The organism is Leclercia sp. EC_58 (genome assembly GCF_019584355.1).
Lineage (GTDB): Bacteria > Pseudomonadota > Gammaproteobacteria > Enterobacterales > Enterobacteriaceae > Enterobacter.
The window spans coordinates 2,709,201-2,761,651 of the sequence record NZ_VDAM01000001.1; the positions used below are offsets into that span (position 1 = coordinate 2,709,201).

45 protein-coding genes, 2 tRNA genes and 2 pseudogenes (1 of these 49 only partly in view) are annotated in these 52,451 nt (G+C 55.3%); 24 read left to right on the forward strand and 25 right to left on the reverse strand.

The genetic code is table 11. The features are described 5' to 3' along the window. On the reverse strand, window positions 1-391 hold the 5' end (the start) of the coding sequence (gene asnS, locus FHC51_RS13195) for an asparagine--tRNA ligase (protein ID WP_103178939.1). 1,010 nt of this gene lie to the left of the window's left edge; only the first 391 of its 1,401 coding nucleotides appear in the window; its start codon is at window positions 389-391; the stop codon falls past the left edge of the window. A gap of 162 nt (window positions 392-553) precedes the next feature. Then, window positions 554-1,756 carry a nicotinate phosphoribosyltransferase gene (gene pncB / locus FHC51_RS13200; protein ID WP_220435737.1) on the reverse strand — a complete coding sequence of 401 codons (1,203 nt, stop codon included), beginning with the start codon at window positions 1,754-1,756 and terminating at the stop codon, window positions 554-556. A gap of 264 nt (window positions 1,757-2,020) precedes the next feature. Between pncB and pepN the strand changes: the two genes are divergently transcribed. Then, window positions 2,021-4,633, forward strand: coding sequence for an aminopeptidase N (gene pepN / locus FHC51_RS13205; protein WP_220435738.1), 2,613 nt, complete (start codon window positions 2,021-2,023; stop codon window positions 4,631-4,633). Between the two features lie 114 nt (window positions 4,634-4,747). On the opposite strand, the gene ssuB is transcribed toward pepN, so the two are convergent. The 5 genes and pseudogenes from ssuB to ssuE form a co-directional block, all read right to left on the reverse strand. After that, the gene (gene ssuB / locus FHC51_RS13210; RefSeq protein ID WP_114315430.1) at window positions 4,748-5,518 is read right to left on the reverse strand and encodes an aliphatic sulfonates ABC transporter ATP-binding protein; all 771 of its coding nucleotides are present in this window, start codon (window positions 5,516-5,518) and stop codon (window positions 4,748-4,750) included. Continuing rightward, window positions 5,515-6,306, reverse strand: a complete 792-nt coding sequence (gene ssuC, locus FHC51_RS13215; RefSeq protein ID WP_220435739.1) for an aliphatic sulfonate ABC transporter permease SsuC — start codon at window positions 6,304-6,306, stop codon at window positions 5,515-5,517. The genes ssuB and ssuC overlap by 4 nt, the downstream gene beginning before the upstream one ends. 9 nt (window positions 6,307-6,315) lie before the next feature. Further along, window positions 6,316-7,460: pseudogene (ssuD, locus tag FHC51_RS13220) on the reverse strand (FMNH2-dependent alkanesulfonate monooxygenase). Then, a pseudogene (locus FHC51_RS13225) lies at window positions 7,426-8,419 on the reverse strand (sulfonate ABC transporter substrate-binding protein); the annotation flags it as partial. The pseudogenes FHC51_RS13225 and ssuD, both read right to left, overlap by 35 nt. After that, window positions 8,412-8,987 carry an NADPH-dependent FMN reductase gene (gene ssuE, locus FHC51_RS13230; protein WP_103178946.1) on the reverse strand — a complete coding sequence of 192 codons (576 nt, stop codon included), beginning with the start codon at window positions 8,985-8,987 and terminating at the stop codon, window positions 8,412-8,414. The pseudogene FHC51_RS13225 and the gene ssuE, both read right to left, overlap by 8 nt. A 248-nt stretch (window positions 8,988-9,235) precedes the next feature. Here ssuE and pyrD point away from each other — a divergent pair, with 248 nt between their 5' ends. Both pyrD and zapC read left to right on the forward strand, forming a co-directional pair. Further along, a complete protein-coding gene (gene pyrD / locus FHC51_RS13235; protein WP_114315426.1) occupies window positions 9,236-10,246 on the forward strand; it encodes a quinone-dependent dihydroorotate dehydrogenase in 1,011 nt (336 codons plus the stop codon). 167 nt (window positions 10,247-10,413) lie between these two features. Next, window positions 10,414-10,950 (forward strand): cell division protein ZapC, encoded by a 537-nt coding sequence (gene zapC, locus FHC51_RS13240; RefSeq protein ID WP_220435741.1) that lies wholly within the window; start codon window positions 10,414-10,416, stop codon window positions 10,948-10,950. Here the strand turns inward: zapC and FHC51_RS13245 are convergent. After that, window positions 10,947-12,056 carry a YcbX family protein gene (locus tag FHC51_RS13245; protein ID WP_220435742.1) on the reverse strand — a complete coding sequence of 370 codons (1,110 nt, stop codon included), beginning with the start codon at window positions 12,054-12,056 and terminating at the stop codon, window positions 10,947-10,949. The two genes, zapC and FHC51_RS13245, sit on opposite strands and share 4 nt — an antisense overlap. Window positions 12,057-12,153: 97 nt before the next feature. Between FHC51_RS13245 and rlmKL the strand changes: the two genes are divergently transcribed. The 6 genes from rlmKL (at window position 12,154) to rmf (ending at window position 20,082) form a co-directional block, all read left to right on the forward strand. Continuing rightward, a complete protein-coding gene (gene rlmKL, locus FHC51_RS13250; RefSeq protein ID WP_220435743.1) occupies window positions 12,154-14,262 on the forward strand; it encodes a bifunctional 23S rRNA (guanine(2069)-N(7))-methyltransferase RlmK/23S rRNA (guanine(2445)-N(2))-methyltransferase RlmL in 2,109 nt (702 codons plus the stop codon). A 12-nt stretch (window positions 14,263-14,274) separates the two neighbouring features. Beyond that, on the forward strand, window positions 14,275-16,182 hold the full coding sequence (locus FHC51_RS13255) for an ABC transporter ATP-binding protein (protein WP_220435744.1): 1,908 nt from the start codon (window positions 14,275-14,277) through the stop codon (window positions 16,180-16,182). An 18-nt stretch (window positions 16,183-16,200) separates the two neighbouring features. Continuing rightward, a complete protein-coding gene (pqiA, locus tag FHC51_RS13260; RefSeq protein ID WP_103823352.1) occupies window positions 16,201-17,454 on the forward strand; it encodes a membrane integrity-associated transporter subunit PqiA in 1,254 nt (417 codons plus the stop codon). Window positions 17,455-17,458: 4 nt separating this feature from the next. Further along, complete coding sequence (gene pqiB, locus FHC51_RS13265; RefSeq protein WP_114388439.1) at window positions 17,459-19,096, forward strand: intermembrane transport protein PqiB; 1,638 nt, start codon at window positions 17,459-17,461, stop codon at window positions 19,094-19,096. Next, window positions 19,096-19,659 (forward strand): membrane integrity-associated transporter subunit PqiC, encoded by a 564-nt coding sequence (pqiC, locus tag FHC51_RS13270; RefSeq protein WP_103823351.1) that lies wholly within the window; start codon window positions 19,096-19,098, stop codon window positions 19,657-19,659. Before pqiB ends, pqiC begins: the two co-directional genes overlap by 1 nt. Window positions 19,660-19,914: 255 nt before the next feature. Next, complete coding sequence (rmf, locus tag FHC51_RS13275) at window positions 19,915-20,082, forward strand: ribosome modulation factor (RefSeq protein ID WP_010429337.1); 168 nt, start codon at window positions 19,915-19,917, stop codon at window positions 20,080-20,082. A gap of 72 nt (window positions 20,083-20,154) precedes the next feature. On the opposite strand, the gene fabA is transcribed toward rmf, so the two are convergent. Together fabA and FHC51_RS13285 are read right to left on the reverse strand one after the other, a co-directional pair. Further along, window positions 20,155-20,673 carry a bifunctional 3-hydroxydecanoyl-ACP dehydratase/trans-2-decenoyl-ACP isomerase gene (fabA, locus tag FHC51_RS13280; RefSeq protein WP_000227926.1) on the reverse strand — a complete coding sequence of 173 codons (519 nt, stop codon included), beginning with the start codon at window positions 20,671-20,673 and terminating at the stop codon, window positions 20,155-20,157. 68 nt (window positions 20,674-20,741) lie between these two features. Further along, window positions 20,742-22,502: a Lon protease family protein gene (locus FHC51_RS13285; RefSeq protein WP_220435745.1), complete on the reverse strand. Its 1,761-nt coding sequence runs from the start codon at window positions 22,500-22,502 to the stop codon at window positions 20,742-20,744. A 186-nt stretch (window positions 22,503-22,688) separates the two neighbouring features. Here FHC51_RS13285 and matP point away from each other — a divergent pair, with 186 nt between their 5' ends. After that, entirely contained in the window at window positions 22,689-23,144 is a 456-nt protein-coding gene (matP, locus tag FHC51_RS13290; RefSeq protein ID WP_103178956.1) for a macrodomain Ter protein MatP, read from the forward strand. Between the two features lie 66 nt (window positions 23,145-23,210). Here the strand turns inward: matP and ompA are convergent, their stop codons facing one another. Both ompA and sulA read right to left on the reverse strand, forming a co-directional pair. Then, a complete protein-coding gene (ompA, locus tag FHC51_RS13295) occupies window positions 23,211-24,266 on the reverse strand; it encodes a porin OmpA (RefSeq protein WP_220435746.1) in 1,056 nt (351 codons plus the stop codon). Between the two features lie 354 nt (window positions 24,267-24,620). Then, entirely contained in the window at window positions 24,621-25,130 is a 510-nt protein-coding gene (gene sulA, locus FHC51_RS13300; RefSeq protein ID WP_220435747.1) for an SOS-induced cell division inhibitor SulA, read from the reverse strand. 217 nt (window positions 25,131-25,347) lie between these two features. On the opposite strand from sulA, the gene FHC51_RS13305 reads away from it, so the two are divergent. Continuing rightward, window positions 25,348-25,977, forward strand: a complete 630-nt coding sequence (locus tag FHC51_RS13305) for a TfoX/Sxy family DNA transformation protein (RefSeq protein WP_103823348.1) — start codon at window positions 25,348-25,350, stop codon at window positions 25,975-25,977. Here the strand turns inward: FHC51_RS13305 and yccS are convergent. Together yccS and FHC51_RS13315 are read right to left on the reverse strand one after the other, a co-directional pair. After that, window positions 25,958-28,093: a YccS family putative transporter gene (yccS, locus tag FHC51_RS13310; RefSeq protein ID WP_114315419.1), complete on the reverse strand. Its 2,136-nt coding sequence runs from the start codon at window positions 28,091-28,093 to the stop codon at window positions 25,958-25,960. The genes FHC51_RS13305 and yccS overlap by 20 nt on opposite strands. Window positions 28,094-28,111: 18 nt before the next feature. Further along, window positions 28,112-28,558: a YccF domain-containing protein gene (locus FHC51_RS13315; protein WP_103178960.1), complete on the reverse strand. Its 447-nt coding sequence runs from the start codon at window positions 28,556-28,558 to the stop codon at window positions 28,112-28,114. Window positions 28,559-28,681: 123 nt separating this feature from the next. Between FHC51_RS13315 and helD the strand changes: the two genes are divergently transcribed. Next, the gene (gene helD, locus FHC51_RS13320; RefSeq protein WP_220435748.1) at window positions 28,682-30,736 is read left to right on the forward strand and encodes a DNA helicase IV; all 2,055 of its coding nucleotides are present in this window, start codon (window positions 28,682-28,684) and stop codon (window positions 30,734-30,736) included. Between the two features lie 37 nt (window positions 30,737-30,773). On the opposite strand, the gene mgsA is transcribed toward helD, so the two are convergent. Together mgsA and FHC51_RS13330 are read right to left on the reverse strand one after the other, a co-directional pair. Next, window positions 30,774-31,232: a methylglyoxal synthase gene (mgsA, locus tag FHC51_RS13325; RefSeq protein WP_103178962.1), complete on the reverse strand. Its 459-nt coding sequence runs from the start codon at window positions 31,230-31,232 to the stop codon at window positions 30,774-30,776. A gap of 79 nt (window positions 31,233-31,311) precedes the next feature. Further along, entirely contained in the window at window positions 31,312-31,974 is a 663-nt protein-coding gene (locus FHC51_RS13330) for a DUF2057 family protein (protein ID WP_103178963.1), read from the reverse strand. A 170-nt stretch (window positions 31,975-32,144) separates the two neighbouring features. Here FHC51_RS13330 and FHC51_RS13335 point away from each other — a divergent pair, with 170 nt between their 5' ends. Then, complete coding sequence (locus FHC51_RS13335; protein WP_220435749.1) at window positions 32,145-32,558, forward strand: CoA-binding protein; 414 nt, start codon at window positions 32,145-32,147, stop codon at window positions 32,556-32,558. Window positions 32,559-32,595: 37 nt separating this feature from the next. Here the strand turns inward: FHC51_RS13335 and hspQ are convergent, their stop codons facing one another. Continuing rightward, window positions 32,596-32,913, reverse strand: coding sequence for a heat shock protein HspQ (hspQ, locus tag FHC51_RS13340; protein WP_103823342.1), 318 nt, complete (start codon window positions 32,911-32,913; stop codon window positions 32,596-32,598). Window positions 32,914-32,973: 60 nt separating this feature from the next. After that, on the reverse strand, window positions 32,974-34,164 hold the full coding sequence (rlmI, locus tag FHC51_RS13345) for a 23S rRNA (cytosine(1962)-C(5))-methyltransferase RlmI (protein WP_220435750.1): 1,191 nt from the start codon (window positions 34,162-34,164) through the stop codon (window positions 32,974-32,976). Between the two features lie 175 nt (window positions 34,165-34,339). Here rlmI and FHC51_RS13350 point away from each other — a divergent pair, with 175 nt between their 5' ends. From FHC51_RS13350 to yccX, 3 genes are all read left to right on the forward strand, one after another. Then, complete coding sequence (locus FHC51_RS13350) at window positions 34,340-34,897, forward strand: kinase inhibitor (RefSeq protein ID WP_220435751.1); 558 nt, start codon at window positions 34,340-34,342, stop codon at window positions 34,895-34,897. 71 nt (window positions 34,898-34,968) lie between these two features. Next, window positions 34,969-35,697, forward strand: a complete 729-nt coding sequence (locus FHC51_RS13355) for a helix-turn-helix transcriptional regulator (protein WP_255585047.1) — start codon at window positions 34,969-34,971, stop codon at window positions 35,695-35,697. 61 nt (window positions 35,698-35,758) lie between these two features. After that, on the forward strand, window positions 35,759-36,040 hold the full coding sequence (gene yccX, locus FHC51_RS13360; protein ID WP_103823338.1) for an acylphosphatase: 282 nt from the start codon (window positions 35,759-35,761) through the stop codon (window positions 36,038-36,040). Here yccX and tusE read toward each other — a convergent pair. Both tusE and yccA read right to left on the reverse strand, forming a co-directional pair. After that, window positions 36,037-36,366 carry a sulfurtransferase TusE gene (gene tusE / locus FHC51_RS13365; RefSeq protein ID WP_103823605.1) on the reverse strand — a complete coding sequence of 110 codons (330 nt, stop codon included), beginning with the start codon at window positions 36,364-36,366 and terminating at the stop codon, window positions 36,037-36,039. The two genes, yccX and tusE, sit on opposite strands and share 4 nt — an antisense overlap. An 86-nt stretch (window positions 36,367-36,452) precedes the next feature. Next, on the reverse strand, window positions 36,453-37,112 hold the full coding sequence (gene yccA, locus FHC51_RS13370) for an FtsH protease modulator YccA (protein WP_103823337.1): 660 nt from the start codon (window positions 37,110-37,112) through the stop codon (window positions 36,453-36,455). A gap of 267 nt (window positions 37,113-37,379) precedes the next feature. Between yccA and FHC51_RS13375 the strand changes: the two genes are divergently transcribed. The 5 genes from FHC51_RS13375 (at window position 37,380) to FHC51_RS13395 (ending at window position 44,175) form a co-directional block, all read left to right on the forward strand. Then, on the forward strand, window positions 37,380-39,008 hold the full coding sequence (locus FHC51_RS13375; RefSeq protein ID WP_220435753.1) for an ABC transporter substrate-binding protein: 1,629 nt from the start codon (window positions 37,380-37,382) through the stop codon (window positions 39,006-39,008). Window positions 39,009-39,153: 145 nt separating this feature from the next. After that, window positions 39,154-39,241: transfer RNA gene (locus FHC51_RS13380), tRNA-Ser, on the forward strand. A 228-nt stretch (window positions 39,242-39,469) separates the two neighbouring features. After that, on the forward strand, window positions 39,470-41,467 hold the full coding sequence (locus FHC51_RS13385; protein ID WP_114315413.1) for a choline BCCT transporter BetT: 1,998 nt from the start codon (window positions 39,470-39,472) through the stop codon (window positions 41,465-41,467). A 233-nt stretch (window positions 41,468-41,700) separates the two neighbouring features. Next, window positions 41,701-42,066 (forward strand): hypothetical protein, encoded by a 366-nt coding sequence (locus FHC51_RS13390; protein WP_220435754.1) that lies wholly within the window; start codon window positions 41,701-41,703, stop codon window positions 42,064-42,066. 12 nt (window positions 42,067-42,078) lie between these two features. Further along, window positions 42,079-44,175 (forward strand): pyrroloquinoline quinone-dependent dehydrogenase, encoded by a 2,097-nt coding sequence (locus tag FHC51_RS13395; RefSeq protein WP_114387496.1) that lies wholly within the window; start codon window positions 42,079-42,081, stop codon window positions 44,173-44,175. Between the two features lie 63 nt (window positions 44,176-44,238). Here the strand turns inward: FHC51_RS13395 and FHC51_RS13400 are convergent, their stop codons facing one another. Then, window positions 44,239-45,096 carry an alpha/beta fold hydrolase gene (locus tag FHC51_RS13400; protein ID WP_220435755.1) on the reverse strand — a complete coding sequence of 286 codons (858 nt, stop codon included), beginning with the start codon at window positions 45,094-45,096 and terminating at the stop codon, window positions 44,239-44,241. A gap of 208 nt (window positions 45,097-45,304) precedes the next feature. Between FHC51_RS13400 and FHC51_RS13405 the strand changes: the two genes are divergently transcribed. Both FHC51_RS13405 and FHC51_RS13410 read left to right on the forward strand, forming a co-directional pair. After that, window positions 45,305-45,392 (forward strand) — tRNA-Ser (locus FHC51_RS13405). Between the two features lie 226 nt (window positions 45,393-45,618). Then, on the forward strand, window positions 45,619-46,623 hold the full coding sequence (locus FHC51_RS13410) for a substrate-binding domain-containing protein (RefSeq protein WP_114315410.1): 1,005 nt from the start codon (window positions 45,619-45,621) through the stop codon (window positions 46,621-46,623). Here FHC51_RS13410 and FHC51_RS13415 read toward each other — a convergent pair. The 4 genes from FHC51_RS13415 to FHC51_RS13430 form a co-directional block, all read right to left on the reverse strand. After that, window positions 46,616-47,500 carry an NAD(P)-dependent oxidoreductase gene (locus FHC51_RS13415; RefSeq protein ID WP_220435756.1) on the reverse strand — a complete coding sequence of 295 codons (885 nt, stop codon included), beginning with the start codon at window positions 47,498-47,500 and terminating at the stop codon, window positions 46,616-46,618. The genes FHC51_RS13410 and FHC51_RS13415 overlap by 8 nt on opposite strands. 50 nt (window positions 47,501-47,550) lie before the next feature. Continuing rightward, complete coding sequence (locus FHC51_RS13420) at window positions 47,551-48,906, reverse strand: NAD(P)H-dependent oxidoreductase (protein ID WP_114315408.1); 1,356 nt, start codon at window positions 48,904-48,906, stop codon at window positions 47,551-47,553. Between the two features lie 26 nt (window positions 48,907-48,932). Continuing rightward, window positions 48,933-50,291: an MFS transporter gene (locus FHC51_RS13425; protein ID WP_103823328.1), complete on the reverse strand. Its 1,359-nt coding sequence runs from the start codon at window positions 50,289-50,291 to the stop codon at window positions 48,933-48,935. A gap of 233 nt (window positions 50,292-50,524) precedes the next feature. Next, entirely contained in the window at window positions 50,525-51,631 is a 1,107-nt protein-coding gene (locus FHC51_RS13430) for an NADH:flavin oxidoreductase/NADH oxidase (RefSeq protein WP_220435757.1), read from the reverse strand. 760 nt (window positions 51,632-52,391) lie between these two features. Here FHC51_RS13430 and FHC51_RS23255 point away from each other — a divergent pair. Then, on the forward strand, window positions 52,392-52,451 hold a 60-nt coding region (locus FHC51_RS23255; RefSeq protein WP_130054469.1), incomplete at its 3' end, for an IS1 family transposase.

Sequence of the window (52,451 nt, forward strand, 5' to 3'; positions counted from 1 at the left end):
TACGCGGGCGCAGGTGAGCCACTTCGCGCAGATACTCGATGCTGTGGCGTTTTGCCGCCATCGGATAGGTATCTGGATCTTCAACCCAGCCGGTCACTTCAATCGAGGTGGCCTGCAGTTCATAGCTCTGACCCTGGCCCTGAGAGGCCACGATTTTACCGGTGACGACAACGGAGCAACCCGTGGTCAGACGCAGCACTTCCTGATTGTAATTGGGCAGAGAATTATTAATTACGGCCTGTACAGGATCAAAGCAGGAACCGTCATAGACGGCGAGGAATGAAAAGCCAGCTTTTGAATCTCGGCGGGTACGCACCCATCCGCGCACGGTGACTTCGCTGTCAACGGCTACGCGGCCCTGGAGTACGTCGGCTACAGGCACAACGCTCATAATAGTCTCTCTATGTTGTCCAAAAATAAAATCTGTATCCCCCTCAATAGGGGGATATCTATGTTACCTGGCATCCGCCATCAGACAAGCAGATTTCGCAATCATAAGAGAAGAAATAGGAAATAAATAAGAGAAGGGAGCGCGGCAGGCTCCCTGAAGAGATTAGCTGGCGATTTTTACCTGTGGCAGGTCGAAGGCTTTACGCAGCGCCCGCACGAAGGCTTTGTCATGACAGATGGTTTTGCCCGGGCTGTCGGAGAGCTTCGCCACCGGCTTGCCGTTACATTCCACCAGTTTAATCACGATATTCAGCGGTTTTACCTGTGGAATATCGCAGGTCAGACGGGTGCCGATCCCAAAGGCCAGATTTACGCGCGAGGAGAAGTGTCGGTACAGACCTACCGCTTTTGACAGGTCAAGATTATCGGAGAAGACCAGCACTTTGCTCATCGGGTCGATGCCCAGCTTTTGATAATGGGCGATCGCTTTCTCACCCCACTCCAGCGGATCCCCGGAGTCATGGCGCAGCCCCTGATAGGCGGTGGCGAACTCCGGCCCGAAATCGCGCAGGAAGGCGTCCATGGTAATACAGTCGGTTAAGGCAATGCCGAGCTGGTTCGGGTACTCATCAAGCCAGGCGGCCAGCGCCGCACGCTGGCTGGTCGCCAGCTCCGGACTGATCTGCTGATGCGCCTGGAACCACTCGTGCGCCTGGGTGCCCATTGGGGTCAGGCTCAGACGGCGGGCCAGATCGTAATTACTGGTGCCGACAAACCACGGCTCCTGCTGCAGCCGCTCGACGATGGCCTGCTGCACCTCGCGGGAGAAACGGCGGCGGGTGCCAAAATCCATCAGACGGAAACGCGACATATCCAGCGAGTCGGTCAGTTGGGCAAAATCAACCAGCTTCTGTTCCAGCGTCGTCAGAGCCAGTTCAACGCTCGCCTCCGGGGAACGGAAGCGGTGCACCAGCTCGCTGATCACCGCCAGCAGCGGCACTTCCCACATGATCACTTCCCGCCACGGGCCTTCAAGGCGGATGTGCAGCTTGCCGTTATCATTGCTGATTTTCACCTGGGACGGGTCATAGCGGAAATTGCGCAGCCACTGAAGGTAATCTTCTTTAAAGAAGGGCAGGCTGGAGAGCCACTGGAATTCATCATCCTGCAGACGAAGATGCTGCATTGCGTCGACTTGCTCACGGATGGCGTCAGCATAGATCCCCAGCAAGTCGTCACCACGGCAGCGGAATTCAGCCGCGACCTGTACGTCGTGGTATTGGTGGAAAACGGCTTGCTGCATATGCAGTTTGTACGCGTCGGTATCCAGCAGCGTATGCAGAACAGGTGAAGCGAATTGAGTCATAGGTGCGCAGTAGCATCCTCTCACGGGAGCGTTTAGTACAATAAACGACTAATGAAACCGCTGGAGTATACCTTGTTTAGCGATTTATTGAACCCCGATCACACCATAAGCCTGGTCCAGGGTCGAGAGCATTTCGTGCCGCGTGTTATAAAAATGTAGCAAATAGAGTGTTTGTGACTGAAAAGATGAACATTCTGCATAGCGCGATTTAGACAACAGGAATAGACTGGTTCGTTATTCGACAAACGATGCAAAAGGTTTTCTATGACACAACAGCCTCAAGCCAAATACCGCCACGACTACCGTGCGCCGGATTACCTGATTAGCGATATCGATCTGACTTTTGACCTGGATGCTACAAAAACCGTTGTGACGGCGATAAGCCAGGTGACGCGCCACAACGCCACGGCGGTGCCGCTGCGTCTTGACGGCGAAGACCTGACCTTAGTGTCGGTGCAGGTGAACGACACCCCATGGACCGACTATAAAGAAGAAAATAACCAGCTAGTGCTGGATAACCTGCCGGAACGTTTTACGTTACGCATCGTTAACGAGATTAGCCCGGCGTCTAACACCGCACTGGAGGGGTTATACCAGTCGGGCGTGGCGCTCTGTACCCAGTGTGAAGCCGAAGGTTTCCGTCACATCACCTGGTATCTCGACCGCCCGGATGTACTGGCCCGCTTTACCACCAAAATCATCGCCGATAAAGCCACCTATCCGTTCCTGCTCTCCAACGGTAACCGCGTAGGCGAGGGCGAGCTGGAAAATGGCCGTCATTGGGTGCAGTGGCAGGATCCGTTCCCGAAACCGTGCTACCTGTTTGCGCTGGTGGCAGGTGATTTTGACGTTCTGCGCGACACCTTCACCACCCGTTCAGGGCGTGAAGTGGCGCTGGAGCTGTTTGTCGATCGCGGCAACCTCGACCGCGCCCCGTGGGCGATGACCTCGCTTATCAACTCCATGAAGTGGGATGAAGAGCGTTTCGGTCTCGAGTATGACCTCGACATCTATATGATCGTCGCCGTCGACTTCTTCAATATGGGCGCGATGGAGAACAAAGGCCTTAACGTCTTTAACTCCAAATATGTGCTGGCGCGTACCGATACCGCCACCGATAAAGACTACCTCGATATCGAGCGCGTCATCGGCCACGAATATTTCCACAACTGGACCGGCAACCGCGTCACCTGCCGCGACTGGTTCCAGCTGAGCCTGAAAGAGGGCTTAACCGTCTTCCGCGATCAGGAGTTCAGCTCCGATCTCGGCTCGCGGGCGGTGAACCGCATCAATAACGTGCGCACCATGCGTGGCCTGCAGTTTGCCGAAGACGCCAGCCCAATGGCGCACCCGATCCGTCCGGACAAAGTGATTGAGATGAACAACTTCTACACCCTGACGGTGTATGAAAAGGGTTCTGAAATCATTCGCATGATCCACACCCTGCTGGGCGAAGAGAACTTCCAGAAAGGGATGCAGCTCTATTTCGAGCGCCATGACGGCAGCGCCGCCACCTGCGACGATTTCGTTCAGGCGATGGAAGATGCCTCTAACATCGATCTCTCTCACTTCCGCCGCTGGTACAGCCAGGCCGGTACGCCGGTGGTCACCGTTAAAGATGACTACAACCCGGAAACCGAGCAGTACACCCTGACCATCAGCCAGCGCACGCCGCCGACTGCCGAGCAGGAAGAGAAGCACCCGCTGCATATTCCGTTCGCCATTGAGCTGTACGATAACGAAGGTAAGGTGATCCCGCTGCAAAAAGGCGGCCATCCGGTGCATAACGTGTTGAACGTCACCCAGGCCGAGCAGACCTTCATCTTTGATAACGTCTACTTCCAGCCGGTACCTGCGCTGCTGTGCGAATTCTCCGCGCCGGTTAAGCTGGAGTACAAGTGGAGCGATCAGCAGCTGACCTTCCTGATGCGTCATGCACGTAATGACTTCTCCCGCTGGGATGCGGCGCAGAGCCTGCTGGCGACCTATATCAAGCTGAACGTCAATCGTCATCAGCAGGGGCAGCCGCTGTCGGTACCGGCGCATGTTGCCGATGCCTTCCGCGCAATCCTGTTAGATGAGAAGATCGATCCGGCGCTGGCGGCTGAAATCCTTACCCTGCCGTCGGTAAATGAAATCGCCGAGCTGTTTGAGATTATCGATCCGATCGCTATCGCGACGGTGCGTGAGGCGCTGACCCGTACCCTGGCAACCGAGCTGGCGGATGAGTTCCTGGCGGTCTACAACCACCATAAACTGGACGCCTATCGGGTTGAGCATGCCGATATTGGCAAGCGCTCTCTGCGTAACACCTGTCTGCGCTACCTGGCGTTTGGGGAGACGGCGCTCGCCGACGAACTGGTCAGCAAGCAGTATCACACCGCCGACAACATGACCGATGCGCTGGCTGCGCTGGCTGCCAGCGTTGCCGCAGAGCTGCTGTGCCGTGATGCCCTGATGCAGGAGTATGACGACAAATGGCATCAGGATGGTCTGGTAATGGATAAGTGGTTCATCCTGCAGTCCACCAGCCCAGCGGCGGATGTGGTGAACAAGGTGCGCAGCCTGCTCAATCACCGTTCGTTCACTCTGAGCAACCCGAACCGCGTCCGTTCCCTGATTGGCGCCTTTGCCAGCAGCAACCCGGCCGCCTTCCACGCGGAAGATGGCAGCGGCTACCAGTTTATGGTGGAGATGCTGACCGAGCTCAACAGCCGCAACCCGCAGGTGGCGTCGCGTCTGATTGAGCCGCTGATCCGTCTGAAACGCTACGATGAGAAGCGTCAGGCGAAGATGCGTGCCGCGCTGGAGCAGCTGAAAGGGCTGGAGAACCTCTCCGGCGATCTCTACGAGAAGATCAGCAAGGCGCTGGCCTGACAGAAAGCCGGGTAAGGCGAAGCCGCCACCCGGCAATGCTGTGCGGCCTGATGCCCGGTGGCGCTACGCTTACCGGGCCTACGTTTACCCTCCCTCTCCCTGTGGGAGAGGGCATCAGGCATTAGCCGTAATCAACTGCCGCTCCGTTACCCCACGCTTCATCACCCGATCCAGGACCTCCGCTTCCAGCTCTGCCAGCCGCGCCGAACCCACCCGGCGAGGACGAGGAAGGTCAATCGTCAGATCCAGTCCAATCTTACCCTCCTCAATCAGCAGTACCCGGTCCGCCATGGCCACGGCTTCGCTCACATCGTGGGTCACCAGCAGCACCGTAAAGCCGTGCTCCTGCCATAACGAGACGATCAGATCCTGCATCTCAATCCGCGTCAGGGCGTCCAGCGCCCCCAGCGGCTCATCCAGCAGCAACAGCCCCGGGCGATGAATCAGCGCTCTTGCCAACGCCACGCGCTGCTTTTGCCCACCGGAGAGGGCGGCAGGCCACTCCCCGGCGCGATTGTCCAGCCCGACGGCGGCCAGCGCCTGTAATGCCTGCGCTTTCCAGTTCCCTTTCAGCCCCAGGCCAACGTTATCGATTACCGATTTCCACGGCAGCAGTCGCGCATCCTGGAACATCATCCGGGTATCGTCCTGAATTTCCGCCAGCGGCGTATTCCCGGCCAGCAGTTCGCCGCTGTTCGGCGCCTCCAGCCCGGCCAGCAGGCGCAGCAGGGTGCTTTTACCGCCACCGCTGCGGCCCACCACCGCCACGAATTGCCCGGCGGGAATATGCAGCTCCAGTTCGTTCAGAATGGTGTTTTCGCCGTAGCGTTTGGTCACGCCGTTAAGCAACAGCGGCGTCCCCTGGTTTAAGCGAGCCGTATTCATGCGTGTGCCTCCTTTATCGCGTAGGCCGGATTCCAGCGCAGCCAGCGGCGTTCCAGCCACTGGGCGCTGACATCCGCCAGTTTACCGAGCAGGGCATAGAGAACGATAGCCACCACGACCACGTCGGTCTGCAGGAATTCGCGGGCGTTCATCGCCAGGTAGCCGATACCCGAGTTAGCGGAGATGGTTTCCGCCACAATTAACGTCAGCCACATCAGACCGAGGGCGAAGCGCACGCCCACCATAATGGAGGGGAGGGCGCCCGGCAGGATAACGTGGATAAACAGGGCGAAGCCGGACAAACCGTAGCTGCGCGCCATCTCCACCAGCCCGCGATCGATATTACGAATGCCGTGCCAGGTGTTGATATAGACCGGGAAGAGCGTGCCGAGGGCGACGAGGAAAATCTTCGCCGTCTCATCGATACCAAACCACAGGATCACCAGCGGGATCAGCGCCAGATGCGGCACGTTGCGCAGCATCTGGATCGAGGTGTCCAGCAGACGCTCACCCCAGCGGGAGAGGCCGCTGATCAGCCCCAGCGTCAGGCCAATCGACCCGCCGATGGAAAAACCAATCACCGCGCGCCAGGCGCTGATCGCCAGATGCTGCCACAGCTCACCGCTGGCGCTCAAGGACCAGAAGGCCTCCACAACCCCCTCCGGCGACGGCAGGATGCGGCTGGAGAGCCAGCCCACGGAGGAAGCCAGCTGCCAGATAAGCACAATGCCTGCGGGAAGTAGCCAGGGTGCAATGCGCAGCAGCCATTTTCGGAAAGAATGAGCCATGCGTTCTCCTTAGCTCTGGGCGACTTTACGCGGAATAAATTCGTTGGCCACCGCTTCGCCCTGCTGCAACAGCTGCTGCGGCTGCGGGATCTCCGGAATAGCGACATCCAGATGCGGGAACAGCAGTTCGCCCACCTTGTACGCCTCCTCCAGATGCGGATAACCGGAGAGAATAAAGCTGTCGATACCGAGATCAGCGTACTCATTAATGCGCGCCGCCACGGTCGGGCCATCCCCCACTAAGGCGGTACCTGCGCCGCCGCGCACCAGGCCGACGCCCGCCCACAGGTTCGGGCTGATCTCCAGATTCTCTCTTTTACCGTTGTGCAGGGAGGCCATTCGGTGTTGCCCCACGGAGTCGGTGCGGGCAAAGGCGGCCTGCGCTTTGGCAATGGTGTCTTCGTCCAAATGCGAAATCAGGCGGTCGGCGGCCTGCCACGCCTTTCAGTGGTTTCGCGCACAATCACATGCAGACGAATGCCGAAGCGGACTTTACGACCCCGCGCCGCGGCTTTGGCGCGCACCTGTTCGATTTTCTCTTTTACCAGCGCCGGCGGTTCGCCCCAGGTGAGGTAGAGATCCACCTGTTCGGCGGCCAGATCCTGGGCAACGTCCGATGAACCGCCAAAATAGAGCGGCGGACGCGGTTGCTGGATCGGCGGGAAGTAGAGTTTCGCATCACGCACATGGATATGCTTGCCCTCGAAGGTGACGCTCTCACCCTCCAGCAGACGACGCCAGACCTGAGTGAATTCCGCGGAGGCTTCGTACCGCGCGGTGTGATCCAAAAAGACGCCATCCCCTGCCAGCTCCTGCGGATCGCTGCCGGTCACCAGGTTAAACAGGGCGCGGCCATTCGACAGACGGTCGAGGGTCGCGGCCTGGCGTGCGGCTACCGTCGGGGAGGTCACGCTGGGACGCAGGGCCACCAGAAACTTCAGGCGTTGGGTCACCGGGATCATCGACGCCGCCACCAGCCACGCATCCTCGCAGGAACGACCTGTCGGGATCAGCACCCCGGTAAAACCAATCCGATCGGCGGCCTGGGCGATCTGCTGGAGATAAGCATGATCCACCGGACGAGCACCCTCGTCGGTGCCAAGATAATGACCGTCGCCGTGGGTAGGTAAAAACCAGAACAGATTCAGACTCATGATTTATCTCCTTTCGAGGCAGTGGGCTGCCAGATGCGGTCGCGAATAACGATTTTTTTCGGTACCAGATGGTTGTCGTAAAACAGGTCGGCGGTTTGCTGCTGTAACACGGCGATTTTCGCATCCACCGGTTTGATGACGGTTGGCGGGCGATGGTCAAGGTAGGTAGCAATGACCGGCTCCGGCAGACCCATCGATTTTGCCAGCAGGGCGATACTGGCCTGGCGCTGGCTCTGGGTGAGGGCGTCCGCTTCGCTAAAGGTATCCAGCACGCCCTGAATAAAGGCACCGTTCTTCTCGGCATAGGGGCGTGCGGCAAGGTAGAAAGAGCCGGTCTGTTTCAGGGTTTCGCCATCTTTCAGTACTCTCACCCCCCCCTGCAGCAGCACCGCTGAGTAGTAAGGGTCCCAGATAGCCCAAGCATCGACATTCTTTTGCTGGAAAGCGGCGCGGGCATCCGATGGGGAGAGATAGACCGGCTGAATATCCTTAAAGGTCAGGCCCGCCTGCTGGAGCGCGCGGAGTAAAAGGTTGTGGGAGCTGGAGCCTTTCTGGAAAGCCACTTTGTGGCCTTTCAGATCCGCCACGCTCTTAATCGGGCTATTTTCAGGCACCAGGATCACTTCGGCTTTCGGTTTTGGCGGCTCAACGCCGACGTAAACCAGGTCCGCGCCGGCGGCCTGAGCGAAGATCGGCGGGATATCCCCGGTACTGCCAAGATCGATACTGCCGACGTTCAGCGCCTCCAGCATCTGCGGGCCGGCCGGGAACTCAACCCAGGAGAATTTGGTGTCCGGGTAGCGTTTTTCCAGCAGTTGATGACTTTTTGCCAGCACCATACTGACGCTGCCTTTCTGATAGCCAATACGCAGATTGTCGGGCGCGGGCTCTGCGCCGTGCGCCAGTGCGGAGAGAGCCACCAGACCTGCCAGACTCAGGCGTGCAAGGGATTTAAACATGGGCGACTCCTTTTTGAAGACCGAAGGCGGGAACCTGAACGTCGCGGCGATGTAGCGCCTGCCAGAAAGTCTCCAGCGCGCTGTCGAGGCGGGTTTGCAGGTTCGGGGTAAAGTGCGGCTTGTGCTGGTAGTCGATGACCTGAGAATCATCGGCAAACACGCCGTGCAGGATCTCCTGGGCTTTCAGGGCGTTGAGCACCGGTTTCAGGGCGTAATCCACCGCCAGCAGATGGGCCACGGTGCCGCCCGTCGCCAGCGGCAGGACGACTTTGCCCTCTAACGCGCGCTCCGGCAGCAGATCGAGCAGGGTTTTCAGGGCGCCGGAGAACGAGGCTTTATAGATCGGCGTGGCGACGATTAGCCCATCGGCCTCTTTTAACTGTTCATTCAGCGCCTTCAGCGCAGGGCTGTCGAAGCGGGCATAGAGCAGATCTTCCGGGGCAAAATTTTGCAGATTCCAGTGGAACACCTCCACATCCAGAGAGGTAAGCTGTTCCCGGGCGTACTCCAGCAGTGCGCTGGAGCGGGAAGGGAATCGCGGACTGCCGGCCAACGTAATGACACGCATAGATGCTCCTTATAACCAATTATTTGCTTTTATCTAACATTGATAACATTTGTTGGCAGTGTGGCACCGCTGGCTTATTCCGCTAAATGATTTATCCGCAAGATAAATGCCGAAAATTGAATAAAGGAGGGGTGAAAAGTAAACGATTGCGCAGCACGGGGCTTTTTTTGCCTCAGGTCAATTCCCTTTCCCGCTGCGATCACAGATAATACGCCCCCGGTTTGCACACCGGGAATCCAGGAGAGTTCATGTACTACCCCTTCGTTCGTAAAGCCCTTTTCCAGCTCGATCCTGAGCGCGCTCATGAATTAACATTCCAGCAGTTACGCCGTATTACGGGAACCCCGCTCGAAGCGCTGGTGCGCCAGAAAGTGATGGATAAGCCGGTCACCTGTATGGGGTTAACCTTTAAAAATCCACTGGGTCTGGCGGCAGGGCTGGATAAAAATGGCGAGTGCATTGATGCACTGGGTGCGATGGGCTTCGGCTCCATCGAAATTGGTACCGTCACACCGCGTCCGCAGCCGGGTAACGACAAGCCACGCCTGTTCCGCCTGGTAGAAGCCGAAGGGCTGATTAACCGCATGGGGTTTAATAATCTCGGTGTCGATCACCTCGTTGAAAATGTGAAAAAGGCCCATTTCGACGGCGTATTAGGCATTAATATCGGCAAAAATAAAGACACGCCGGTCGAGCAGGGCAAAGATGACTACCTGATCTGCATGGAGAAAGTCTACGCTTATGCTGGATATATTGCGGTGAATATCTCCTCGCCTAACACGCCAGGTCTGCGTACCCTGCAATACGGCGAAGCGCTGGATGACTTATTAACCGCCATCAAAAATAAGCAAAATGAACTCCAGGCGACGCACCATAAATATGTGCCGGTCGCCGTTAAAATTGCGCCGGATCTGACTGAAGAAGAGCTGATTCAGGTGGCCGACAGTTTAGTTCGTCATAATATTGATGGTGTTATCGCTACCAATACCACGCTCGACCGCGCTTTAGTTCAGGGGATGAAGCATTGCGATGAAATGGGTGGCTTGAGCGGACGCCCGGTGCAGTTAAAAAGCACCGAAATAATTCGTCGTCTGTCGCAGGAATTAAATGGCCGCTTACCGATTATTGGGGTTGGCGGGATTGATTCAGTCATCGCCGCCCGCGAAAAAATGGCTGCTGGCGCTTCGCTTGTTCAGATATATTCCGGCTTTATTTTTAAAGGTCCGCCGCTGATTAAAGAAATCGTTAATCACCTCTAACCTTTTAGCATGACTGACAACTAGGGCTTTATTTCCAGCTCTGGTTGTTTTATATTCCCGGACTGTTGCTTTATTAGACATAGTAGTCTTTGATTACTGAGGTTAAAAAAACGAAGCGGCAATAAGGACTTTCTTACGACAGGACGTTTCGGGAACGGGAGAGACAGATGCGAATTAAACCTGACGATAACTGGCGCTGGTATTTCTGCGAAGAGCACGATCGTATGATGCTCGATCTGGCCAATGGTATGTTGTTTCGTTCGCGTTTTGCCCGCCGGATGTTAACCCCGGACGCCTTTGCCGATACCGGTTTTTGCGTCGATGATGCCGCACTCTATTTCTCTTTTGAAGAGAAGTGCCGCGATCTGGATCTGTCGAAAGAGCAGCGTGCTGAACTGGTGCTCAATGCGCTGGTGGCGATCCGCTTCCTCAAACCCCAGATGCCAAAAAGCTGGCACTTTCTTGCCCACGGTGAACGCTGGACACCGACAATCGGCGACGCCGCCTGTGTCAGCCTGAGCGAAAATGGTGAGCAGGTGAATTTGCTGGTGGTGGAGCCGGGCGACAACGCTGCGCTCTGTTTACTGGCGCAGCCCGCGGTGACCATTGCCGGGCGCACCATGCAGTTGGGCGACCCGATTAAAGTGATGAATGACAGGCTGAAACCGCAACCGGTCAGCTTCAGCCTGGAACAGGCTGTTTAAGCCTCGAGCTGTAACGACGTTTTCGGCACACAGCTACAGCACAGGATTGTGCCATCGCTGCCAATGGCCGATTTCTTCAGCGCGCTCACTTCCCCCTCAACCAGCGTGATGCGACAGCATCCGCAAATCCCCGCACGGCAGGAGTAGGGCACGCGAATCCCAGCCTGTTCAAGCTGCTCCAGTAACACCTGCTGATTGTTACCGCGAATGGTCTGTCCCTGCCACTGGATGGTCACCGCCGTTGCAGGCTGCACTTCCACATCGCTGGCCTCTTCTTCGGCGCCTGCGCCGTAGAGGCGGCCCGGGGCGGTCGAGAGGATCTCCACCTCGTCGCCCACGCGGATCACTCCGCTGGAGCGCGGGATCAGGTTCTGGCCGAAATCGACATCACCATTATCCTGCGCGGTGCGGAAAGATTGCAGGGTTTTCAGCGGTTCGCCAGTCGGGTGTTTCTGCCCCTTTTCCGGGCTGACGGTGGTAAAGATGCAGCGGCTGCAGGGTTTCACCACATCAAAAATGACCTCGCCGATGCGGATCACTTTCCAGGTGTCCTCTTCCCAGGCGGCAGCGCCGGTCACCACCAGGTTCGGGCGGAACTGCTCCATCTGCACGCTGGCCGGGCAGCGCTGTTGCAGGTCGCGCAGCGAGGCTTCGTTAGTGAGCAGATACGGGAACCCGTCGGCAAAAGAGAGCGGCACCGCGGCAAACTTAGCCACGCGTCGCGTCAGCTCCGGCCCAACCCAGCGCAGCTGAACTGGGCGGGAAAAGAATTCGCTCAGCCAGCGGTTGATCGCATCCGGGGCGATACGGGCGGTAAAGTGGTTGCCCCAGACTTCGGTGGGCGCATCCGCTGGCGCAAAATCGCTGAAACGGACGATACTACTGGAACCATCCGGCGCAGTCAGATGGAGACCATCCTGAACCGGCGCCGGGGTAAAGCGAACCATTTGCGGGAACTGGCGTGCGGTAATAAATGTGCCATCCAGCTCTGTGACCATAAAAATGCGATCAAAGGCAAAACCGCTGACATCGGCAAGGGCATGGGTGAGCCCAATACCCAGCATGGATTTAACCGGATGAATGAAAAGCCTGGATAACGTCGCCACGGCGCAGCCCTCAAATGAAAATAAGCCCTCAACTTTATGACATAGAGCCCAGATTGGCTATAATGCGCAGCAATTTTCTTAGAGTAAAAGTGACGATATGAATTCTCTGTTTGCCAGTACGGCCCGTGGGCTGGAAGAGCTGTTAAAAACTGAACTGGAAAACCTGGGCGCGCAAGAGTGCCAGGTGGTTCAGGGTGGTGTCCATTTTCAGGGCGACACGCGGCTTATTTACCAGAGCCTGATGTGGAGCCGCCTGGCCTCACGCATCATGTTGCCGATGAGAGAGTGCAAGGTTTATAGCGATCTCGATCTTTATATTGGCGTGCAGACTATCGACTGGACAGAGATTTTTGCCCCAAGTGCCACTTTTGCCGTGCACTTCAGCGGCCTGAACGATGAGATCCGTAACAGCCAGTACGGGGCGCTGAAGGTCAAAGATGCCATCGTCGACTGTTTCACGCGCAAAAATCTGGAGCGTCCGAACGTCGATCGTGAAAATCCGGATCTGCGCATCAACGTTCGCCTGAATAAAGAAGTTGCCAGCATTGCGCTGGATCTGTGTGGCGAAGGCCTGCACCAGCGCGGCTACCGCGATCGTGCCGGTATTGCGCCGATCAAAGAGAACCTTGCGGCCGCCATCGTGATGCGTTCCGGCTGGCTGCCGGGTACGCCGTTGCTCGATCCGATGTGTGGTTCCGGTACCCTGCTTATCGAAGCGGCGATGCTGGCAACCGACCGCGCGCCTGGCCTGCATCGCGGCGCGTGGGGCTTTAAGGGCTGGGCTCAGCACGACGAGGCCATCTGGCAGGAGGTCAAAGCCGAAGCCCAGACGCGTGCACGTGCCGGGCTGGCAGCTTATGAATCCCGTTTCTATGGTTCTGACAGCGACGCCCGCGTAATTGAACGCGCGCGCAGCAACGCCCGCCGCGCCGGGATCGGCGAGCTGATCGCCTTTGAGGTTAAAGACGTTTCCCAGCTCACCAATCCGCTGCCAAAAGGCCCGTACGGCACGGTGATCAGCAACCCGCCTTACGGCGAACGTCTGGACAGCGAGCCTGCGCTGATTGCCCTGCATAGCCTGCTGGGGCGCACCATGAAGGATCTGTTTGGCGGCTGGAACCTCTCTTTGTTCAGCGCCTCTCCTGAGCTGCTGAGCTGCCTGCAACTGCGCGCCGAGCGCCAGTTCAAGGCCAAAAATGGCCCGCTGGACTGCGTGCAGAAAAATTACCATCTGGCCGAGAAAGAGGCGGACAGCAAACCGGCCACCATCGCGGAAGATTACGCCAACCGCCTGCGCAAGAACCTGAAGAAATTTGAAAAATGGGCGAAGCAGGAAGGCATTGAATGCTATCGCCTGTATGACGCCGATCTGCCGGAGTACAACGTGGCGGTCGATCGCTACGCCGACTGGGTGGTCGTGCAGGAGTATGCTCCGCCTAAAACCGTCGATCCGCAGAAAGCCCGTCAGCGTATGCTCGATATTATTGCCGCGACCATCAGCGTGCTGAATATCGCCCCGAACAAGCTGATCCTCAAAACCCGTGAGCGTCAGAAGGGTAAAAACCAGTATGAGAAGATGAACAGCAAGGGCGAGTTTATCGAAGTGGGTGAATATAACGCGCGCCTGTGGGTGAACCTCACCGATTACCTCGATACCGGGCTGTTCCTCGACCACCGTATTGCCCGCCGCATGCTGGGCCAGATGAGTAAAGGTAAAGACTTCCTGAACCTCTTCTCCTATACCGGCAGCGCCAGCGTACATGCCGGCCTGGGCGGTGCGCGTACCACTACCACCGTGGATATGTCCCGCACCTATCTGGAGTGGGCGGAGCGCAACCTGCGCCTTAACGGCCTGACCGGCCGCGCGCACCGCCTGTTGCAGGCTGACGTGCTGGGCTGGCTGCGTGAAACCGAAGAGCAGTTCGATCTGATCTTTATCGATCCGCCGACCTTCTCTAACTCCAAACGCATGGAAGAGTCTTTCGATGTCCAGCGCGACCATATTGCGCTGATGAAAGATCTCAAACGTATGCTGCGTAAAGGCGGCACGATCATGTTTTCGAACAACAAACGCGGTTTCCGCATGGATCATGAAGGGCTGGAAAAACTGGGGCTGAAAGCACAAGAGATCAGTCAAAAAACCCTGTCCCAGGATTTTGCCCGTAACCGTCAGATCCATAACTGCTGGCTGATTACCGCGGTCTGAAAGGAAAAGTAAATGTCATTAATTAGTATGCATGGAGCGTGGCTGTCGTTCAGCGACGCGCCGCTTCTCGATAATGCTGAGCTGCATATCGAAGATAACGAACGCGTCTGTCTGGTGGGGCGTAATGGTGCCGGAAAATCGACGCTGATGAAGATCCTCAACCGCGAGCAGGGGCTGGATGACGGGCGTATTATTTACGAACAGGATCTGGTCGTGGCGCGTCTGCAACAGGACCCGCCGCGCAACGTTCAGGGCAGCGTTTACGATTTTGTTGCCGAAGGCATCGAAGAGCAGGCCGAATACCTGAAGCGCTACCACGAGATCTCGCATCTGGTGATGACCGACCCCAGCACCAAAAACCTGAATGAGATGGCGCGCCTGCAGGAGTTGCTGGATCATCATGGCCTGTGGCAGCTTGAAAACCGTATCAACGAAGTGCTGGCGCAGTTAGGTCTGGAAGCGGACATGCCGCTGGCCTCGCTTTCTGGCGGCTGGCTGCGTAAGGCGGCGCTGGGCCGGGCGCTGGTCAGCGGGCCGAAAGTGCTGCTGCTTGATGAGCCGACCAACCACCTGGATATCGAAACCATCGACTGGCTGGAAGGGTTCCTGAAAACCTTCAATGGCACCATTATCTTTATCTCTCATGACCGTTCGTTCATTCGCAATATGGCGACCCGTATTGTCGATCTCGATCGCGGCAAGCTGGTGACCTATCCTGGCGATTACGATACCTATCTGCTGGAAAAAGAGGAAAATCTGCGGGTAGAGGAGCTGCAAAACGCAGAGTTCGACCGCAAGCTGGCGCAGGAAGAGGTGTGGATCCGTCAGGGGATTAAAGCGCGTCGTACCCGTAATGAAGGCCGCGTCCGAGCCCTGAAAGCGATGCGTCGTGAGCGCAGTGAACGCCGTGAAGTGATGGGCAGCGCGAAGATGCAGGTCGAAGAGGCGAGCCGTTCAGGCAAAATCGTCTTTGAGATGGAGAACGTCAACTACCAGGTCGACGGCAAGGTGCTGGTGAAGGACTTCTCCGCCCAGGTACAACGCGGCGACAAAATCGCCCTTATCGGCCCGAACGGCTGCGGTAAGACCACGCTGCTGAAGCTGATGCTGGATCAACTTAAGGCCGACAGCGGCCGCATCCACTGCGGTACCAAGCTCGAAGTGGCGTACTTCGACCAGCACCGCGCGGAGCTGGATCCGGATAAAACGGTGATGGACAACCTCGCCGAAGGCAAGCAGGAAGTGATGGTGAACGGTAAGCCGCGCCACGTGCTGGGCTATCTGCAGGACTTCCTGTTCCATCCAAAACGGGCGATGACCCCGGTGCGTGCACTCTCTGGTGGGGAGCGTAACCGCCTGTTACTGGCGCGTCTGTTCCTGAAACCCAGCAACCTGCTTATTCTTGACGAACCGACCAACGATCTTGACGTTGAAACGCTGGAACTTCTGGAAGAACTGATTGATAGTTATCAGGGAACTGTGATGCTGGTCAGCCACGATCGTCAGTTCGTGGATAACACCGTTACCGAATGCTGGATCTTCGAAGGCCAGGGCCGAATTGGTCAGTATGTGGGCGGTTATCACGATGCCCGTGGACAGCAGGCGCAATCGCAGGCGACAAAACAGTCAAAAGTGAAGGTGGAAGCGGAAGCTGCTGTTCCAAAAGCAGAAAATAGCAAACGCACCACGGCCAAATTAAGCTATAACCTTCAGCGCGAACTGGAAGGCTTGCCGCAGCGTCTGGAAGAGCTCGAAGCCAGTCTGGAAAGTTTGCAGGCTCAGGTGGCAGACGCGTCATTCTTCAGCCAGCCGCATGACTATACTCAAAAAGTTCTGGCCGATATGGCCCAGGCTGAGCAGGCGCTGGAAGAGGCATTTGAACGCTGGGAATATCTTGAGGCTCTGAAAAACGGCGCATAAGTTAAACATGGAGCCAGTATGTGTGAACATCACCATGCCGACCGGCATATTTTATGCTCACAGTGCGATATGCTCGTGGCGCTTCCCGTGCTCGAGCATGGCCACAAAGCGGCATGCCCGCGCTGCGGGACAACGCTGACAACAGAGTGGGACGCGCCGCGGCAGCGTCCTACTGCTTATGCCATTGCTGCGTTGTTTATGCTCTTTCTCTCCAATCTGTTCCCCTTTATTAATATGAAGGTGGGGGGCATCACCAGCGAAGTCCATTTGCTGGAGATACCCCGCGTGATGTTCTCAGAGAATTACGCCAGTCTGGGAACATTCTTTTTACTTTTCGTCCAGATCGTACCGGCGTTTTGCCTGGTAGTTATCTTACTGCTCGTGAACCGGGCGCATATGCCCGGAGCCCTGAAGATCAGGCTGGCGCGGATCCTGTTCCAGTTGAAAAGCTGGGGGATGGCGGAGATTTTCTTAGCCGGTATTCTGGTGAGCTTTGTTAAGCTGATGGCCTACGGCGATATCGGCATTGGCAGCAGTTTTATTCCCTGGTGCCTGTTCTGTATCCTGCAACTACGCGCGTTTCAGTGCGTGGATCGCCGTTGGGCATGGGACGATATCGCCCCTGCGCCCGCGTTGCCGCAAACGCTGCAACCCGGCGTGCCGGGAATCAATCAAAATTTGCGCTTATGCGCCTGCTGCACAGCGATCCTCCCTGCCGACCAGTATGTCTGCCCGCGTTGCGCAACAAAAGGGCATGTGCGGCGTAAAAACAGCCTTCAGTGGACCATGGCACTGCTTATTACGTCCATGATCCTCTATCTCCCGGCCAATATTCTGCCGATTATGATTACCGACCTGCTGGGCGATAGAATGCCATCGACCATCATGGCCGGGGTTGTACTGCTATGGAGTGAAGGCTCCTATCCGGTTGCGCTGGTGATCTTTATCGCCAGTATTATGGTTCCCACGCTCAAAATGATTGCGATTGCCTGGCTCTGCTGGGATGCCAAAGGACACGGCAAGCGTGACAGTGAGCGGATGCATCTGATTTATGAAGTCGTGGAGTTTGTCGGGCGCTGGTCAATGATTGACGTCTTTGTTATTGCCGTCCTCTCTGCGCTGGTGCGTATAGGCGGATTAATGAGTATCTATCCCGCCATCGGAGCGGTGATGTTTGCATTGGTCGTGATTATGACCATGTTTGCGGCCATGACTTTCGACCCACGGTTATCCTGGGATCGTGAGTCAGCGTCGAGCCATGAGGATGAATAAAAGCATGGAAAAGAAAAGCGGAGAGGCGAAAGTGCAGAAGGTCAGAAACTGGTCGCCGGTGTGGATTTTCCCCATCGTGACTGCCCTGATCGGTGCCTGGATCCTGTTTTATCATTACAGCCATCAGGGTCCGGAAGTGACGTTAATCACCACCAACGCCGAGGGGATTGAGGGTGGTAAAACCACCATCAAAAGCCGCAGCGTGGATGTGGGGGTCGTTGAAAGCGCCACCCTGACTGACGATCTGACACACGTAGAGATCAAAGCCCGCCTTAACGCTGGCATGGAGAAGCTGCTACACGGCGACTCGGTGTTCTGGGTGGTGAAACCGCAGGTGGGCCGTGAAGGCATCAGCGGTCTGGGCACGTTGTTATCCGGGGCATATATTGAACTGCAACCGGGCAAAAAGGGCGTCCAGCCAGCGGAATATCAACTGCTGGACTCACCGCCGCTGGCGCCACCCGATGCGAAGGGGATCCGCGTTATCCTCGACAGTAAAAAAGCGGGCCAGCTGAGTCCGGGCGATCCGGTATTGTTCCGCGGTTATCGCGTAGGTTCCGTTGAAACCAGCACGTTTGACACCCAAAAACGCACCATCAGTTACCAGCTGTTTATCAATGCGCCTAACGATCGCCTGGTGACCGGCAACGTACGCTTCTGGAAAGACAGCGGTATCGCCGTGGACTTAACCTCAGCCGGTATGCGCGTCGAAATGGGTTCACTCTCTACGCTGTTTGGTGGCGGGGTAAGCTTTGACGTGCCGGAAGGGCTGGATCAGGGCCAGCCGGTGGCGCAGCACACGGCGTTCAAGCTCTATGACGACCAGAGAAGCATTCAGGATTCGCTCTATACCGACCATATCGACTACCTGATGTTCTTCAAAGATTCTGTCCGCGGCCTGCAGCCGGGCGCGCCGGTTGAATTCCGCGGTATCCGTCTCGGAACCGTCGGTAAGGTGCCGTTCTTTGCGCCGGGTATGCGCCAGGTGCTGGATGATGACTACCGTATTCCGGTGCTGATCCGCATCGAGCCGGAGCGTCTGATCAATCAGGTTGGCGATACGCCGGACATTGCTCAGCATATCGACGGGCTAATGAAGCGCGGTCTGCGCGGCTCGCTCAAAACCGGTAATCTGGTGACCGGGGCGCTGTATGTGGATATGGACTTCTTCCCGAAAGAGCCGCCGTTAAAAGAGATCCGCGAGTTTGGGGGCTACAAAATTATCCCGACCGTCAGCGGTGGCCTGGCGCAGATCCAACAGCGTCTGATGGAAACGCTGGATAAGATCAATAACCTGCCGCTCAATCCAATGATTCAGCAGGCTACCAACACGCTTAGTGAAAGCCAGGCGACGATGCGCCGACTGCAGGCCACGCTGGATAATCTGAACAAGCTGACCGCCAGCCAGTCGATGCAGCAGCTGCCGCAGGACATGCAGAAGACGCTGCGTGAACTGAACCGCAGTATGCAGGGCTTCCAGCCGGGTTCCGCGGCATATAACAAGATGGTGGCGGATATGCAGCGCCTCGATCAGGTTCTGCGTGAGCTCCAGCCGGTACTGAAAACGCTGAATACGAAGAGTAATGCGCTGGTATTCGAAGCAAAAGACAAAAAGGACCCTGAGCCGAAGGGGGCTAAATAATGAAAAAATGGCTAATCATCACCGCAGTGGCGCTACTGACCGCCTGTAGCTCATCAGAGAACAAGAGCTATTATCAGCTGCCGCTGGCAGCGCAGGCGGGCGGGCAAACGACGGCCAGCCAGGGGAACCGCCTGCTGTGGGTAGAGCAGGTGGCGGTGCCGGATTACCTCGCCGGTAATGGCGTGGTTTATCAGACCAGCGATGTGCAGTATGTCATCGCTAACAACAACCTGTGGGCCAGCCCGCTGGATCAGCAGCTGCGCAACACGCTGGTCGCTAACCTTGGCAGCCAACTGCCAGGATGGGTGGTGGCCTCGCAGCCGCTGGGCAGCGATCAGGATACGCTCAACGTCAACGTGACTAACTTCCACGGGCGCTATGATGGCAGGGTGATCGTCAGCGGGGAGTGGCTGCTGAACCATCAGGGTCAGCTGATCAAACGACCTTTCCATCTGGAGCTGATCCAGCGAAAAGATGGTTACGATGAGATGGTAAAAGTGCTGGCCCAGGGCTGGGCGCAGGAGTCTGCCAGCATCGCGAGAGAGATCTCCCGACTGCCATAAGTAAAATTCATCGCACGGAGCCGCAGTTAGCTTGATGCTAATTGCGGCTTTTTTTTCGTTTGTCCCTCAGGCGGTTACTTGTGCCGTGTCACAATTTTTGTACAAATGAACTTTTGTGTAGCTCACATTTATGACATTGGCGTGAATTTTGCGCATTGACGCTCGGCGGTAATCAGGGTATTCGTTATCTGTGATTGCACATTTTGTAATCACTGTTTTCTTTTCCACCAGATCAAATAATGAGGGAAACGAGGCATGAAGAGACAGAAACGAGATCGCCTTGAAAGGGCTCATCAACGTGGTTATCAGGCTGGCATCGCCGGACGTTCAAAAGAAATGTGTCCCTATCAGACCTTGAATCAGAGGTCACAATGGTTAGGGGGCTGGCGAGAAGCCATCGGAGACAGGGCAGTACTTGCTTGATAACGTCTCTTTAAAAAAGAAACCTCCGCACTGCGGAGGTTTCGCCTTTATATGCTCTGGTAAAAGCAACAATCAGAATGCGGAGGTGTCCTGGAACAGACCCACTTTCAGGTCGTTCGCGGTGTAGATCAGACGACCGTCGACCAGCACTTCGCCATCCGCCAGGCCCATAATCAGGCGACGGTTAACAATGCGTTTGAAGTGAATACGGTAGGTAACTTTTTTCGCGGTCGGCAGAACCTGACCAGTGAATTTCACTTCACCCACGCCCAGCGCGCGGCCTTTGCCTTCGCCACCCAGCCAGCCGAGGTAGAAGCCAACCAGCTGCCACATCGCGTCCAGACCCAGGCAGCCTGGCATCACCGGATCGCCAATAAAGTGGCAACCAAAGAACCACAGGTCCGGGTTGATATCGAGCTCTGCTTCTACGTAACCCTTATCGAAGTTGCCGCCGGTTTCCGTCATCTTCACGACACGGTCCATCATCAGCATGTTCGGGGCCGGTAACTGCGGGCCTTTCGCGCCAAACAGTTCACCGCGACCAGAGGCAAGAAGATCTTCTTTTGTATAGGATTCGCGTTTATCTACCATGTTCTCAGTATGCCTTATTTTAGTGAAGGACGCAGGATAGCTAACACGTGTACGCTGAACAAGTCCGATCAGTTTGGCGTGAACCAGTTCAACCAGCGTAACGGCCAGGGATAACGGTGGCGCGCTTCCTGTTGCGTTGCCTGCGCAATACGTTCCTGGATAGTCTGCATCAGCGTGGTTTGCCCCTCGGCGTCCCACTCCAGGTTTGTCAGTAAGGGTAGCGCATCTGTAATGTCTTCGATGGCCCAGAGGCTGAATTGTTCCTCTTCTACCGCCTTCAGCAGTTCCTGACTGAGGCTGAGATGGCGCACGTTCGGCAGAGGAATGATCACACCCTGTTTACCGCTCAGCCCACGCTGCTGGCAAACGGTAAAGAAGCCTTCGATCTTCTCATTCAGACCGCCGACCGGCTGCGCGCGACCAAACTGGTCCACAGAACCGGTAATGGCAATGCTCTGATTCACCGGCACATCGGCCAGGGCGCTGATGAGCGCGCACAGCTCTGCCATTGAGGCGCTGTCGCCATCCACTTCGCTGTAGGACTGTTCAAAGGTCAGCGAGGCGGTGAAGGGGATCTGCTGCTCGAGCTGCAGTTCCGACATCAGGAAGGCCTGCATGATCATCATGCCCTTGGCGTGAATATTCCCGCCCAGCTCGGCTTTGCGTTCGACATCGATAAACTCACCGTCGCCGATATGCACGACGCAGCTGATACGCGACGGCTCGCCAAAGGCGCGCGGGTGGCCAGGGAATTCAATTACCGACAGGGCGTTGATCTGCCCGACGCGTTCGCCTTCGGTTTCAACCAGGATCTGCTCAAGCAGGATCTCATCCTGCATGCGATCGGCAAGATAGCCTTCACGCCATTCGCGCTGCACCAGCATCTGGGAGAGCTGTTCGCCGGTGACCGTATCCTCTTCGGTCATGGCTGCGGCTTCACGCAGCTGTTTGCCAAGCCAGAGAGGACAAAGCGGCAGTGTCTCCTGATCGCCGGTATAGCGGACCGCTTCGCGGATCAGCACCGGCCAGGCATCGGCTGCTGGCGTTGGCAGCTGCGCACGCTGGCAGACGGCGTAAACCCACTGCAGCCATTGCTGCATATCTTCGGCATCCGCAATCTGGGTGCTCTCTTCAAACTCGCTGTAGACCACCTGGTCGGCCAGTTCGGGTTCCATCTCCTGGAAATCCGCCAGCGCTTCGCGATCGCCGATGAGCACCACTTTCAGGGTGAGCGGCATAGAGGGCACAGCGACCGGAAGAGGGCGCGACTCGTCATAGGCCACCCAGTCGAAACGCTGCTGGCAAACGCTGTTTTTCAGGCGCATCCACAGAAGTGGCTGAGCAAGCAGCGTGCGCAGGGAGATAAGCAACACGCCGCCGTTTGCCTGATGGACCAGACCGGGGTGCAGGGTTAATTCACCGTTAAACTGGCGCAGACAGCCAAACAGTTGTTCTGCTTCTGTCCAGCCCGCCTGGACGATGTTGCCGGTGACTGCAAAACGACCATCGGGTACGGTGGCGGGTTCAAAGGTAACGGTATGCCCATCGATGCGGTACTCACCACCAAAGACCGTTCCGGCTTCTGGCTGCAGCTGCCGCATGGCATCTGCCAGAAGATTCAGATACTCCGCTTCGTCTGGCGCTTTCAACAACATGAATGGCGAGGTGGCCCATGGGCTTAACACCTGCTCCAGCGCGTAATGCAAACGGGGCTGAGTGTCGCTGAGGATGTATTCGTCTTCTTTCGCGAGATCTGGCTGTGCAAACAGTTCCTGATAACTGTCGGTATCCGGAACAAGGTCACGCCATGCAAGTTTCGTAATGGTCAAAGTTGATGTTTTTTAGTCAGAAGTAAAACGATGGAGTATACCGTAAGGCGCAGGCTCTGCACATGAGGGAATAGGGGTTTCCGGGCAGGAATGCGTCACCGCGTGTCACAGGATATGATTTCTTTTCAGCAGATTGCTAAAAAACTGATATTCTGAACACAGTTACACGGTCACACTGAGATCGCAATGAAATATCAACAACTGGAAAATCTCGAAAGCGGCTGGAAATGGAAGTATCTGGTCAAAAAACACCGTGAAGGGGAGTTGATCACCTGCTACCTCGAAGCCAGTGCCGCAAAAGAAGCTGTAGATTTATTGCTGACCCTCGAAAATGAACCCATTCTGGTCAATGGCTGGATTGAAAAGCATATTAATCCCGCCTTACTGAACCGAATGAAGCAGACTATCCGTGCGCGGCGCAAACGGCACTTTAATGCTGAGCACCAGCACACCCGTAAAAAGTCGATCGATCTGGAGTTTATGGTCTGGCAGCGTCTGGCCGGGCTTGCCCAGAGACGGGGAAAAACCTTGTCAGAAACCATCGTGCAGCTGATTGAAGATGCGGAACATAAAGAGAAGTACGCCAGTCAGATGTCGACCCTGAAAACCGATCTTCAGGCGCTGCTGGCCGGTAAAAAGTAGCGTTTTAGTTTACTTCAGGTAATAAAAAACCCCGCACCATGGCGGGGTTTTTTGTCAGACGATAACTTATGCCGCTGGCTGAGTTACAACGTCTTTGATGCCTTTAACTTCGATCTCTACGCGACGATCTGGAGCCAGGCAGTCGATCAGTGCAGCGCGAGCTTTCACGTTGTCACAGGTAGAACCGGTAACTGGGTTAGATTCGCCCATACCACGTGGGGAGATCTTGTTAGCCGGGATACCTTTAGAGATCAGGTAATCAACAACGGACTGAGCACGTTTCTCAGACAGACCCTGGTTGTAAGCGTCAGAACCGATACGGTCGGTGAAGCCCAGAACCACTACGGAACCATCTTTAGGATCCAGGTTGCTCAGCTGGGTGTACAGCTGATCCAGTGCCTGCTGACCTTCTGGTTTCAGGGTTGCTTTGTTGAAGTTGAACAGAACGTCAGACTTCAGAGTGAAGTGCTTGGTCTGTACTTCTGGAGCTGGAGCTGGAGCTGGAGCAACGATTGGCGCAGCTTCTTCCTGCTGGCCGAAACGGTAGGAAACACCTACGCTCAGCATGCCGTTGTCTGGACGAACACCAACGGTGTTGCCGTCGCCGATGTTGTTAACCCACTGGTATTCCAGACGGGTAGCAACGTCACGGGTCATAGCCCACTCAACGCCACCAGCGAATACTGGGGATACGCCGGTGTCATGGTCGTCGCCAGCGATGCTGTTGCTGGAGTCTGCACGCCATACCATACCGCCCAGACGGGTGTAGATGTCTACAGCGTCATTTACTGGGTAGCCCAGTTTAGCAGTCAGCTGAACGCCCTGAGCTTTGAATGCGCCGTTAACATCGTCGCCTTTGTAAGGCATACGGCCCAGCCAGTCGTAACCCATTTCGAAGCCAACGTACGGGTTAACCTGATAACCACCGAACGCGCCTGCGCCCAGCTGGCTTTCATGAGTTGGACCGTTGTTGTTCAGAGCGTCGTTATACCAGCCAGTGTCATGGAACTGAGACCAGCCCAGTTTAGCACCAGCGTACCAGGTATTATCTTTCGGAGCGGCCTGCGCTACGGTAGCGAAACCAGCCAGTGCCACTGCAATCGCGATAGCTGTCTTTTTCATTTTTTGCGCCTCGTTATCATCCAAAAATCGCCATGAGAATCTCAATGAGAGTCACGGTTAAATCCTTCACCGGGGGGCGGGGACAAAGAGTAAACCTACCGATATCTTCGGCTTAGGCCGAGCACCCCTGGCGATGTAAAGTCTACAACGTACCTGAAAACTTACAAGTGTGAACTCTGTCAGGCATATGAAAAAAAAAGTTTTGTATACACAATATTTAACATTTATTGCGCAATTTAAGGCGTGCTAAAATGAATAAAGCCGCGGCAGACAAGACTTTTCGCGGCTTTTATATAGAGAACCAACGGCGTACAGAGGGCGTAAAAAAAATTCCAGGAATACTCTTATTTTTACTTAATGATACAAATTGGAGTGAATTTTTAGCCCAGAAAGGTGTCCCTTGCCCAGAGCATTCATTCGAATGGGACGCATTATGAAGCCGAGTGCATTACCTTCTTCGGCGGCTTCAGCCAGACGATGTTGTTCCGTTTCCGTCAACTCGTGCGTAAACCAGCCGATCACGACGCTGTAATTCCCGGTACGCAACGCCCTCACCATTGAATCTACAGTATGGCATGGATCCATCTGACTTATCTGCATCACTTTTGTGAGCGGCAAGCCGGCGGACTGCACCCACTCCCGGCTCAATTTCTGCTGCGGCGTAAGCCACAGCTGCCAGCGAGACTGCTGACCAAGCTGCTGTAACAGGGGCAGCAATAACAGCTGCGTCATCATGGGCTGGTCTTCACGGTAGAGCACTTCACTAATCAGCCCGGTGGAAACAGGCGCAGTGGAATTCAGCGCGCTTTTACCTGCGGTTGAAGAGAAAGTAGTTGAACGGTTTGCATAGCCTGAAGAGTACATAATCAATCCAGCCCTGTAGTTACTGTATGGATATACAGTAACCCCTGTGCGACTAAAGATCAACCTCATTTTCGGAAAGCTCCTCGCAAATTTGGTTTGTAATTCAGTCGTATTGAAAAATCATCTTGCCGTTCGATTATAAGTTACCTATTTTTTGGCTAACGGATCCGTTAACAAACGAACTCACCATTACTCCATGATTTAAAAGGGAAATATCATGAAAAAGTTATCGTATGAACGGATCTATCAATCAGCAGAATACCTGTCTCCTCTCGGCGAGGTGCACTATCGCGCCCTGTTTGGCGGTTACACTCTGGCGGTAGATGACACGGTATTTGCCATGGTGTCGGAAGGGGAGTTATACCTGCGGGCCTGTGAGGAGAGCGCACCTTACTGTGTAAAACATGCCTCGACTTTCCTGTCGCTGGTAAAGCGGGGGCGGCCTGTGTTGTTGAACTACTATCGCGTTGATGAAGGACTCTGGCAGGATCGCGAAAAACTTCTGCAGCTCTCCTCGTTTGCGCTGGAAGCGGCGCGGCGGGAGCGCAGCGCACGCTATAAGCGCGAAAGGCTGAAAGATTTACCCAATCTCACCTTTCAACTGGAGATCCTGCTTTATGAAGCGGGCATCACCACCGAAGAGGCATTGCGCGCGCTGGGGGCGGAACAGTCCTGGCTGAAGATCAAAGCGCTGAACAAGCACCTCAGTTATAAGGTGCTGTTTGCACTGGAAGGGGCAATCACCGGGCTGCACGTCGCTGCACTCCCGGAAGTCAGACGCCAGGAGCTTGTGGAGTGGTACAAAAAGCTGCCGGTAGAGACTCCCCTCACTCCGGCAGCTGATTAACGTGCTGCTGTAGGCGACAAATTTCTGGCAGCAACGCGATGAGCAGACCAATTTGCTGCAGAACCAGAGGCGCTTTGCTCTCGGCTCCCGGCTCAATATGTGAAATGCGTTGCGCCAGTTCGCTTAATGCCTGCTGAACACGAGGCTCATCCGCCGGACGTTGATGAAGTGCATCATCAACGTAGCAGACCGCATCGTCGAGCAATCCCAGGATTGCGGGGCTGGTGAGCCGCTCGCGGTGCGCGCCCAACGCGGCGATATAGCTGGTAAAAGTATGGTTCAGGCACAGCAAACGGAATGCGACTTCACGGGTTTCTGCGGTTGCCCGCGGCTCCGTGGACATATTCGACACCACAGACGCCAGCTCCGCGTCGCGGTTATAGGCGTCACGCCGGGCGATACGGTACGCCAGGCGGTTATCGCGCCCCTGATGATACTGCTCAAGAATGGCATCAAGATAACGGCAGTTGGCGTTCATCGCCTGATCCAGCACCCGAGGCAGATTACGGAACCGCCAGTCCGGCCAGATGAAACTCACCGCAGCCCAGGCAATGGCGCAGCCAATTAACGTATCAATGACGCGCGGCAGGGCCACCTCAAAACCTTCCCCGAGCAGGTTGAAGCAGAGCAGCACCAGCAGAGTGATAAACATGGTGGCGTGGGCATATTGCACATTACGAAACGCAAAAAACAGCACGCCGGTGATCACAATTAAGATCAGCTGACCTTCCAGCGAAGGAACAAAGTAAAGGATGGGTAACCCGACAGCGACCCCAACCAGGGTGCCGAGAATACGCAGCGCCAGTCGGTGGCGGGTGGCGTTGTAGTTCGGCTGACAGACAAAGAGGCTGGTGAGCAAAATCCAGTAGCCGTGATTAAGCCCGGTTATCTGTATAAAAGCATAACCAATACAGAGCACCAGCGACATCCTCACCGCATGGCGAAACAGCGCCGATTCCGGGGAAAAATGACGACTTAAACGCAGCCAGATGTCGCTAAACCCATGCAGGCTGTCATCCGCAAGCTGGTTATTCACATCATTACCGGGTGTTGCCAGCGCCTGTTCAGATTCGATGGTGGCGAGCTGGGCATCAATGGCGCGTAAATTATTTAACAGAAACCCCAGCGCTTTCATCTGCTCAGCAGAGGTGCCGCTGGCCTGAACACGGTCGAGCGCCGCATCCAGGTGGGTAAATGCGCGTTCAAATCGCGGATCGTGTTGATAAGGGGTGCGCAGCAGAATGGAGCGCGACAGCTGCTGGCAGGCTTGCGACTGCATCGACAACAGGCGCTGGAAGCGGAACATCACGTCGCTGTAGCGAAACTTTTCGCGCAGTTCGGCGTACTGAATATGCGATGAGCTGGCGCGCTCGTGGATATCCTGCGCCACAAAGTAATAGTGTAGGGTTCGGCGGGTGCCGCGCTGACCACGATCGCCGCGTAAACGGGTGAGTAACGATGCTTTGGTCTGGTTTAGCGTAGTCACCAGTTGCCCGTTCGCCAGGGCCAGATCGTACAGCGGTGCCTGGCCGTCATCTTCGATATCTGGATCGAAGAGCCGGGACTTTAATTCCAGATAGTGGGCCAGCTGCTCGTAGCTGCGGGCAAGATTATCCTGTAACGGGCGAATGGGGAAAATAAGATGCCCGGCGAGCGTCAGCAGGTTATACCAGACCGCGCCCAGCAACAGCAGCACCGGCTGTTGATACCACTGGTCATACAGCGACACCCCCAGCATGGTATAGATGGCAATAAGCAGCGCGCCAAAGGCGATGGTGGCGTAGCGCTGGCCCAGCCCACCCAACAGGATAAAAACGCTGGTGGAGAGCGTCAGCCCAATCGCGAAAAACCACGGCCACGGGAAGAGCAGCTCAACTGATGCAGAGGCGATAAAAAAGCAGATCAGGGTGATGACCAGATTGCGCAGCCGACCGGTAAGGCGATCGTCCAGGTCGGCCAGCGCGCCGGCAACCACCCCCAGCGTCAGCGGGATGGTCAGCTTTACTTCGCCCAGCCACCAGGGCAGGGCGGTACTGCCACACAGGGCAATAAAGATCCGGGCATTGTAGAGCCAGGCGCTGTTCAGGGTGTAGCGGCGAAGCAGGGGGCTTAGCATGTGCGCGCGAGGTCCTTGTTACGGAAAACGGCGGCGGGCGTTGGCTTCCCGCGCGGCGCGAGCCACTTCCACCGGCACAACCCGGCGTCCGACCGGCCAGAGGGCGATGGCGGCAATTTTGAAATTGGCAATCCCGACGGGGATACCAATCAGGGTCAGGCACTGGGCGATCCCCGCCGCAATATGCATCACACACAGCCACCAGCCGAAAAAGATCAGCCACAGAATATTGAGCAGCGTTCCGCCGGTGTTCATCAGCGTACTTTTACTGTCAGGCTCCAGTTCATCCACATGAACCGCTTCGTTACCGTAAGGCACCAGCGAGAGTTTGGTGATTTCCCAGCAGGAGCGCGTCAGCGGCAGGGTGAAGATCAGCACCACGCTGACCAGCGTCGCCAGCAGCCAGGAGAGGGTAGTGACAAAACCACCCAGCACAAAATTCAAAATATTCAGAACGGTACGCATAAAACCTCAATTCTTACCGGAATGGTGAAGCCCTGATGATTGTAACGTTTTTTTGCGCTGGAGCACCTGAAAACTGGCAGTTAAACTGTTATGCAATTATTCACGTCGTGGATCAGGCTGGACATGGAACTGAAAGCAACATCGTTAGGCAAGCGCCTGGCACAACATCCGTACGACAAAGTCGTTCTGCTCAACGCCGGGGTCAAGGTCTCAGGCGAACGTCATGAATATCTCATCCCTTTCAATCAGCTATTGGCCATTCACTGCAAACGCGGCCTGGTCTGGGGGGAGCTGGAGTTTGTTCTGCCCGATGAAAAAGTGGTCCGCCTGCATGGCACCGAATGGGCGGAAACCCAGCGTTTTCACCGTCATCTGAACACGCTCTGGCAGCAGTGGAGTGCTGAAATGAGTGAGGTGGCGGCGCAGGTCCTGCAAAACGCGCTGAATGACATTGCCGCAACAAATGAGCAAAACAGCTGGCTGACGCGGGAAAAAACGCTCGGTCTACAGCAAAAAATTCGCCAGGCGTTACAGGCCTTGCCGTTGTCCGTCTCACGGCTCGACGAGTTTGATAACTGCCGGGAAGCCTGGCGTCAGTGTCAGGCCTGGCTGAAGGACATTGACCAGAGCAGGCTGGCGCACAATCAGGCGTGGACCGACGCCATGCTCAGCCAGTATGCGGACTTTTTTGCCGGTATAGAGTCTTCCCCCCTCAATCCGGCCCAGGCCCGGGCGGTGGTCAACGGCGAGTCGTCGCTGCTGGTGCTGGCCGGTGCCGGTAGCGGCAAAACCTCGGTGCTGGTGGCCCGGGCAGGCTGGCTGCTGACCCGCAATGAAGCCTCTGCCGATCAGATTTTACTCCTGGCCTTTGGCCGTAAGGCGGCCCAGGAGATGGATGAGCGGATCGAGGCGCGGCTGCATACCCGCGACATTACCGCCCGGACCTTCCACGCCCTGGCCCTGCACATCATTCAGCAGGGGAGTAAAAAAGTGCCCGTGGTCAGCGAGCTTGAAAACGACACCGCGGCGCGACAGAAGCTATTTATCGATGCCTGGCAGCAGCAGTGCAGCGAGAAAAAAGCGCAGGCCAAAGGCTGGCGCCAGTGGCTGGAAGAGGAGCTGAACTGGGACGTACCGGAGGGCAGTTTCTGGCAAAACGAGAAGCTGGCGCGCCGACTGGCACCCCGGCTCGATCGCTGGGTGAGCCTGATGCGCATGCACGGCGGCGCTCAGGCAGAGATGATTGCCGGGGCCCCTGAAGAGGTGCGGGCGCTGTTTTCAAAGCGGGTGAAGTTAATGGCACCGCTGCTTAAGGCGTGGAAAGCTGCCCTGAAGGCAGAAAACGCCGTTGATTTTTCCGGCCTGATTCATCAGGCGATCGTTATTCTGGAGAAAGGCCGTTTTATCAGCCCCTGGAAACACATTCTGGTGGATGAGTTTCAGGACATCTCCCCTCAGCGTGCGGCGCTGCTGGCAGCGCTGCGGGCACAGAACAAGCACACCACCCTGTTCGTCGTGGGGGATGACTGGCAGGCGATCTATCGCTTCAGTGGCGCGCAGCTGTCGCTGACTACCGCGTTTCACCATTACTTTGGCGAAGGCGATCGCTGCGATCTGGATACCACCTACCGCTTCAATAACCGGATCGGTGAGATCGCCAACCGCTTTATCCAGCAGAACCCGCATCAGTTAGCAAAACCGCTGAACAGCCTCTCGGCAGGGGACAAAAAAGCGGTCACGCTGCTGGGAGACGATCAGCTCGATGCCCTGCTGGATAAGCTCAGCGGTTACGCCAGACCGGAGGAGCGCATTCTGGTACTGGCGCGCTATCACCATCTCAAGCCGGCCAGCCTGGAGAAAGCCGCGACCCGCTGGCCAAAATTGCAGCTGGATTTTATGACCATCCACGCCAGCAAGGGGCAGCAGGCGGACTATGTCATCGTCGTGGGGTTACAGGAGGGGAGCGACGGTTTCCCGGCGCCGGCGCGTGAATCGGTCATGGAGCAGGCTCTGCTGCCTGCGATGGAAGACTTTCCTGATGCCGAAGAGCGGCGATTGTTATATGTGGCGAAGACCCGCGCCCGTCACCGGGTCTGGCTGCTGTTTAATAAAGAGCAGCCGTCACGTTTTGTGGAGATGCTGAAAAACATCGATGTGCCGGTGGCGCGTAAACCGTAGGCCGGGTAAGGCGAAGCCGCCACCCGGCAGGACACATTTACTTCAGACGTTCAGCCAGATAGCGCTGATAATCCGGGATCAGGATCTCCACCGGCGAGTTGAACTGCGGGGATTCGATAATAAAGTCCGCCGTCGACAGGTTAGTGGCAACTGGAATATTCCATACCGTAGCCAGACGCAGCAGGGCTTTTACATCCGGATCGTGCGGTACCGCATTGAGCGGGTCCCAGAAGAAGATCAGCACATCAATCTTTCCTTCCGAAATCTGGGCGCCCACCTGCTGATCGCCCCCCATAGGGCCGCTCAGCATGGCATTCACCTGCAGCCCGGTCTCCCGATGGATCAGGTTGCCGGTTGTTCCGGTGGCCGAAAGCTGATGTTGTCCCAGCAGGGATTTATGACGCTGGACCCAGTTGAGCAGCATCTGTTTGCAGTGATCGTGCGCGACAAGGGCAATATGTTTGCGTTCCGGCAGTGTGCGGGTTGTGAGTTCCATAGTCTCTATCCGTTAGTTAACTGGCTACAGATTACTGGAAGCACCTGACGCTGCAAGAGAAAGGGATAAAAAATGCGGCTCAGGACGAGGGTTGTTGTTTCGCCCATTGCAGGAAACGGCTTCGGGTCTCGGGATCGGCCTGGGCAAACCAGTATTTCAGGCGCTGCTCCGTCATGCTCTGGGATTGCGGTGGCGGCATATCCAGTTCAGACACGCCGGATAAGAGCGTGCTGTCATCGGCCATGGTGGTAGAAAACTGCGGTATCGAGGCGCTCTGCCCGGCTTTGTTATAGCGCTCGGTGTCGTACTCGTAATTGACGCCGTTCGGCGTATTGGTGATCGCCAGAATATCCAGCTTGACCGGAATCGGGGTCGCGTCGCCATCCAGCAACTCAATTTGCGGTGATTTATCAAAAAGTTGTGACTCTTTTTCTGTTTCCAGCCGCGGAAGGCTAAAATTAACCTGACTGATCCGCTGGGTGTTAAAGCTGGCGACCAGAGGAGGGGAGATATAGATGCGCTCCTCGTGATTGCCAAGGCGAATGGTTTTTTCTACCCGGAAGACAATCTGATGCGGACCGTTGTCGAGTTCTATGCTATCGGCGCCGCGCAGCAGGGAACTGGAGACTTTTTTGCCATCAAGTACCAGCAGGTCGATGTCTGTAGAGAGCCGCAGCGTTGTGGCGAAAACGCAAACCGGCATGAGCAGCGCAAACAGACTCCAGGCAATGCCGGTTTTCATAGAGAGCCCTCTTAAAAGACATGCGTCTTGAATAATGTATCAAAATTTTTCGTTAATCATATTTACTAACATATAGACAGGGTCCGGCAATTTGCCCTCATACAGACGTATGGGATGAGAAGTTGCTTAACGGCGTTGATACCCGGTTTGAACGAGCCAGGAGGAGATAAATGAAAGAGAACAACATAGCTGACATCCTTACCACCACCCGAACCATTGCCTTGGTAGGGGCGAGTGATAAGCCCGATCGCCCAAGTTATCGGGTGATGAAATATCTGCTCGACCAGGGCTATCACGTGATCCCGGTATCACCAAAAGTGGCGGGTAAAACATTGCTGGGCCAGCAGGGGTACAGCACCCTGGCGGAAGTACCGGAAAAAATCGACATGGTGGATGTGTTCCGCAACTCTGAAGCGGCCTGGGGGGTGGCGCAGGAAGCCATTGCAGTCGGGGCGAAAACGTTGTGGTTACAGCTCGGGGTGATTAACGAACAGGCAGCGGTGCTGGCACGGGACGCAGGCCTGAATGTGGTGATGGATCGCTGCCCGGCGATTGAGATCCCACGCCTCGGGATGGCGAAGTAATAAAAAACCCGGTCAGCCTTGGGCTACCGGGTTTTCATTAGTTACGCAGGCGCGGCGCCTGCAACTGTTTACGGATCGTTTGCGCCAGTTCATCCATCGATGGCTGTTCAGGATGTTCATCCTGCTGTTCGCTACTTAACTGGGCTTCGGCAAGATAGGTATGCACGGCCTGGCCATCATCATCTTCCATAACCACGTGGTACCAGGGCGCGGCGCGGAGTTCTGCATTCACCGCCAGCTCATCCGCTGACGGTTCGTCGAGGGAATATTCCGGGTCGATATCCACGACCACGCCCAGATAACCTAACAGGGAATGGCGGACCTGCTGGCCGATACCGAATTTGCTGGCATTCATAGTCACCTCCCGGGAAACGTTACTTACACTATAGGTGTGGGCAACATTCCACTTTTCAAGTTACATGATGCGACAGGCAAATCCTTTCAGATACAGCCCTTCCGGATAGGTAGCGATCACCGGATGATCGGCCGCCTGACGGAACTGCTCTATAAATTGTACATCACGACCAGCATCTACAGCGGCATCCGCGATAATTTTCTGGAATAATTCGGTGGTCATCAGGCCGGAACAGGAGAAGGTCAGCAACACACCGCCTGGGTTAAGCAGCTGGATGGCGAGCATATTAATGTCTTTATACCCACGGCAGGCGCCCATCAGCTGGTTTTTATTTTCCACGAACTTCGGCGGATCCATCACGATCACGTCAAACTTCTCGCCCTGGTCGCGGTATTTGCGCAGCAGCTTAAAGACGTCATCGCGGACAAATTCGGCTTTGCTCAGATCCAGCTTGTTCAGCTCAACGTTCTGCTTCGCCACGTCCAGCGCTTCCTGGGACGTATCCACGCTCACCACCTGACGACATCCGCCCATCAGCGCTGACACCGCAAAACCGCCGGTGTAGGAGAAGCAGTTCAGCACGCGCTTGTCGGCAACGTACTGGCGTGTTGCCAGACGGCTGTCGCGCTGATCGAGGTAGTAACCGGTTTTGTGGCCGCCCTGAATATCCACCAGCAGTTTCATGCCGTGCTCTTCGATAGGCAGCAGGGCAGGTGGCAGTTCACCCGTTACCGGACCCTGGGTCAGTTCCATGCCCTCTTTTTTACGCACCGCGACGTCGCTGCGATCGTAAATGGCACACTCTGGGAACAGTGTCTGCAGCGCGCTGATTAACGCCGCACGCTGATACTCTGCCCCCGCGCTTAGCAGCTGCAGCACCAGGAAATTGCCAAAACGGTCGATGGTCACGCCTGGCAGACCGTCGGATTCACCGGCGATCAGGCGGTAGCTGTCCAGCCCGTCGCGTTTTGCCAGCCAGTCGCGCCACTGCTGCGCCTGCTGCAGGCGACGGACGAAGAAATCGATATCGATGGATTCCTCTTTATCAAACGTCCAGACGCGCGCCCGGATCTGGGACGCAGGCGAGTATGCGCCGCGCGCTAACCATTTCCCCTGGTGGTCAACGATATCGATGGTTTCACCGAGGCTGGCTTTGCCTTCCATACGGGCAACTGCACCGGAGAAGACCCAGGGATGGCGGCGCAGCAATGATTTCTCGCGCCCTTTGGCTAACACTAAACGTACACTCATAATTTTCTGTTCTGTCGATTCCAGGGAAATGGCGCGTAGAGTAGCACAGATGGTCAGTGGCAATCATCTGCGGACACTATTGAGCGTTTCGGCACATTTTAAAATCGCTCAGGCACATTATGAATTCGTCGTGAGCTTTAGAGTGAGGTTTCCGGTTCAGCAAAAGGAAACCACAATGAAAAAGCACATTGCTATCGCCGCCATGACGCTGGCGACAATCAGTTTTACTGCGTCTGCGGCATTGCCGTTTAGTCTCAGCAGTCAGGATATCGCCGACGGCCACCCCTTAACGCAACAGCAGGTTTTTACCGGGTTTGGCTGCAAGGGAGGGAATGCCTCGCCACAGCTGGCCTGGCAGCATCCCCCTGCGGGCACAAAAAGTTTTGCCATCACGGCCTACGATCCTGCCGCCCCCACCGGCAGCGGCTGGTGGCACTGGACCCTGGTCAATCTTCCCGCTCACACGCTGAGCCTGCCCGCTGGCGCCGGAAAAACGGACAGCGATAAATTACCCGCAGGGGCGGTGCAGGGGCGGAATGATTTCGGGTATGCTGGCTTCGGTGGGGCGTGTCCGCCGGAAGGGGATAAACCGCACCCCTATCAGTTCACCGTCTGGGCGCTGAACGTAGATAAACTGCCCATCGACAGTAATGCCAGCGGCGCCCTGGTCGGCTTCATGCTCAACAGCCACGTACTGGCGAAAGCGCAATTAACCGCAACATACGCACGATAAAAGGTGGTCCGGTGCAGGATTTTCATTTTCAACATAATCATCTGACAGCGGCTGAGGTCAATGCCAGCAAGATGCATCGCCTGCACCACGTAAAGCTTTTTTACCCGGCCATTTGCCACATTACACACGGCAGCAAGGTGATTATTCAGGAGGAGCGACGCTTGGTGGCGACGCCGGATGAGCTAATCATTATTCCGGCGAACACCCCAATGGAGATTATTAACCAGCCCGCGCAGGAGCTGTTTCATTCCGATCTGCTGCTGTTATCCCCCGACATTATCGCCGAGTTTAAAACACGCTACCTGCAATCCTGGCCGCGCGCCAGAACGGACTCGCTGTGTGCTCCGCTCAGCGAAGGGCTGGCCTTTATGTGGGGCAATCTGCTGCATGCGGTGCGGCACGGTTTTCCGGAAGAGCTGCAAAAGCATCAGGCCTTCGGGCTCTTGCTGGCGCTGCTGCATGATGGGGTGGCCGGGCCGCTGCTTATCGAGAGAAATATCAATCTTACCGAGCAGGTGCGGCATTTCATCATGCTGTCGCCCGGTAAGGCATGGACCGCGCAGGAGATCGCCAGCCGTCTGGCCGTAAGCGTACCCACCTTGCGCCGTCGCTTGCGGGAAGAGTCGCAAAGTTTTCGCCAGATTGTGGAGGAGGTACGCATGGCGGTAGCGCTCTCGCAGCTACAGTCGACCCGCCTGCCCATCGGCGAGATCGCCATGCAGTGCGGGTATCTGTCCAGCTCGCGTTTTACGGCTCGTTTCCGCCAGCATTACGGCTGTTTACCCAAAACGCTGCGCTAAACCTGGAGCCATAATTTGCTATTCTTTGGATTCAGGTCAGGCATGGATAAGGGGAGGGAGTATGGCAAATGTCTGCATCATCGCGTGGGTTCACGGCACGGTTCAGGGTGTGGGCTTTCGTTACAGCACGCAGCGAGAAGCCACGGAGTTGGGGCTGACCGGTTACGCGCGTAATATGGATGACGGAAGCGTCGAAGTAGTGGCCTGCGGCGAGGCGGAACAGGTCGATAAACTGCTCGCCTGGCTTAAGGCGGGCGGACCGCGCATTGCACGGGTTGAAAAGGTTCTGTCAGAACCGCATCAACCCGGCCGGGAATACGTGAACTTCGGTATTCGCTATTAAATGCACTTCACGGGCTTAGGCAGACCGGCGATTTTGGTCGCCTGTTTTGCCGGGCCTTTCGGGAACAGACGATAGAGATAGCGGCTGTTGCCTTTCTCCTCGCCATATTTATTGGCCATCGCTTTGACCAGCATGCGTATGGCGGGCGAGGTGTTAAATTCCAGATAGAAGTCGCGCACAAAGCGCACCACTTCCCAGTGCTCTGGCGTCAGGGCAATAGACTCTTTTTCGGCGATAATCGCCGCCAGCCCTTCGCTCCACTGGCTGGTCTCTTTCAGATAGCCTTCGCTATCGGTCTCAATCTCTTTACCTTCAAAGTTCAGCATAATCATCACGGAATTATCGAAAACTGCGACAGTTTACCAAAAAAGAAAGCCCCGCATAAGCGGGGCTTGTTACAGAGCACTGTCGGTTAATCGCGGCTGGCGAAGCCCAGGATGCTCAACAGGCTGACGAAGATGTTGTACAGCGACACATACAGGCTCACGGTAGCGCGGATGTAGTTCGTCTCACCGCCATGAATGATGTTGCTGGTTTCCATCAGGATCGCCCCGGAGGAGATCAGGATGAACACCGCGCTGATAGCCAGGTGCAGGGCCGGCAGCTGCAGGAAGATATTCGCCACCATACCGATCAGCACCACCACGATGCCCGCCATCAGCATACCGCCGAGGAAGGACATGTCTTTGCGGGTGGTCAGTACGTAGGCAGAGCAGCAGAAGAAGACCAGCGCGGTACCGCCCAGCGCCAGGCCGATCAGATCGCCCATACCGGCGGACAGGTAAGTATTAAGCATTGGCCCCAGGATGTAGCCCAGGAAACCGGTGAAGGCGAACGCCGACAAAATACCTACCGGCTTGTTAGCCGTTTTGTAGGTCAGGAACATCAGACCATACATACCAACCAGAGTCAGGATCAGCCCCGGCGATGGCAGCATCAGCACGGTGCTGGCGGTGGCCGTCAGCGCGGAGAAGGCCAGCGTCAGGCTGAGCATAAAGTAGGTGTTGCGCAGCACCTTGTGGGTGCTGAGTAGCGATGTGCGGTCGCGTGAAGAACTAATAATACGATCCATGAGTCACTCTCTTATGACAGATGTAATTGACGGCAAGAATAGAAAACGACGCGCCGGTTATAAAATGGTTTTACCCATCTTTACTCAGCATCTTAGGTATTGAGGTAGCATGAAATGTTCCATAACCTCCGCAATGTAGCACGAACCCCGGTTTGTCAGGATTAATCAGATCAAGCTCTTATAGGTCACTGAAATATATTGCCTTATTCCTGACTCAACGCTAAGAGTTATTTTGCGTCGACAAAACGAAACGATAAGGCGAAGGACATGAAACCCTCATCACAAGCAACATTTACGCTCTCTTTACTGACGGCAGGCATCCTGTGCGCAAGCACAACGGCGTTCGCCGCCAGTGTACCGGCAGGAACAGAGCTGGCAGAGAAGCAGGAACTGGTCAGGAATAATGGCAATGAACCGGCATCGCTCGATCCGCATAAAGTCGAAAGCGATGTCGAATTTAATATTATCAGCGATATATTCGACGGGCTGGTGAGCGTCTCGCCGCAAGGTGAGATCCAGCCGCGGCTGGCCGAGAAATGGGAGAACAAAGACAACACCGTCTGGACCTTCCATCTCCGCCCGGGGATTACCTGGAGCGACGGTACAGCGATTACAGCCCAGGACGTGGTCTGGAGCTGGCAGCGGCTGGTGGATCCCAAAACCGTCTCGCCGTATGCCAGCTTCCCCGGCAACATGCATATGGTCAACGCCGCCGATATCGCCGAGGGGAAAAAAGCCCCTGATACCCTGGGGGTGAAGGCGCTGAACGACACCACCCTGGAAGTGACGCTGGATCAGCCCAACGCGGCATTTCTTGCCATGCTGGCGCACCCGTCGCTGGTGCCGGTGGATAAGGTCCTGATTGGTCGCTACGGCGATAAATGGTCCAGGCCGGAACACTTTGTTGGCAGCGGGGCCTATACCCTCAAGCAGTGGGTGGTCAACGAGCGGATTGTCGCTGAGCGCAACCCGCGCTACTGGGATAATGCCCATACGGTGATTAACAAGGTGACTTATCTGCCCATCACCTCCGAAGCCGCCGACGTGAACCGCTACAGGGCGGGTGAAATCGATATCGCTTATACACTTCCTATCAACCAGTTCGCGCAGCTGCAAAAAACGCTGGGCAAAGAGGTGGATGTCTCGCCGCAGCTGGCAACCTACTACTACCAGTTCAATACCTCCCGTCCCCCGTTTAACGATCCGCGCGTACGCAAGGCGCTGAACCTGGCGCTGGATAAAGAGATTATTGCCGGGAAGGTGCTGGGGCAGGGGCAGCGTCCAGCGTGGGTGATTAGCCAGCCGGATATCGGCGGGGTGAAACTGAAAAATCCGGATTACGCCAGCTGGCCGATGGATAAACGCATCGCCGAAGCGAAAAAACTGCTGAACGAAGCAGGCTTTAACGACGGCCACCCGCTCAGCTTTAACCTCCTGTATAACACCTCGGAATCCCACCAGCGGATTGCCATTGCCGTCAGCTCGATGTGGAAGAAAAACCTCGGCGTAGAGGCGAAGCTGCAAAACCAGGAGTGGAAAACGATGCTGGACACCATGCATACCCACAATTTTGACGCGGTGCGCTACGCCTGGATCGCCGATTTCGACGATGCGGCGACTTTCCTGAATAACTTCCGTACCGGTGACAGTCAGAACACCAGTCAGTACAGCAATGCGGCCTATGACGAGGCGCTGGCCAATGCCGCAAAGGCAAAAACCACCGCCGAGCGCGGTACGTACTACCAGCAGGCAGAAGATCTACTGGCGCGGGATGTCCCGGCTATTCCGGTCTATCACTACGTGCGTACCCATCTGGTGAAGCCGTGGGTGGGCGGTTTTACGCCGGATAAGCTGGGGTACTACTTCACCAAAGATATGTATATCAAAAAACATTGAGCGGTCAGCGCGTGATTTTGTGCTGATAAAATGGTCAGGATGTTGGCCATTCAACCGATTAAACGCATTTTGACTATTTTTCAGGCGAACGATCGCGGGCACGCTTTACAGGGTGCAAGGAGGTGTTTATAGTTCGCCTCATTCTGGAAGTGTGGCCGAGCGGTTGAAGGCACCGGTCTTGAAAACCGGCGACCCGAAAGGGTTCCAGAGTTCGAATCTCTGCGCTTCCGCCAGATTAGATAAGCCCTGCGATAGCAATATCGCGGGGCTTTTTCTTTTGTCGTTTTACCTGTCCGATGACATTATGTCAGTCAACTAAAAACCCGATCTCAATAAATTAAACCCAGTAAAGACAAGGATATAACCCGATGACAATGCCATCAGCACCTGCATAAGCAGCGTAAATTTGCTAACCTCAAAGAGGTGATTCCTCACATCCGGATTAATGGAATAGATAAAATATGAGTGAAAATAACACCACCCCCCAGAAGTCTGAAAGCAAGATTAACAAAGCGGTATTCTATACATCTGCTTTGTTAATTTTCCTTCTCGTTGCTTTTGCAGCAATTTTTCCTGACGTAGCTGACAAAAATTTTAAACTGCTGCAGCAGCAGATATTCACCAACGCCAGCTGGTTCTACATCCTGGCGGTCGCGCTGATCTTACTCAGCGTGACGTTCCTGGGGTTGTCGCGCTACGGCGATATCAAACTTGGCCCCGATCATGCCCAGCCCGATTTCAGCTATCACTCCTGGTTTGCCATGCTCTTTTCAGCGGGTATGGGGATCGGTCTGATGTTCTTCGGCGTGGCCGAGCCGGTTATGCACTACCTCTCTCCACCGGTAGGCACGCCCGAGACCATCACCGCCGCGAAAGAGGCGATGCGGCTGACCTTCTTCCACTGGGGGCTTCACGCATGGGCTATCTACGCTATTGTTGCGCTGATCCTGGCCTTTTTCAGCTACCGGCACGGCCTGCCTCTGACGTTGCGCTCGGCGCTTTATCCCATTATTGGCGACAAAATTCATGGTCCGATAGGCCATGCCGTTGATATTTTTGCCGTTATCGGTACCGTTTTTGGGGTGGCGACGTCGCTGGGTTATGGCGTGCTGCAGGTGAACGCCGGGCTCAATCATCTCTTTGGGGTGCCCATCAACGAAACGGTGCAGGTTATCCTGATCGTGGTCATCACCGGGTTGGCGACAATTTCCGTGGTCTCCGGGCTGGATAAAGGCATTCGTATCCTGTCCGAGCTTAACCTGGGGCTGGCGTTACTGCTGCTGGCGCTGGTACTGTGCCTGGGGCCAACCGTGCTGCTGCTGAAATCCTTCGTGGAAAACACCGGCGGCTATCTCTCCGAGCTGGTGAGTAAGACGTTCAATCTTTACGCCTACGAGCCGAAATCAAGCAACTGGCTGGGTGGCTGGACGCTGCTCTACTGGGGCTGGTGGCTCTCCTGGTCACCGTTTGTCGGGATGTTTATCGCCCGCGTCTCCCGCGGCAGAACCATCCGTGAATTCGTCACCGGGGTGCTCTTTGTTCCGGCGGGCTTCACGCTGATGTGGATGACCGTTTTCGGCAACAGCGCGATCAATCTTATTATGCGCGAGGGGGCAACCGATCTGGCGAATACGGTGCAGCAGGACGTTGCGCTGGCGCTCTTCAACTTCCTTGAGCACTTCCCGTTCTCGTCCGTGCTGTCGTTTATCGCCATGGCGATGGTCATCGTCTTCTTTGTCACCTCGGCTGATTCCGGGGCGATGGTGGTGGATACGCTGGCATCCGGCGGCGAGGCCAATACCCCCGTCTGGCAGCGCATTTTCTGGGCTGCGCTGATGGGCGTAGTGGCGATTGCGCTGCTGCTCGCAGGTGGGTTAAGCGCGCTGCAAACCGTTACCATCGCCAGCGCGTTACCGTTTTCCATCATCCTGCTGATTTCCATCTACGGGCTGCTCAAAGCGCTGCGTCGTGATTTAACCAAACGCGAGAGCCTGAGCATGGCGACCATAGCGCCCACCGCGGCCCGCAATCCTATTCCGTGGCAGCGTCGTTTACGCAATATTGCCTATCTGCCAAAACGATCGCTGGTGAAACGCTTTATGGATGAGGTCATCAAACCGGCGATGATCCTCGTGCAGGAGGAGTTGAGCAAGCAGGGCACGGTGAGCCGAATCAGCGATGCCTCCGACGATCGTATTCGTCTTGAGGTGGACTTAGGCAACGAGCTGAACTTCCTCTATGAGGTGAGGCTGCGGGGCTATAACTCTCCGACCTTTGCTCTGTCGGCGATAGACAACGACGAACAGCAGGCGGAGCAACACCGATACTATCGTGCGGAAGTCTACCTCAAAGAAGGGGGACAGAATTACGACGTGATGAGCTGGAACCAGGAACAGCTGATTAACGATATTCTCGACCAGTACGAAAAGCATCTGCACTTCCTGCATCTGGTTCGTTAACATCACTATGCCGCCTCCTCAGGCGGCATTTTTTATGCCCAACTACGCGGCTATGCCGTGTTTGCACGCCCCCTTTAAAATCCTTCTTCTATACTCAGTTACGTTTAGTGATCTATGCCGCTGTTTTTCTTACTGCCTGAGTTTTTCGCTATTGCCCATGCAAGTCGCAGCCGCATAAATCCACGAGCCTGATTTATTGGTTAATTTTTGTTTTGATAGGGGGAGTTCCTGGTATGTTACATTCTCAATCCTCCCGCGCTGGCACGATATTGCTGTTGCTGGCTGCGGTCATTGGCGTCGCGGTGGCGTTATACGCCTGGCTGACGCCCCTTACCGGCGTTACCGATACTATCGGTGCGCTGGGCGTCGCCATTGCCAGCGCGGTACTGGCGGTACTGACCTTGATGTTACGTGCCGCATCTGGCCGTGGGGCGCGCATCTTTCTGATTATCGTCACCCTCGTGGTACTCATTGGTATTGGGTTCGCCGCCGCGCTGCTGCACCAGTACATCATTACTGCAGCGATGGTGGTCGGCCTGATCGGTCTGATTATGCTGAGCAGCAAGCCCGTCCACCAAAATACCCGCGTCAGAGCCTGAGGAGTCCCACCCGTGTATAACGATAAACATCACCCCTTCATGAAAGTCAGCATGACGGCGCTGGCGCTGCTGATCGCGCCACTCTCTGTGCAGGCGCAGGATAAAGCCACTGAGGCCTCTCAGGGAACGCAAGAACAGCTCAACGTAGATGCAGCGGATCAACAGGCGCCGGGAACCACCAAAACCACCGATGAAGCCTCTACCGGGCAGAGCGAGGGACAAAAAGTGGCTTCGGCTGAGCAACCAGCGACCCCGCTGGTGCCCTCTGCCGCCACCTGGGATAGCTTCCACGGACAGCTTAACGCGCAGAAATACAGCCCGTTGACCCAGATCACGGCGGAGAACGTCGGTAAATTGACCAAAATCTGGGAGTTCCATACCGGCGATGTGTCGGATGGTAAAGGCGACACCCCTGCAACCGTCTGGTCAGCAACGCCCATTTTTGCTAACGAGACGCTCTATATCGGTACCCCTTTCGATCGCCTGATTGCGCTGGACCCGGGCACCGGGAAAGAGAAGTGGCACTACGACACGAAGTCTTCGCGTAAAGCGCTAACCCAGCCAGTGCTGAAAAACCGCGGCGTCTCCTACTGGCAGGCCAAAGAGCCAGTCGCCGGTGAAGCCTGCCAGAAGATCGTCTATATGGGCACCGTGGACGGCAAGCTCTTTGCGCTGGATGCCGATTCAGGCAAACCCTGCACCGGTTTTGCGAACAACGGCGTGCTGGATGTAAATCAGTGGAACACCGTTAACGCCAAATTCCCGCTCTCCATCCTGCAACCGCCAACGGTGGTGGGTAACCACCTGCTGGTGGGCTGGGCCGGTAAAGACTGGGCTTATGCCGAAGCCCCTCCGGGCACCGTATTTTCCATCAATGCCCAGACCGGCGAGCGGGAATGGTCCTTCGAGGCGATTCCGGAAGAGATTCGCCAGCGCACCGGGACGGCCAACGTCTGGACGCACATGTCTGCCGACGAGGCCAACGGCCTGGTTTATCTGCCGGTCTCTTCTCCGTCGCCTAACTACTGGGGCGGTAACCGTGTCGATGCGATCCCGCTCGGCACCTCGACAACCGCGCTGGATATCAATACCGGTAAAGTGGTCTGGTCCCGCCAGTGGGTGCATCACGACGTGTGGGATTACGATATCAACTCCGCGCCAACGCTGATGGATATCACCGTAGACGGCAAGCAGATCCCGGCCCTGGTACAGGCCACCAAGCAGGGCTTCCTGTTTGTGGTTAACCGCCTGACGGGGGAGGACGTCTGGCCTATTGAAGAGCGTCCGGTGCCGCAGGGCGACGGTTCGGTGCAGGGGGAAAAACTTTCGCCAACCCAGCCGTTCCCGACCAAGCCTGCGCCGCTGCTCGATCAGTCGAAAAAGCCGGAGATCTGGAAGCTGGCCGATATGGTGGGTGCCGGTCAATGCTCCCGCCTGTGGGATAACCTGACCTATGAGGGGATGTACACACCGCCTACCGCCAAAGGCGAGGGGGCGCTGACCTACCCGGACAGCGCCGGTGGCGTGCAGTGGGGCGGGGTGGCGTTCGATCCGAATAAGCAGATCGCTATCGTCAACACCTCACATATCGTGCAGTACGTGAAGCTCTACAGCCGCGAAGATTACGATAAAGCCGATAAAACTGCCGGTAACGAGAGCGGCTTTGCACCGCAGGAAGGCGCGCCTTACGGCATGCGTCTGCTGGTCGCCAATAACTGGCTGGGCATGCCGTGCTGGAAACCGCCGTTTGGTGAGATCGTCGCGCTGGATATGCATACGGGTGACGTGAAGTGGCGTCGTCCGGTTGGCGCCTCGCAGCAGTACGGCTTCTTTATGCCGGAAAGCTGGGGCTCCCCAACCATCGGCGGCCCGGCTATCACCGCGGGTGGGGTGATCTTCATTGGTGCCTCTATGGATGCCAAAGTACGCGCTTATTCCGTGGAGAGCGGTGAAGAGCTATGGTCCGATCAGGTTGAAGCCCCGGCTGTGGCAAACCCGTCGGTCTATGAGTACAAAGGCCGTCAGTATGTGGCGTTTGTCGCGGGCGGGAATACGATCCTGAAGGATCAGGTAGGCGACCAGGTTGTGGTTTACGCCCTGCCTGAATAATTCCTCGACGCGCAATGTCATCATAATGGGGCCTGCGGGCCCCTTTTTATATTCACTGCTCGCTCAATCCGGGCACTGACTCATCAACCATTGCCCGACAATGGGCCATAATGTTTCCGCACAGCGCGTGCGGAAAAAACCCATATGCCCCACGCTGGGCAGGCCAAAATCCGCATGACGGATCTCGCGTCGATCGATTTTTGCGTTTTTGACCGGCTCTATCAGGCGCGTAATGGCCTCAGGATTAGCCCACGGATCGTCATCAAATCCCATAACCATCAGAGGGAGCCTGACCTCAGCCGCTCTTCGACGCGTATCCCAGTCAGGATCGTCGTAGAAGTAACCCGGCATGGCGCTCCAGCGTCCCCACTGCAGCATGACAGGCGCCGGTAAATCTTCTCCCAACCCGAGGCGTTTTGCCGGCATATAACCAAATATACGGCAGAGGAGCGGACCGAGAACGCGCAGCAAGCACCAGACGCGCACTTTTTCCGCCGTCTGTTTTATAGAACGGGTGACCCCTGCGTGGGATGCCACAATGGCCGCAGCCTGAAGATGCCGGGTAGCCGTCGACAGCAGAACGGCGTGTCCACCCACGCTGTGCCCAACCGCCAGCAGGCTAAGATCGGGGAAACGTGACCTGGCCCAGGCCGTGATGCAACCCACATCCTGCTCCATCCAGTCTGACATGGAGACGTTACAGCTGCGGAGCATGACTGATTTAGAGCGACCTACCCCCCGATAGTCATACGTCAGGACACTGAATCCATAGTCGTAAAGATACTCAGCGAAACGCTGATAAAACTCCTGTACAACCGCTGTCGCGGGGTGAAGGATCACCAGCGCGCGGGCATCTTCTCTCTCCCAAAGCGTGGCAGCGAGAGAGTCGCCTTCATTTGTCGGTATTATTATCGAATGCATGGGTAAACCTTGGTTGAGTGGTCATACCAGTTCTGAATAAAAGACAATAGCTGCTTCTGATGAGTCTGGCGATTTTTTCTTGTCTGGAATTTGACGGTCGTCAGCAGAAGATGATGGGTGCGGGGTTGTACAAAAGGCGAACACATTCAATTTCCTGAATTTTTTGCTTTACATAACCTCCAGAGATGTTTATAGTGCGCCTCACTCTGGAAGCGTGGCCGAGCGGTTGAAGGCACCGGTCTTGAAAACCGGCGACCCGAAAGGGTTCTAGAGTTCGAATCTCTACGCTTCCGCCAAATTAAAAACCCTGCGATAGCAATATCGCAGGGTTTTTTGCTTTTTTGCTTTTGTGCTTTTTCAGCAAATGTTGACGTCTTTTGCGCAACTTATTTCCCTGGTTGAAGGCAAGCGCTGTCATAAATTTTATCGATACGTGATTTTGCCACTAACATCATTTTCATCGAAACATGATTGATCTAACATAAAATTATCTACTCTGCGGACCTGAGGCTAAGTGCTACATTGAATGATAAAAAGAAAAGCACCATCAAAGATGTCGCTGCTTTAGCCGAAGTATCAATCGGTGTTGTCTCCCGTGTATTGAATCCCGGAACCGGTTCAGTTTCCGAACGTACCCGGCAGCGGATTATCGCTGCCATGCAAACCCTTAGTTACACCCCGCAGAGCGCCGCGCGTGAACTCAAGACAAACCTGAACAATACCCTCGGCTTGGTTGTGGCCGACATCAGTAATGACTTTTTCTCTGAAATTTCGGATCTCATTGTACGGCGCGCTCGCGAAATGGCGATGAACGTCATCCTGGTCACGACGCAGGAAGATCCCTTGCTTGAGCGGGAAAGCCTGGAAATGTTGATGCAAAAGCGGGTCAAAGCCATCATCGCAACGCCGACAAGCGCTAACAAGGATATGTGGCAATCGATCAGTAACATGGGGATAGCGATCGTGTTTATCGATCGCTATCTGGAGGATTTTACAGGCGCCAGTGTTATTGGTTTTAACAATGAAACTTCTGCTCGCCAGGCGACCTCTTATCTGGTCGAGCAAGGCCATCGGCGTATTGGGTGGATAAGTGGGCCCCTCAATACATCCACTTCTTTGCAAAGACTGGAAGGTTACAAGAAAGGTCTGCAGGCGCAGGGAATTGAATGTAATAAACAGCTTATCGCAGTAAAGAATTTTCGCGATCCGCTCGCCAGCCAGTCGCTTGATGAATTGCTGTCGCTTGCAGAACCACCGACAGCAATCATTATTGGCAATACGTCAATCGCACCGGTCATCATGTCGCGGATCCGCGAGCTAAAATTGGCTGTGCCCGATGACCTTTCCGTCATCGTTTATCATGACAGTCACTGGAGTCGCCTGCTGAGCCCGTCCATTAGCGTTATAAAACATCCCCTTGAAGAACTGGCCAGTAAAGCACTGTTGAGTTTATCCGGTGAACAGCAAAAACCCTGCGAACTGGATAGCATATTAGTTAAAAGAGAAAGTGTTTCCAGGATTAAATAGCCACCTTATTTAAACGCTGGATTTGCTTAATAATGGCGCAATGATCCAAGTCACCCTCTCCGGCATCAATCATCTGGCTGAAGAGTCGATTCACTGTTTCTGTTAACGGTAGGGTCAAATTAAGCTGCTTCGCCAGTGCCACCGCACTGCGCGTGTCTTTAAGCTGCCACTTTGCAGCGCCCCGAGCTTTAAAGTCCCCTTTAACCATGCGTTCGCCCTGGTGTTGCAACAATGTAGAATCTGCAAACCCGCCGAGTAGGGCTTCGCGCACTTTTTCTGGATCGGCACCGCCGCGTTGCGCGAGAGTAAAAGCTTCTGACAATAAACTTAAGGTTCCGGCGACAATAATCTGGTTTGCAAGTTTGGTGAGCTGACCGGCTCCAACTTCTCCGACATGCGTGACTTTCCCCAGGTGTGATAGCAAAGGACGAAGGCTCTCAATGAGTTGCCTGCTTCCTCCCGCCATTAAGGATAATGAACCTTTCTCTGCGCCTGTTGTTCCGCCGGAAACAGGGAGATCGACATAATGAGCCTGAACACTATGGGCCTTACGTGCTTGCTCAACCACAATGTCCGGCGACAGGGTACTCATCATGAGGATGATTGTATCTGGACCAATGTACTGAAGTGCGTTGTGATTGAATATCACCTCATCGCACGCCGTTGCATCGCTTAACAAACAGATGATGAGCTCACTGTCTGCCAGTAACTGCGAAGCAGATTGTTCGATCTTTACGCCAGCGCTTGCCAGTTGTAGCGCTTTTTCTTGCGACCTGTTCCATACCGTGACCGGATATCCGGCTGCGACAAGTCGGCGCGCCACAGGTTGTCCCATCAACCCCGTACCCAACAAGCCAATACGCATTTCGCTTTTCATTTGTCCTCCTGATATACCCGCAACAGTAGCCGTTGCGGGTATCACCCTGTTTATAATCCCGCAAGATTGACCATTTGCTTGCGTAATTCAACGATATCCAGATTGTTGTCAAAATGAACATCGGAGAAACGAATCGCCTTATCTTTTGCGACATCCTTCACCAGTCGGACATGATGGGCCAGCCCCATTGGCAAGAAATCTTGTGCCACACTGATGCTGGCTGGCAAGGCATTGGCCCAGACAGTAAACCCGCCTTCACCATCCAGCATCTCACCCGCTTTAAGATCGCGTTTTGCCGTTGCAACCGCATCGCCCCGGAAACTTAATGCTGTCCCGGTAGCTTCTCCTCGTAATACCGCGGAGAGAATACTGATGCTGGTTTCAAGACCAATCAGATGGAAAGGGCGCCACATCGACGCGTACCAGCCGCTTGGGTCGGTCAGTAATCCGTACTGTTTGAAACAGGCCCGACTGTATTCATCCCGGGCTTTAAATGTCACGAAAACGCCGTAGCGGATATTGTTAAGCACCTCACGTCCGTCAGGCTCCTGACTGGCTGCGATATCCACAAGTCCACTGCGGCCCAGGCGCCCGCCATCAGATGCCGGAGAGAAGACCCGCGCCAGGTCATGCACCCCGGCAGGGGGAAATTCCAGTCCGTTATCGGGACAGTCTAATCCGGTTGCGTTGGCGACAGCCGCCATCTCAATGGCCGCTTTGGTACCATCGGTAAACGAGTTGTACATTTTTGGGTTAAAGTCCCCGGCAGCAACTTCTTCGTCAGACCAGCCAAAGAATCCCCAGACGGTATCCGGTGTGGAGTAGCGGTATCGCGGTTCGTAATTCATCCCTTTACCTGCGGCAACGATTTCAAAGCCACAGGCTTTAGCCCAGTCAACCAGTTCACAAATGATCGCCGGTTGATCACCATAAGCCATGCTGTAAATCACCCCGTTCTGGCGCGCACGTTCCGCTATCAAAGGCCCGCACAACACGTCGGCTTCCACATTTACCATCACCACGTGTTTTCCATTTTCGACCGCATGGAGAGCATGACGAGTGCCGGCCAGAGGATGTCCCGTCGCTTCAACTATGCAGTGGATTTGCTCACACCGGATCAGCTGTTCTGCATCCTCAACGACGCAGGTTGTGCCTTCGCGTAAAGCTGCTTCGATGTTATGCGCCTGATACTGCGATTCTGGCCATCCCACACGCGCCAGTGCAGCACGGGCTTTCTGGACATCCAGGTCTGCAACGGCCACCACATGCAGCCCTTCCAGGTGTCGCAGTTGGGCAAGTACCATCGAACCAAATTTGCCGGCGCCGATAATGCCCACACGAACAGGCTGTGCTGAACCCGATTTTGCGGCACAGGCACGCTCAGCTAACAATGCTGCTAAGTTCATTTTCTACTCCTTTAAGGGGGGATGGTTTAACGCCAGCCAGCAATCTGACGGCGATTTCTGCTCATGAGATAAATCAGCAACGGCGAGAACAAAACCAGGACAGCTAACAGATAGAGACCGCTCTGTGATTTACCGGAAATCGAGATAACGAGGCCAACCAGGAAGGGTCCGAAGAACCCACCAATATTGCCAATTGAGTTAATCAGTGCCATGCCACCGGCACAGCCTCGGCTGGTAAGAAAGGATGCTGGAAGGGTATAAAACGTCGGCACGCATGACAGCATACCCACCGTCGAAAGCGTTAACCCCACCATGGATATCACGGGTGAGTCGCTGATAGCGGCGACCACAAATCCGACAGAAAAGAGCAGCGATGGAAGAATAAAATGCCAGGTTCGCTCATTGGTTTTATCAGAGTGATTCGACCACCAACACATCACCACCGCGCCTGCGATATAGGGAATCGTGCCCAGCATACCGACAACAGTATCAGAGTAATCGAAGCGCTTGATGAACTGCGGCATCCAGAAACCGAGGCCTGTGAGACCAATAACGGTAAAGAAATAGGCCATCCCCAGCAGCCAGACCCGTCGGTCTTTGATCATTTCCCTGAAACCGGAGTGCCCGGCGGACAAGGTCGCCTCCTGGTCTTTTTCCATCAGGTCCTGGTAAGCCTGACGCTCTTCGGGTTTAAGCCAGGACGCTTTAGACGGTTTATCGGTAAGATAAAGAAAAACCACAACGGATAAGATGACAGGCGGGCAACCTTCAATTAAAAATAGCCACTGCCAACTCTCCAGCCCCCCAACATTATGGAAATTGTCGAGAATATAACCCGAGATCGGATTGGCGATAATAGCAGCCAGCGGAACCCCTAAATAGTAAATGGAGAAGACCTTAGCCAGCTCCTTTTTGGGAAACCAGGTTGTCAGATAGAAAACAATACCTGGCGCCAGTCCCGCCTCGGCCACGCCCAGTAAAAAGCGCAGGATACTTAGCGTCACCACGCCTTGTGCAAACGCCATCGCCATGGAAATAATGCCCCATGTGATCATGATTCGGGCTAACCAGAAGCGTGCACCGTATCGTTCCAGCAGCACATTGCTGGGAATTTCAAACAGGATATAACCGAAGGAAAATATCCCCACAGCAAACCCAAAATGTTCAGGCGTTAACCCCAGGGATTGATTCATGGTTAACGCGGCCATGCCGATATTTGAGCGATCTATAAACGCAAGCAGATACATCAGCAGTATCAGGGGCATCAGCCGAAATTTGGCTTTTTTTATCGCCCCCCTTGCCAGCGATGAAATTTCTGTTTGGCCTGGCTCAGGCGTAACACCCACACCGGCCAGCGTACTATCGAACTCTTCTACGTGTTTCATGATGTATCCCAGTAGCGTTTAACCCACTGAAAATCACGGAAAAAGCATGAATACCGCGACAGTTTTTAGAAAAAAGTAAAACGTTTTACTTTTTCAAGAGTTTTACGACTGATACAGGAACAGTCAAGAGAAGCGCGGGGAAAGTTAAGAAATTGTGACTAGGTTAACGAGTTGTAAATGATCCTGCTTTTAGACGGGGAAGGATACCCGTGATGCCACGGGTATCCGAAACATCAGGATTTAAACAGGTTTTTCAGGGTGTGCGGCTGGCAACGCAGATACTGTTCCGGCGCATGGACCTGGGCGCCCAGCGCCGCTGCCGCATGCCATGGCCAGCGCGGGTTATAGAGCGCGCCGCGGGCGATGGCAATAAAATCTGCATCCCCGCTGGCTACGATAGATTCCGCATGCTCGGGCTCGGTGATTAACCCCACCGCCACCACCGGAATATTTACCGCAGCTTTCACCGCCCTTGCCAGCGGCACCTGATAGCCAGGATAGACCTCAATCTTCTGATCCGGGTGCAGACCGCCGCTGGAGACGTGGATCACGTCAACGCCGCGCGCTTCCAGCATTCTGGAGAACTCAACCGCTTCTTCAAGGTTGAATCCGCCTTCCACCCAGTCCGTCCCGGAGATACGCACGCTGATGGCTCTCTCCGCCGGGAAGGCTTCCCGCACCGCGTCGACAATTTCCAGTGGGAACCGGGTTCTGTTTTCCAGCGAACCGCCGTAATTATCCGTGCGCTGATTAGAGAGCGGCGATAAAAACTGATGAAGCAGATAGCCGTGGGCGGCGTGGATCTGGATCAGATCGATATTCAGTCTGGCAGCACGTTTTGCGGCCTCAGCGAACTGGTTGCGGATTTCGGCTAAGCCCTCGCTGTCGAGAGCGGTTGGCGGCACATAGCCCTCGTTGTAAGGTACTGCGGAAGGGGCTAACGTCTGCCAGCCCCCTTGCTGGTCGGGTGGAATTTGCTGTCCCCGATGATCCCACGGCTTGTGCGTTGACGCTTTTCTGCCCGCGTGGGCCAGCTGGATGCCAACAGGAATATCGGACCACTTCCGCAGGGTGTCCAGCACCCGGCCCATCGCTTCCTCGGTTTTGTCATCGTAGAGCCCGACGTCAGCGTAGGTAATGCGGCCTTCCGGGGAGACGGCTGCCGCCTCAATGGTGAGCAGACCCGCGCCGGAGAGGGCCAGTTGCCCCAGGTGAAGGGTATGCCAGTCATTCATGCAGCCCTCTTCGGCAGAATACTGACACATGGGGGCGATCACGATGCGATTGTCGAGTTCAAGATTGCGGATACGTAACGGTGTAAACAGCTTGGGTTGAGACATACATGTCACTCCAGATTGCAGCGTTAGAAACAGGGGAGGGCGATTTTTACCCTTATATATTCATCAACATAACGCAGAGATAACGATAACTGAACCTGCCGTTTATGCAAAAGTCCGTTGCGTCAGACGCAACGCTTTAATGATTACGCTATTCACTTTGCGACGTTGCTGAAAGATGCGCCATCAGAAAATCGACAAACACTTTCACTTTTTTGCTGTTCCTGCGGGTGGGGTGTGCCGTGAGTATGTGGCGGGGGACACAATGCGCACCGTGACATGGGCGGCTTTATCGTTGCGCCAGATAATGGCAGTAAAACATGAAGCGGGCTTTATTTAAACCCTGCTCAGGGCATTGGGAATAACACTTAAGTTGTCTGTATTGGTATTTTAATGTAAACATTAATATTCGGTTTTTTGTTTATTAGCTCGTTATGAGATTTATCTTAATATTAATTTCACTGCTAGTTTTCCTCTTGGGTATAATTGCAAAGATGTCCAATTTATAGGGCTGAATGTTATTTTTATGTAGCCATTTCTCACCATGGCAGTGCAAGAAAATACAAAAATATTAAGATTAATCAATGATGTCAATGTTGACATGTCAACATTGCCGGGGCGGCTATTTTGCGTGTCAGATACCCGGTTGTTTTTTAGTGATACGGGAAATATCATTTTTATGCGCGTAGGTGGATTAAACGCATTTTAGGTAATGCTGCCAACTTACTGATTTAGTGTATGATGGTGATTTTAAGGTGCTTGCGTGGCTTCCATTTCCATCAGATGTCCTTCCTGCTCCGCTACTGAAGGCGTGGTGCGTAAC

Excerpts from the sequence above, each read along its gene's own strand:
- pncB (WP_220435737.1), bottom strand. The coding sequence starts at position 1,756 with ATGACTCAATTCGCTTCACCTGTTCTGCATACGCTGCTGGATACCGAC.
- pepN (WP_220435738.1), top strand. The coding sequence starts at position 2,021 with ATGACACAACAGCCTCAAGCCAAATACCGCCACGACTACCGTGCGCCG.
- ssuB (WP_114315430.1), bottom strand. The coding sequence starts at position 5,518 with ATGAATACGGCTCGCTTAAACCAGGGGACGCCGCTGTTGCTTAACGGC.
- ssuC (WP_220435739.1), bottom strand. The coding sequence starts at position 6,306 with ATGGCTCATTCTTTCCGAAAATGGCTGCTGCGCATTGCACCCTGGCTA.
- ssuE (WP_103178946.1), bottom strand. The coding sequence starts at position 8,987 with ATGCGTGTCATTACGTTGGCCGGCAGTCCGCGATTCCCTTCCCGCTCC.
- pyrD (WP_114315426.1), top strand. The coding sequence starts at position 9,236 with ATGTACTACCCCTTCGTTCGTAAAGCCCTTTTCCAGCTCGATCCTGAG.
- zapC (WP_220435741.1), top strand. The coding sequence starts at position 10,414 with ATGCGAATTAAACCTGACGATAACTGGCGCTGGTATTTCTGCGAAGAG.
- rlmKL (WP_220435743.1), top strand. The coding sequence starts at position 12,154 with ATGAATTCTCTGTTTGCCAGTACGGCCCGTGGGCTGGAAGAGCTGTTA.
- FHC51_RS13255 (WP_220435744.1), top strand. The coding sequence starts at position 14,275 with ATGTCATTAATTAGTATGCATGGAGCGTGGCTGTCGTTCAGCGACGCG.
- pqiA (WP_103823352.1), top strand. The coding sequence starts at position 16,201 with ATGTGTGAACATCACCATGCCGACCGGCATATTTTATGCTCACAGTGC.
- pqiB (WP_114388439.1), top strand. The coding sequence starts at position 17,459 with ATGGAAAAGAAAAGCGGAGAGGCGAAAGTGCAGAAGGTCAGAAACTGG.
- pqiC (WP_103823351.1), top strand. The coding sequence starts at position 19,096 with ATGAAAAAATGGCTAATCATCACCGCAGTGGCGCTACTGACCGCCTGT.
- rmf (WP_010429337.1), top strand. The coding sequence starts at position 19,915 with ATGAAGAGACAGAAACGAGATCGCCTTGAAAGGGCTCATCAACGTGGT.
- fabA (WP_000227926.1), bottom strand. The coding sequence starts at position 20,673 with ATGGTAGATAAACGCGAATCCTATACAAAAGAAGATCTTCTTGCCTCT.
- matP (WP_103178956.1), top strand. The coding sequence starts at position 22,689 with ATGAAATATCAACAACTGGAAAATCTCGAAAGCGGCTGGAAATGGAAG.
- ompA (WP_220435746.1), bottom strand. The coding sequence starts at position 24,266 with ATGAAAAAGACAGCTATCGCGATTGCAGTGGCACTGGCTGGTTTCGCT.
- sulA (WP_220435747.1), bottom strand. The coding sequence starts at position 25,130 with ATGTACTCTTCAGGCTATGCAAACCGTTCAACTACTTTCTCTTCAACC.
- FHC51_RS13305 (WP_103823348.1), top strand. The coding sequence starts at position 25,348 with ATGAAAAAGTTATCGTATGAACGGATCTATCAATCAGCAGAATACCTG.
- yccS (WP_114315419.1), bottom strand. The coding sequence starts at position 28,093 with ATGCTAAGCCCCCTGCTTCGCCGCTACACCCTGAACAGCGCCTGGCTC.
- FHC51_RS13315 (WP_103178960.1), bottom strand. The coding sequence starts at position 28,558 with ATGCGTACCGTTCTGAATATTTTGAATTTTGTGCTGGGTGGTTTTGTC.
- helD (WP_220435748.1), top strand. The coding sequence starts at position 28,682 with ATGGAACTGAAAGCAACATCGTTAGGCAAGCGCCTGGCACAACATCCG.
- mgsA (WP_103178962.1), bottom strand. The coding sequence starts at position 31,232 with ATGGAACTCACAACCCGCACACTGCCGGAACGCAAACATATTGCCCTT.
- FHC51_RS13330 (WP_103178963.1), bottom strand. The coding sequence starts at position 31,974 with ATGAAAACCGGCATTGCCTGGAGTCTGTTTGCGCTGCTCATGCCGGTT.
- FHC51_RS13335 (WP_220435749.1), top strand. The coding sequence starts at position 32,145 with ATGAAAGAGAACAACATAGCTGACATCCTTACCACCACCCGAACCATT.
- hspQ (WP_103823342.1), bottom strand. The coding sequence starts at position 32,913 with ATGAATGCCAGCAAATTCGGTATCGGCCAGCAGGTCCGCCATTCCCTG.
- rlmI (WP_220435750.1), bottom strand. The coding sequence starts at position 34,164 with ATGAGTGTACGTTTAGTGTTAGCCAAAGGGCGCGAGAAATCATTGCTG.
- FHC51_RS13350 (WP_220435751.1), top strand. The coding sequence starts at position 34,340 with ATGAAAAAGCACATTGCTATCGCCGCCATGACGCTGGCGACAATCAGT.
- FHC51_RS13355 (WP_255585047.1), top strand. The coding sequence starts at position 34,969 with ATGCATCGCCTGCACCACGTAAAGCTTTTTTACCCGGCCATTTGCCAC.
- yccX (WP_103823338.1), top strand. The coding sequence starts at position 35,759 with ATGGCAAATGTCTGCATCATCGCGTGGGTTCACGGCACGGTTCAGGGT.
- tusE (WP_103823605.1), bottom strand. The coding sequence starts at position 36,366 with ATGCTGAACTTTGAAGGTAAAGAGATTGAGACCGATAGCGAAGGCTAT.
- yccA (WP_103823337.1), bottom strand. The coding sequence starts at position 37,112 with ATGGATCGTATTATTAGTTCTTCACGCGACCGCACATCGCTACTCAGC.
- FHC51_RS13375 (WP_220435753.1), top strand. The coding sequence starts at position 37,380 with ATGAAACCCTCATCACAAGCAACATTTACGCTCTCTTTACTGACGGCA.
- FHC51_RS13385 (WP_114315413.1), top strand. The coding sequence starts at position 39,470 with ATGAGTGAAAATAACACCACCCCCCAGAAGTCTGAAAGCAAGATTAAC.
- FHC51_RS13390 (WP_220435754.1), top strand. The coding sequence starts at position 41,701 with ATGTTACATTCTCAATCCTCCCGCGCTGGCACGATATTGCTGTTGCTG.
- FHC51_RS13400 (WP_220435755.1), bottom strand. The coding sequence starts at position 45,096 with ATGCATTCGATAATAATACCGACAAATGAAGGCGACTCTCTCGCTGCC.
- FHC51_RS13415 (WP_220435756.1), bottom strand. The coding sequence starts at position 47,500 with ATGAAAAGCGAAATGCGTATTGGCTTGTTGGGTACGGGGTTGATGGGA.
- FHC51_RS13420 (WP_114315408.1), bottom strand. The coding sequence starts at position 48,906 with ATGAACTTAGCAGCATTGTTAGCTGAGCGTGCCTGTGCCGCAAAATCG.
- FHC51_RS13425 (WP_103823328.1), bottom strand. The coding sequence starts at position 50,291 with ATGAAACACGTAGAAGAGTTCGATAGTACGCTGGCCGGTGTGGGTGTT.
- FHC51_RS13430 (WP_220435757.1), bottom strand. The coding sequence starts at position 51,631 with ATGTCTCAACCCAAGCTGTTTACACCGTTACGTATCCGCAATCTTGAA.